55 protein-coding genes and 4 tRNA genes (2 of these 59 running past the window's edge) are annotated in these 54953 nt (G+C 70.0%); 21 read left to right on the top strand and 38 right to left on the bottom strand.

The window, feature by feature from the left end:
• Positions 1-743, top strand: partial view of a glycerophosphodiester phosphodiesterase family protein gene (locus ACWH95_RS13730; RefSeq protein ID WP_454120825.1) — the 3' portion only. The gene continues 34 nt to the left of window position 1, outside the view; the window shows 743 of its 777 coding nt (coding positions 35-777); its start codon lies beyond the left edge, outside the window; the stop codon is at positions 741-743.
• 119 nt (positions 744-862) lie between these two features.
• A complete protein-coding gene (locus ACWH95_RS13725; RefSeq protein ID WP_136032364.1) occupies positions 863-1246 on the top strand; it encodes an RNA polymerase-binding protein RbpA in 384 nt (127 codons plus the stop codon).
• On the opposite strand, the gene lnt is transcribed toward ACWH95_RS13725, so the two are convergent.
• From lnt to ACWH95_RS13680, 9 genes are all read right to left on the bottom strand, one after another.
• On the bottom strand, positions 1243-2685 hold the full coding sequence (lnt, locus tag ACWH95_RS13720) for an apolipoprotein N-acyltransferase (protein WP_454121003.1): 1443 nt from the start codon (positions 2683-2685) through the stop codon (positions 1243-1245). The two genes, ACWH95_RS13725 and lnt, sit on opposite strands and share 4 nt — an antisense overlap.
• A gap of 98 nt (positions 2686-2783) precedes the next feature.
• On the bottom strand, positions 2784-5258 hold the full coding sequence (locus ACWH95_RS13715; RefSeq protein WP_136037352.1) for a DEAD/DEAH box helicase: 2475 nt from the start codon (positions 5256-5258) through the stop codon (positions 2784-2786).
• Entirely contained in the window at positions 5255-6013 is a 759-nt protein-coding gene (gene tatC, locus ACWH95_RS13710) for a twin-arginine translocase subunit TatC (protein WP_136032443.1), read from the bottom strand. The genes ACWH95_RS13715 and tatC overlap by 4 nt, the downstream gene beginning before the upstream one ends.
• Positions 6014-6070: 57 nt before the next feature.
• Positions 6071-6307 carry a Sec-independent protein translocase subunit TatA gene (tatA, locus tag ACWH95_RS13705; RefSeq protein ID WP_136032358.1) on the bottom strand — a complete coding sequence of 79 codons (237 nt, stop codon included), beginning with the start codon at positions 6305-6307 and terminating at the stop codon, positions 6071-6073.
• Between the two features lie 45 nt (positions 6308-6352).
• Positions 6353-7336 (bottom strand): helix-turn-helix transcriptional regulator, encoded by a 984-nt coding sequence (locus ACWH95_RS13700; protein ID WP_454120824.1) that lies wholly within the window; start codon positions 7334-7336, stop codon positions 6353-6355.
• A complete protein-coding gene (locus ACWH95_RS13695; protein WP_136037354.1) occupies positions 7333-8325 on the bottom strand; it encodes a helix-turn-helix transcriptional regulator in 993 nt (330 codons plus the stop codon). Before ACWH95_RS13695 ends, ACWH95_RS13700 begins: the two co-directional genes overlap by 4 nt.
• Positions 8325-9257, bottom strand: coding sequence for an FKBP-type peptidyl-prolyl cis-trans isomerase (locus tag ACWH95_RS13690; RefSeq protein WP_454120823.1), 933 nt, complete (start codon positions 9255-9257; stop codon positions 8325-8327). The genes ACWH95_RS13695 and ACWH95_RS13690 overlap by 1 nt, the downstream gene beginning before the upstream one ends.
• A gap of 10 nt (positions 9258-9267) precedes the next feature.
• Entirely contained in the window at positions 9268-10281 is a 1014-nt protein-coding gene (locus ACWH95_RS13685) for a tRNA (adenine-N1)-methyltransferase (protein WP_136032350.1), read from the bottom strand.
• Positions 10278-10958 carry an HAD family hydrolase gene (locus ACWH95_RS13680; RefSeq protein ID WP_206251255.1) on the bottom strand — a complete coding sequence of 227 codons (681 nt, stop codon included), beginning with the start codon at positions 10956-10958 and terminating at the stop codon, positions 10278-10280. Before ACWH95_RS13680 ends, ACWH95_RS13685 begins: the two co-directional genes overlap by 4 nt.
• 89 nt (positions 10959-11047) lie before the next feature.
• On the opposite strand from ACWH95_RS13680, the gene ACWH95_RS13675 reads away from it, so the two are divergent.
• Entirely contained in the window at positions 11048-11896 is an 849-nt protein-coding gene (locus ACWH95_RS13675) for a PAC2 family protein (RefSeq protein ID WP_136032441.1), read from the top strand.
• A gap of 16 nt (positions 11897-11912) precedes the next feature.
• Here the strand turns inward: ACWH95_RS13675 and ACWH95_RS13670 are convergent, their stop codons facing one another.
• Together ACWH95_RS13670 and ACWH95_RS13665 are read right to left on the bottom strand one after the other, a co-directional pair.
• Positions 11913-12737: an undecaprenyl-diphosphate phosphatase gene (locus ACWH95_RS13670; protein WP_136032346.1), complete on the bottom strand. Its 825-nt coding sequence runs from the start codon at positions 12735-12737 to the stop codon at positions 11913-11915.
• A gap of 47 nt (positions 12738-12784) precedes the next feature.
• Positions 12785-14080, bottom strand: a complete 1296-nt coding sequence (locus ACWH95_RS13665) for a M20/M25/M40 family metallo-hydrolase (RefSeq protein WP_247638773.1) — start codon at positions 14078-14080, stop codon at positions 12785-12787.
• Positions 14081-14193: 113 nt separating this feature from the next.
• Between ACWH95_RS13665 and ACWH95_RS13660 the strand changes: the two genes are divergently transcribed.
• Positions 14194-14276: transfer RNA gene (locus ACWH95_RS13660), tRNA-Leu, on the top strand.
• Between the two features lie 58 nt (positions 14277-14334).
• On the opposite strand, the gene ACWH95_RS13655 is transcribed toward ACWH95_RS13660, so the two are convergent.
• Positions 14335-15432, bottom strand: coding sequence for a VIT1/CCC1 transporter family protein (locus ACWH95_RS13655; RefSeq protein ID WP_454120822.1), 1098 nt, complete (start codon positions 15430-15432; stop codon positions 14335-14337).
• A 134-nt stretch (positions 15433-15566) separates the two neighbouring features.
• Complete coding sequence (locus ACWH95_RS13650) at positions 15567-17309, bottom strand: DEAD/DEAH box helicase (RefSeq protein WP_136032340.1); 1743 nt, start codon at positions 17307-17309, stop codon at positions 15567-15569.
• A gap of 146 nt (positions 17310-17455) precedes the next feature.
• Between ACWH95_RS13650 and ACWH95_RS13645 the strand changes: the two genes are divergently transcribed.
• Positions 17456-18283, top strand: a complete 828-nt coding sequence (locus ACWH95_RS13645) for an SGNH/GDSL hydrolase family protein (RefSeq protein ID WP_136032337.1) — start codon at positions 17456-17458, stop codon at positions 18281-18283.
• A 4-nt stretch (positions 18284-18287) separates the two neighbouring features.
• On the opposite strand, the gene ACWH95_RS13640 is transcribed toward ACWH95_RS13645, so the two are convergent.
• Entirely contained in the window at positions 18288-19088 is an 801-nt protein-coding gene (locus ACWH95_RS13640; protein WP_454120821.1) for a TrmH family RNA methyltransferase, read from the bottom strand.
• Positions 19089-19153: 65 nt separating this feature from the next.
• Between ACWH95_RS13640 and ACWH95_RS13635 the strand changes: the two genes are divergently transcribed.
• Together ACWH95_RS13635 and ACWH95_RS13630 are read left to right on the top strand one after the other, a co-directional pair.
• Positions 19154-19993, top strand: coding sequence for a Sir2 family NAD-dependent protein deacetylase (locus tag ACWH95_RS13635; RefSeq protein ID WP_454120820.1), 840 nt, complete (start codon positions 19154-19156; stop codon positions 19991-19993).
• Positions 19990-20577 (top strand): histidine phosphatase family protein, encoded by a 588-nt coding sequence (locus ACWH95_RS13630; protein ID WP_136032331.1) that lies wholly within the window; start codon positions 19990-19992, stop codon positions 20575-20577. The genes ACWH95_RS13635 and ACWH95_RS13630 overlap by 4 nt, the downstream gene beginning before the upstream one ends.
• A gap of 37 nt (positions 20578-20614) precedes the next feature.
• Here ACWH95_RS13630 and ACWH95_RS13625 read toward each other — a convergent pair whose 3' ends face one another.
• Genes ACWH95_RS13625 through ACWH95_RS13605 form a run of 5 tightly spaced genes read right to left on the bottom strand, consistent with a single transcriptional unit; the run spans position 20615 to position 26545 of the window.
• A complete protein-coding gene (locus tag ACWH95_RS13625) occupies positions 20615-21421 on the bottom strand; it encodes an HpcH/HpaI aldolase/citrate lyase family protein (protein ID WP_454120819.1) in 807 nt (268 codons plus the stop codon).
• On the bottom strand, positions 21418-21903 hold the full coding sequence (locus tag ACWH95_RS13620; RefSeq protein WP_247638770.1) for a MaoC family dehydratase: 486 nt from the start codon (positions 21901-21903) through the stop codon (positions 21418-21420). Before ACWH95_RS13620 ends, ACWH95_RS13625 begins: the two co-directional genes overlap by 4 nt.
• A gap of 9 nt (positions 21904-21912) precedes the next feature.
• On the bottom strand, positions 21913-23064 hold the full coding sequence (locus ACWH95_RS13615) for an acyl-CoA dehydrogenase family protein (protein WP_136032325.1): 1152 nt from the start codon (positions 23062-23064) through the stop codon (positions 21913-21915).
• The gene (locus tag ACWH95_RS13610; RefSeq protein WP_136037360.1) at positions 23061-24986 is read right to left on the bottom strand and encodes an acetyl/propionyl/methylcrotonyl-CoA carboxylase subunit alpha; all 1926 of its coding nucleotides are present in this window, start codon (positions 24984-24986) and stop codon (positions 23061-23063) included. The genes ACWH95_RS13615 and ACWH95_RS13610 overlap by 4 nt, the downstream gene beginning before the upstream one ends.
• A gap of 5 nt (positions 24987-24991) precedes the next feature.
• Complete coding sequence (locus ACWH95_RS13605) at positions 24992-26545, bottom strand: carboxyl transferase domain-containing protein (protein WP_136032321.1); 1554 nt, start codon at positions 26543-26545, stop codon at positions 24992-24994.
• A 112-nt stretch (positions 26546-26657) separates the two neighbouring features.
• On the opposite strand from ACWH95_RS13605, the gene ACWH95_RS13600 reads away from it, so the two are divergent.
• Complete coding sequence (locus ACWH95_RS13600) at positions 26658-27260, top strand: TetR/AcrR family transcriptional regulator (protein WP_136032319.1); 603 nt, start codon at positions 26658-26660, stop codon at positions 27258-27260.
• Here the strand turns inward: ACWH95_RS13600 and ACWH95_RS13595 are convergent.
• Genes ACWH95_RS13595 through pdhA form a run of 3 tightly spaced genes read right to left on the bottom strand, consistent with a single transcriptional unit; the run spans position 27253 to position 30747 of the window.
• Entirely contained in the window at positions 27253-28623 is a 1371-nt protein-coding gene (locus ACWH95_RS13595; protein ID WP_454120818.1) for a dihydrolipoamide acetyltransferase family protein, read from the bottom strand. The genes ACWH95_RS13600 and ACWH95_RS13595 overlap by 8 nt on opposite strands.
• Positions 28620-29630 carry an alpha-ketoacid dehydrogenase subunit beta gene (locus ACWH95_RS13590; protein WP_136032316.1) on the bottom strand — a complete coding sequence of 337 codons (1011 nt, stop codon included), beginning with the start codon at positions 29628-29630 and terminating at the stop codon, positions 28620-28622. Before ACWH95_RS13590 ends, ACWH95_RS13595 begins: the two co-directional genes overlap by 4 nt.
• Before the next feature lies 1 nt (position 29631).
• Complete coding sequence (gene pdhA, locus ACWH95_RS13585) at positions 29632-30747, bottom strand: pyruvate dehydrogenase (acetyl-transferring) E1 component subunit alpha (RefSeq protein WP_136032314.1); 1116 nt, start codon at positions 30745-30747, stop codon at positions 29632-29634.
• A gap of 169 nt (positions 30748-30916) precedes the next feature.
• Here pdhA and ACWH95_RS13580 point away from each other — a divergent pair, with 169 nt between their 5' ends.
• Positions 30917-31402 (top strand): Lrp/AsnC family transcriptional regulator, encoded by a 486-nt coding sequence (locus tag ACWH95_RS13580; protein WP_136032312.1) that lies wholly within the window; start codon positions 30917-30919, stop codon positions 31400-31402.
• Here the strand turns inward: ACWH95_RS13580 and ACWH95_RS13575 are convergent.
• Entirely contained in the window at positions 31362-32261 is a 900-nt protein-coding gene (locus ACWH95_RS13575) for an alpha/beta fold hydrolase (RefSeq protein WP_136032311.1), read from the bottom strand. The genes ACWH95_RS13580 and ACWH95_RS13575 overlap by 41 nt on opposite strands.
• A 111-nt stretch (positions 32262-32372) precedes the next feature.
• Here ACWH95_RS13575 and ACWH95_RS13570 point away from each other — a divergent pair, with 111 nt between their 5' ends.
• Both ACWH95_RS13570 and ACWH95_RS13565 read left to right on the top strand, forming a co-directional pair.
• Positions 32373-33290, top strand: coding sequence for a helix-turn-helix transcriptional regulator (locus ACWH95_RS13570; protein ID WP_136037365.1), 918 nt, complete (start codon positions 32373-32375; stop codon positions 33288-33290).
• 172 nt (positions 33291-33462) lie between these two features.
• Positions 33463-33780 carry a DUF7882 family protein gene (locus ACWH95_RS13565; RefSeq protein ID WP_136031908.1) on the top strand — a complete coding sequence of 106 codons (318 nt, stop codon included), beginning with the start codon at positions 33463-33465 and terminating at the stop codon, positions 33778-33780.
• A 50-nt stretch (positions 33781-33830) separates the two neighbouring features.
• Here the strand turns inward: ACWH95_RS13565 and ACWH95_RS13560 are convergent, their stop codons facing one another.
• From ACWH95_RS13560 to ACWH95_RS13545, 4 genes are all read right to left on the bottom strand, one after another.
• Positions 33831-34091, bottom strand: coding sequence for a DUF6458 family protein (locus ACWH95_RS13560; RefSeq protein ID WP_136031905.1), 261 nt, complete (start codon positions 34089-34091; stop codon positions 33831-33833).
• Positions 34092-34234: 143 nt separating this feature from the next.
• A complete protein-coding gene (locus ACWH95_RS13555) occupies positions 34235-35497 on the bottom strand; it encodes a globin domain-containing protein (RefSeq protein ID WP_454120817.1) in 1263 nt (420 codons plus the stop codon).
• Positions 35498-35542: 45 nt separating this feature from the next.
• Positions 35543-35616, bottom strand: a tRNA-Ile gene (locus ACWH95_RS13550).
• 13 nt (positions 35617-35629) lie between these two features.
• Positions 35630-36196 (bottom strand): gamma carbonic anhydrase family protein, encoded by a 567-nt coding sequence (locus tag ACWH95_RS13545; RefSeq protein WP_206251282.1) that lies wholly within the window; start codon positions 36194-36196, stop codon positions 35630-35632.
• Between the two features lie 132 nt (positions 36197-36328).
• Between ACWH95_RS13545 and ACWH95_RS13540 the strand changes: the two genes are divergently transcribed.
• Positions 36329-36814: a Dps family protein gene (locus ACWH95_RS13540; RefSeq protein ID WP_136031899.1), complete on the top strand. Its 486-nt coding sequence runs from the start codon at positions 36329-36331 to the stop codon at positions 36812-36814.
• Between the two features lie 66 nt (positions 36815-36880).
• Here ACWH95_RS13540 and ACWH95_RS13535 read toward each other — a convergent pair whose 3' ends face one another.
• From ACWH95_RS13535 to ACWH95_RS13515, 5 genes are read right to left on the bottom strand one after another with little or no spacing between them, the layout of a single operon-like run.
• Positions 36881-38377, bottom strand: a complete 1497-nt coding sequence (locus ACWH95_RS13535) for an amidohydrolase (RefSeq protein ID WP_454120816.1) — start codon at positions 38375-38377, stop codon at positions 36881-36883.
• Positions 38374-39015 (bottom strand): FMN-binding negative transcriptional regulator, encoded by a 642-nt coding sequence (locus ACWH95_RS13530; RefSeq protein WP_454120815.1) that lies wholly within the window; start codon positions 39013-39015, stop codon positions 38374-38376. The genes ACWH95_RS13535 and ACWH95_RS13530 overlap by 4 nt, the downstream gene beginning before the upstream one ends.
• A 39-nt stretch (positions 39016-39054) precedes the next feature.
• The gene (locus ACWH95_RS13525) at positions 39055-40053 is read right to left on the bottom strand and encodes an Fpg/Nei family DNA glycosylase (protein WP_454120814.1); all 999 of its coding nucleotides are present in this window, start codon (positions 40051-40053) and stop codon (positions 39055-39057) included.
• A gap of 1 nt (position 40054) precedes the next feature.
• Positions 40055-40540: a ribose-5-phosphate isomerase gene (locus ACWH95_RS13520; protein WP_136037371.1), complete on the bottom strand. Its 486-nt coding sequence runs from the start codon at positions 40538-40540 to the stop codon at positions 40055-40057.
• 39 nt (positions 40541-40579) lie between these two features.
• Positions 40580-41764, bottom strand: a complete 1185-nt coding sequence (locus ACWH95_RS13515) for a ferrochelatase (RefSeq protein WP_454120813.1) — start codon at positions 41762-41764, stop codon at positions 40580-40582.
• Between the two features lie 164 nt (positions 41765-41928).
• On the opposite strand from ACWH95_RS13515, the gene pepN reads away from it, so the two are divergent.
• From pepN to ACWH95_RS13495, 4 genes are all read left to right on the top strand, one after another.
• On the top strand, positions 41929-44481 hold the full coding sequence (gene pepN / locus ACWH95_RS13510) for an aminopeptidase N (protein WP_454120812.1): 2553 nt from the start codon (positions 41929-41931) through the stop codon (positions 44479-44481).
• 78 nt (positions 44482-44559) lie between these two features.
• Positions 44560-45633 (top strand): mechanosensitive ion channel family protein, encoded by a 1074-nt coding sequence (locus ACWH95_RS13505; protein ID WP_454120811.1) that lies wholly within the window; start codon positions 44560-44562, stop codon positions 45631-45633.
• Entirely contained in the window at positions 45630-46079 is a 450-nt protein-coding gene (locus ACWH95_RS13500) for a globin (protein WP_136031882.1), read from the top strand. The genes ACWH95_RS13505 and ACWH95_RS13500 overlap by 4 nt, the downstream gene beginning before the upstream one ends.
• Positions 46076-47743: an FAD-binding dehydrogenase gene (locus ACWH95_RS13495; protein ID WP_454120810.1), complete on the top strand. Its 1668-nt coding sequence runs from the start codon at positions 46076-46078 to the stop codon at positions 47741-47743. The genes ACWH95_RS13500 and ACWH95_RS13495 overlap by 4 nt, the downstream gene beginning before the upstream one ends.
• 152 nt (positions 47744-47895) lie before the next feature.
• Here ACWH95_RS13495 and ACWH95_RS13490 read toward each other — a convergent pair whose 3' ends face one another.
• Positions 47896-48561 (bottom strand): hypothetical protein, encoded by a 666-nt coding sequence (locus ACWH95_RS13490; protein ID WP_136031878.1) that lies wholly within the window; start codon positions 48559-48561, stop codon positions 47896-47898.
• Between the two features lie 51 nt (positions 48562-48612).
• Between ACWH95_RS13490 and ACWH95_RS13485 the strand changes: the two genes are divergently transcribed.
• Entirely contained in the window at positions 48613-49503 is an 891-nt protein-coding gene (locus tag ACWH95_RS13485) for an acyl-CoA thioesterase (RefSeq protein ID WP_136031876.1), read from the top strand.
• A gap of 36 nt (positions 49504-49539) precedes the next feature.
• Here the strand turns inward: ACWH95_RS13485 and ACWH95_RS13480 are convergent, their stop codons facing one another.
• From ACWH95_RS13480 to ACWH95_RS13465, 4 genes are all read right to left on the bottom strand, one after another.
• The gene (locus tag ACWH95_RS13480) at positions 49540-50028 is read right to left on the bottom strand and encodes an acyl-CoA thioesterase (RefSeq protein ID WP_136037378.1); all 489 of its coding nucleotides are present in this window, start codon (positions 50026-50028) and stop codon (positions 49540-49542) included.
• 4 nt (positions 50029-50032) lie between these two features.
• The gene (gene ettA / locus ACWH95_RS13475; protein ID WP_211544294.1) at positions 50033-51712 is read right to left on the bottom strand and encodes an energy-dependent translational throttle protein EttA; all 1680 of its coding nucleotides are present in this window, start codon (positions 51710-51712) and stop codon (positions 50033-50035) included.
• 81 nt (positions 51713-51793) lie between these two features.
• Positions 51794-52288 (bottom strand): DUF6993 domain-containing protein, encoded by a 495-nt coding sequence (locus ACWH95_RS13470; RefSeq protein WP_454120809.1) that lies wholly within the window; start codon positions 52286-52288, stop codon positions 51794-51796.
• A 73-nt stretch (positions 52289-52361) separates the two neighbouring features.
• Positions 52362-52940 carry a single-stranded DNA-binding protein gene (locus ACWH95_RS13465; RefSeq protein ID WP_454120808.1) on the bottom strand — a complete coding sequence of 193 codons (579 nt, stop codon included), beginning with the start codon at positions 52938-52940 and terminating at the stop codon, positions 52362-52364.
• Positions 52941-53145: 205 nt separating this feature from the next.
• Between ACWH95_RS13465 and ACWH95_RS13460 the strand changes: the two genes are divergently transcribed.
• Positions 53146-53415 (top strand): hypothetical protein, encoded by a 270-nt coding sequence (locus ACWH95_RS13460; protein WP_136031867.1) that lies wholly within the window; start codon positions 53146-53148, stop codon positions 53413-53415.
• Between the two features lie 24 nt (positions 53416-53439).
• Here the strand turns inward: ACWH95_RS13460 and ACWH95_RS13455 are convergent.
• Positions 53440-53512, bottom strand: a tRNA-Arg gene (locus ACWH95_RS13455).
• A gap of 61 nt (positions 53513-53573) precedes the next feature.
• Here ACWH95_RS13455 and orn point away from each other — a divergent pair.
• The 3 genes from orn to ACWH95_RS13440 form a co-directional block, all read left to right on the top strand.
• Positions 53574-54200 (top strand): oligoribonuclease, encoded by a 627-nt coding sequence (gene orn / locus ACWH95_RS13450; RefSeq protein ID WP_136031865.1) that lies wholly within the window; start codon positions 53574-53576, stop codon positions 54198-54200.
• Positions 54201-54236: 36 nt separating this feature from the next.
• Positions 54237-54309: transfer RNA gene (locus ACWH95_RS13445), tRNA-His, on the top strand.
• 88 nt (positions 54310-54397) lie between these two features.
• Positions 54398-54953, top strand: the 5' portion of a protein-coding gene (locus ACWH95_RS13440; RefSeq protein WP_136037380.1) for a LysE family transporter. The gene runs 74 nt beyond the window's last position; only the first 556 of its 630 coding nucleotides appear in the window; its start codon is at positions 54398-54400; the stop codon falls past the right edge of the window.

Below are 54953 nucleotides of genomic sequence, written 5' to 3'. Positions count from 1 at the left end.
CGCGGATCTTCGCGCATCGCGGTCTGGTGACCGCCGCAGGCGAGGAATCCGGGGTGTGGGAGAACACGGCGGGGGCCTTCGCCGCCGCGCACGCGGCCGGCGTCGAGTACATCGAGACCGACTGCCAGGTGACCGCCGACGGGGACGTCGTCCTGGTGCACGACCCCGACCTGCGCCGCCTCGCTGACGACTCGCGCGCGGTGACCGAGGTCCGCACCCGTGAGCTGCGTGCACTCTTCGCCGATCACGGCGGGCTGCTCACCGTCGGTGATGCACTCTCGTCCTTCCCCGACGTGCGCTTCAACATCGACGTCAAGACGCCGGCTGCGGCCGGACTCCTCGGCCCCGTCCTCGCCCCGCACACCGAGCGCGTCCTGATCACGAGCTTCTCCGACGCGAGCCGTCGAGCGACGGTCGAGGAAGTGAGACGCGCCGGGGCCGCGCAGCGCCCCGCCACGTCGGGCGGACGCCGCACGATCGCCTCGGCCCGCGCACTGTCGGCCCTCCGCCTCTCCCCCGCGCGTGCCCTGCGTGACATCGACGCGCTCCAGATACCGGAGCGTCGTGGCGCCCTGACCGTCCTCACCCCCGCGCTCCTGCGGGCGGCGCATCGGGCCGGGATCGAGGTGCACGTCTGGACGGTCAACGACCCGGATGAGATGCGTCGCCTCCACCGGATGGGGGTGGACGGGATCGTGTCGGACCGCGCCGACCTCGCGGTCGCGGTCCTCGCTCCAGAGTAGGGCGAGCTCTTTACCCGCCGGCGCTGGGATTCCACTGTGAATACCGCCGAGATCGCGGTCACGTGGATGAAGCCCACAGGCTCGAGCGTTATACCTGACAGCGACGAGAGGACCACACAATGGCAGATCGCAGCCTGCGCGGCATCCGACTCGGCGCCCAGAGCCTACAGAGCGAAGAGGGCGTCGTTTTCATGGAGCGCCGTGAGACCACCTACACCTGTGACACGTGCGGACACGACACCACCCTGATGTTCGCGGCCGACGCCGAACCCCCGCAGACCTGGGAGTGCCGCGCCTGCGGTGCTGAGGCCCGACTGCAGGTCGACGGTCAGTCCGTCACCATCGAGGCCAGCGACGAGAAGTCCGCCCGCACGCACTGGGACATGCTGATGGAGCGCCGCACCCGCGCCGAGCTCGAGGAGCTCCTCGAAGAGCGGCTCGCCTTCATCCGTGCCCGCCGCGGCGCGGGAGAAGATCCCACCAGGGAGAAGATCGGCGCCTAACGCCGACGGGCGCGCCACCACCCGACCACGAGCGCGCCCACCCCACCCCACAGCAGCACCTGCTGCACCCAGGGGCCCAGGACGACACCCGCCGTGAGGCCGGAGCGCAGCTCGACATCCTCGAGCATCGCTCCGGCCTCATCCGCGTCCAGGCTGGTGATGGTCCGGCCATCGTGGCGGATCACCTGACTCGTTCCGACCGTGGAGATGTTCACCACACTCCGGCCCGTCTCGATCGCCCGCATGCGCGCGAACGCGAGCTGCTGGAGGTTCTCGTCGGTACCGCGGAAGTCCGCGTTGTTGGTCTGGAACACCAGCACCTGCGCGCCGTCGCCGATACCCTCGAGGATCACGTCGTCGTAGATCACGTCGAAGCAGATCGCGAGACCCACCTTCACACCGTCGACCTCGACGATGGGAGCGTTCGTGCCCGGCGTGTACTCGCGCTGGATGAGCCCGATCAGATCAGGGACCAGCGCATTGAAGAAGGCGCGGTCGGGAACGTACTCACCGAACGGCACGGGGTGGCGCTTGTCGTGCGACTGCAACGCCTCACCGCTCTGGGTCCACAGCATCGACGTGTTGTAGAAGCGGTCGCCTCGCGCGGTCGCCGCGTTGGCGAGCAACGGGGCATCCACCCGATTGGCGACCAGGGTCATCCGGCGGGCGAGAGCCGAGCTCTCGGCGGGATCGGCGTCGAGGGATCCCTCCGGCCACACGAGCAGATCGAGATCCTCGCCGTAGAGGGGCGCAGTCGCCTCGGTCTGGGCCTGGATCACGGAGAACGGTTCGCGCGAGTCGAAGTAGCCCGTCGGTCCGTTCCCCTGCACGGCTCCGATGCGCATCGTCCCCGTGGCTGCCGTCGGGAACAGCGGGGTGAACATCAGCACCACCACGACTGCTGCGGGAACGACCAGCCGCAGCGGACGCCGCCAGGACCCGGTCCGGACCAGCTCGATCACCATGGCCGTCAGCAGCACCATCAGGAAGCTCAGCCCGCTGACCCCCAGCCACGAGGTGACCGGAGCGAGCGGACTCTCGGCCTGACTCATGCCCAGGCGCGCCCACGGGAATCCGCCGTAGGGCCACCAGCCCAGGAAGAGCTCCCGCCCGACCCACAGTGCGGCGACCACCGTCGGCAGGATGAACAGGCGGCCAGCCGTGCCGGGGAATGCCCGCGGAAGCCAGCGGTAGGCCAGGGCGATGGGGACGAGCGCGACCGCGGTCAGCGCACCCTCGACGACGCTGAGCGCCGCCCAGGGCAAAGGCCCGAGGTAGCGGGAGGTCCAGGACACCAGCAGACCGAAGAAGACGACGCCGTACACGAGGCCGACGAGCAGGGCGCCGCCCGCCCGTCGCCCGATCAACGCCAGCAGCAGGAGCCCGGTGGCCGGGAACGCGAGGATCCAGACCGCGGCCTCGGGGAACGCGAGATCCATGAGCACCGCCGCCCCGACAGCAGCGAGCACGGCGCCCCACAGCGGCAGGAGGGCACGCGGGCGGACGGGGACGGACGGATCGGTCACGGCGCTCACCCTCACATCGACGAGTAGGCGACGATGCCCCGCCGCACGCCGTCGAGGGCGAGCCGAGCGGTGCGCGCGAGAGCGGGGTCTTCGGCGACGATCGAGAGCTGGTCCAGCAGGTCGATCGTCTGCTTCGCCCAGCGGACGAAGTCTCCGGCGGCCATGTCGGCGTCGATCAGGACGCGGTCGAGCGCACCCCCACGCGCCCAGGTGTGCATCGCCCCCGCAAGGCCAGCGGCCAGGGGCTCGCTGCCGGGCAGCTGGTGATCCCGCTCGAGGTCGTCCAGCTCGGCCCAGAGGGCTGTCGTCCGGTCGTACGCGGCGCGGAACGGCCCCCGGGGCAGACCTCGCTCCCCCGTGTTCGACTCGTCCCGCCGCGGCTCGTACACGAGGCAGCACGCCATGGCGGCGAGAGACGGAGCGTCCAGGCTCTTCCAGAGGTCCTGACGCAGCGACTCGGCGATTAGGAGGTCACGCTCCCCGTAGATCCGCCGCATGGTGCGGCCGGCCTCCGTCAGCAGGGTCTCGTCGTCGTCTCGGCGGAGGTAGTCGAGTGTCTCCAGCACCTCCACCACGCGATCGAACACCCGCGCGACGGTCCCGGTGCGGTTCTCGATCTGGCGGCGCGTGCGATCGGTCTGCCTCTTGAGCTTCCAGTAGCGTTCGGCCCACCGCGCGTGCGCCTCGCGATCCGGACAGCGGTGGCAGGGATGTCGCTGCATCTGCGTGCGCAACGACTGGATGCGCTTCATCCGCTTGTCCCGTGCGGCACGCGGCGCGTTCGCGTCCTGCCGGTTCTTCTTCTCCAGGTCGCTGAGCTCACGGCGGATCGCGGCGTACTCGGGGAAGTCGCCGTGCTCGCAGGCCATCGCGGAGCGATAACCGGCAAGAGACTCCTCCGCCTCACGCACCTGGCGCGCCAGGCCGACGACGGCGCGATCGGCCTGGAACTGCGCGAACGACGACTCCAGGATCTGCCGCGCCCTGCCCTTCCCGAACATGTCGATCAGGTTGACGGCCATGTTGTAGGTCGGCCGGAAGCTGGAGTTCAACGGATACGTGCGTCGGGAGGCGAGGGCGGCCACGGCCTGCGGATCCATGCCCTCGGTCCACTGCACGACCGCGTGGCCCTCCACGTCGATCCCCCGGCGACCCGCCCGCCCGGTGAGCTGCGTGTACTCACCGGACGTGATCGCGACACGCGCCTCGCCGTTGAACTTCTCCATCTTCTCCAGCACGACGGTCCGGGCCGGCATGTTGATGCCGAGAGCGAGCGTCTCGGTCGCGAACACGACCTTCACGAGCTTGCGCTGGAACAGTTCCTCGACGACCTCCTTGAACGCCGGAAGCAGACCGGCGTGATGGGCGGCCACGCCGCGCTCGAGGTTGTCGAGCCACTCCCAGTAGCCGAGCACACCGAGATCCTCGTCCTGCAGGGTGCGCGTGCGCTCCTCGACGATGGCGCGGATCTCGGCCCGCTCCTCGTTCGAGGTGAGGCGGATGCCCGCGCGCCGGACCTGCTGCACGGCGGCATCGCAGCCGACACGGCTGAAGATGAAGAAGATGGCGGGCAGGAGACTCGACCGCTCCAGGAGCTCGACCACATCCGGGCGATCCATCCGCTCGATGCGACGCGCGTTGGCCGAGCGCACCGGGCGTCGTCCGCCGCGAGGCGGGCGCTGCGCCTGCCGTCCAGCGTGACGGTTGCTGCGATACGACTGCGCCTGCCGATTCGCCTCGTACGTCGAGCCCGTGAAGGAGCGGATCCGCATGAGCTCCTGGTTGACCTGGGCCGTCGCGAGACCCGCCCTGTCGTCGAACAGCGGAAGCAGGTCGTCGCGCACGAGCACGTGCTGCTCCAGGGGCACCGGCCGCACCTCGGACACGATCACCTCCGTGTCGCCCCGCACCGTGTCGAGCCAGTCGCCGAACTCCTCCGCATTCGACACCGTCGCGCTGAGGGAGACCAGACGCACGCGCGGGGGCAGGTGGATGATCACTTCCTCCCACACGGCTCCGCGGAACCGGTCGGCCAGGTAGTGCACCTCATCCATCACGACGTAGCGCAGGTCGCGGAGCGCGGCGGAGTCCGCGTAGATCATGTTCCGCAGCACCTCGGTCGTCATCACGACGATGCGGGCGTTGCCGTTGATGTTCGTGTCGCCGGTGAGCAACCCGACCTCGTCGGGGCCGTAGACGTCGACGAGCTCGCGGAACTTCTGGTTCGACAGAGCCTTCATCGGCGTCGTGTAGAACGCCTTGTCCGTCGGGCTCTGCATCGCGAGGTGGATCGCGAACTCACCGACGATCGTCTTGCCCGCCCCGGTCGGCGCCGCGACCAGCACGCTGCGCCCGTTCTCCAGGGCGTGACACCCGGCCACCTGGAACGGATCGAGCTGGAATCGCTGGCGCGCGGCGAAGGCGACGGTCTGCGGATGGCTCGCCGCGTCCTGCGCCTGCGCGTAACGGTCGGACGGAGAACTCATACGGCGTCAGGGACGATGCCGGCGGCCGCATCCCTCTTCCGTTTGCGCCGATCGAAGAGCAGAGAGAGTCCCGCGGCGGCGAAGAACAGCACGATGAGGATCCCGGCGAGCATCAGCATGCTCACGACGTCGGCGGCGGGAGTCGCGAGGGCGGCGAAGATCGTCGCGATGAGGACCGCGACTCGCCAACCCTTGAGGATGGCGCGACCCGACATGACGCCGGCCAGGTTCAGCGCGACCAGGAACACCGGGAGCACGAACGACACCCCGATCACGATCATCAGCTTGAAGACGAAGTCGTAGTACTCCTGCGCGTAGTAGAAGTTCGTCCCGCCCTCGGGGGTGAAGCTCCACATGAGTTCGATCACGTGCGGCATGATCATGACGCCGAGGTAGCAGCCGGCGAAGAAGAGCGGAACCGCGGCGAGCACGAAGCCGACCGTGTACTTGATCTCCTTGCGCGTGAGCCCCGGCATGATGAACGCCCAGACCTGCCACAGCCAGATGGGCGCGGACAGGAACAGCCCGATCGAGAAGGCGATGCGCATGCGCATGTCGAAGGCCGCGGTCACCGTGCCGAAGTTCAGCGCGCTGAAATCGTCGCCGCGTTTCTCGGTGATGATCCGGATGGGCTCCGTGATGAAGTGGATGACCGGGTCCGCGACGATGAACGCGATCACCATGCCGACCACCAGCGCGAGGGCAGCGTACATGAGACGCTTCCGCAGCTCGACGAGATGCGCGCCGAGCGACATCCGCCGATCCCGGTCGGCCTTCGCCTTCACGGTCGGTTCGATGGCTGCCACGGCCGGTCAGGCGCGAGGCGGAGTCTCAGGTTCGGCGCCCGTGTCCTTCACCGAGGTGGGCTCAGCGACGGCGGACTCGGCGCGCGTCGCATCTTCTTCCTTCATCGCCTTCATCTCACCCTTGAACACGCGGGCGGACTGCCCCATGCTCTTCGCGAGCGCCGGCAGCTTGGCAGCGCCGAAGAGAAGGAGGATGACGGCGAGCACGATCAGCAGGTGCCAGCCTTGCATTCCAGCGAACATATCGACATTCCCGTCGTCGGGGGGCTTTCGTCCCCAGTCTACAGATCAATCCTGCGTATCGGGCTGGTGGTACAGCGCGAGTCCCGCCTCCGCCCACTCACGCGTCGCCAACCGAGCGACTCCCGGCTCCCGGACTTCCATCGCTCCGCCGAACCTGGCCGCGAGGCGCTTGATGCCGCGCGGGTCCGCCAGATGCAGACGGGCCGTCACGACGCCGTTCGCGGGCTCCATCGCTTCCGCCGGCAGGAACCCGCTGAGCAGCGGGGCGAGCCGCTCCGGCACGCGCACCGTGACCTCGCCTTCGTCCTCCAGACCGGCGAACGCCTCGGGAACCTGGTCACCGCCGTGGGTACTGGGGATGTCGGTCAGCGTCGGCTCGCTCACCCGATCCAGGTGGAAGGTACGCATCGCTTCTCGCATGTGGCACCATCCCTGCAGGTACCACTGCCCGTTCGTGATCAGGATCTGGACGGGATCGACGGTGCGCGTGGTCGGAGTCGAGTCAGGCGCCTGGTAGGTGAACGAGACGGCGACGCCCTGCTGCAGCCCGCGCGACACCACGGAACGGACCTCGTCGACGGCGCTCGGCGCCACGACGACATCGGCGGGGGCATCGGCCGCACCGCGGGAGAGCTTCGAGATCAGACCGGCGACGAGACCCGAGTCGGAGACCGCCGGAACGGCCGCCACCATCTGCAGCCCGGCCAGGAGCGCGGCGGCCTCCCGGGCGGTGAACCGCGGAACTCGGCGCAGCGCGACGTCGTTCGTGATCTCGATGACGTCCTCCAGCTCGAGCAGGTCCCAGTTGATGTCGAACATCTCCTGAGGCTGCTGCCAGAATCCGGCCTCGCCCGGCAATCCGATCACGGTGAGCTTCTCGACCATCGCGCGCATCTCGCGCGGCGTGACGCCGAACTCCTCCGCGGCCTCCGCGAGAGATACCTGCCCGTGCTCGAGCAGGTAGGGAACGAGTGTCAGGTACAGACGTACGCGATCAGCGGCAAGGAGCGGCTTCTGCTGCGGGCTCATGCGCGTGCCCCCGTGTCGGTGTGCGCATCCACGACAGCGGACAACCGGGCGACCACGGCGTCACGCAGCGGGGCAGGCTCGACCACCCGTACCTCGGGACCGTACGAGGCCAGCTCGTCGGCGAGGATGTGCAGGTCCACGAATGGCACGCGGATGCCCTGCGCGGCGGCGGTCGCGCGTCGTCCGAGCCTCAGCGCGGCCTCGGTGCCCGGAGTCACCTCCAGAAGCGCGGAGTTCGCCGCCGCGACCTGCTCGAGTCCGCTCAGCGCGCGCTCCCCCGCTCCCTCGCGCAGGGCGGGGTCGAACGACGTCGCGCTCACCGCCACGTCGCCCACGATGCGGCTCAGCAGGAAGGTGCGGTCCTCCTCCACATCCACATCGACCCCGTAGACGTGCCAGCGCGCCTCATAGTCCACCAGTGCCAACGGCCGGACGCGGCGACGACGCGGCGCATCCTCCCCGGGCTTCAGATAGTCGAACGACACCACACGGCTGCGCTCGATCGCGTCCTGCAGCGGAGAGAAGGCCGCGTCCCGCGCGGTGATGCGCGGAGCGAAGCCGATGATCGGCTCATCGCCGTCGATACCGAGAGCGCGGATCTTGCGCACGCCCGACTGGGCGTCGCCCGAGACCGACTCCGCACTCCACACGCTTCCCGCCAAGCGCAGCACCGCGAGCTCCGCCGCGGTGAACTCGATGTCGCTCGGCAGGTCGTACTCCGCTTGGGGGATGCGGTACCGCGCCTCCCGGAGATCGTTCGGGTCGGCAGCATCGCCGATCGTCTCGATCGGCACGCCGAGCGACCGGAGCTCGTCCTTGTCGCGCTCGAACATCTTCTCCAGGGCATCGGAGCGCGTACCCGCGTCCGCCCGCTGCCGATACCCCGAGACGTTGTCGAGGATCTGCTGCTTCGTCAGCCCGATCTCCGTCGCCATCAGCGCCACGACGAGGTTCGTCAGGCGCTCTTCGGCAGGGATCCGGGCGGCCATCACGGAGCGGCTGAGGGGGCGATGCCGAGGATGTCCACCACGACGGCCATCGCGACGGAGTTCTCGGTCTTCGGGAGCACGACGAGCACCTGCGAGCCGACCGGGTGCCCCACCAGGGCCTCAGCCACGGGGGGTGCGATCTGCGCCATCTGGTCGACGGCCTGCTGGCCCCAGGAGCTCTGGATGACCTTCTTGTCGTCCCAGCCCACGGCCGTGAAGTGAACGAGCGGAGAGTCGTCCTTCGTGACCTTCTCTCCGTCACCGAGGATGAGCGTCTGCACGACCTGCTTCTTCGGTGCGGCGCTGTCCGGGATGATCACGCCGGGAGTGCCGTCGGGAGCACGGACCACGGTCGGCATGCCCTGCGCGTCGTTGAACTGCAGCGAGCCCTCGGCGCGCGGGTGGAACGCATCAACGACGTCGACCACGAAGACGGCGACGTCGTCCTCCGCCATGCCGAAGCCCTTGAGATTCGCGGCACCGAAGTCGTCGGGCGTGAGCCCGGCCACGACGCGGCTTCCGGCGGTCGCGCACTCGAGGACGTCGGCAAGGCCGGGCGCCTGCGAGGCCCACGAATCGATGCTGGACGCGCGCGTGCTGTCGCTGTCGTAGGACGTGGCGAACACCTTCTCACCCGTCTCGCCGCTGTAGATCGAGAGCTGCACGATGATCGGCTGCGCGTCGTCGACGATGCGACGGCCGTCTCCGGTCACCGCGTCGGTGAACGACGTCTCGGTCAGGCGGAGGGGACTGAAGATGTCGACGTCGGGCGTGGAGCCGACCTCTCCGTCGACAGTCACGGCGTCGCCGATGCCGTTCGCGTGGCCCGTGCGATCGCACGAGGCGTCGGCGGAAGACGCGGTCACGCTGCACCCGGTCAGAGCGAGGGCGGCGAGACTGAGGGTGGCCAGAACGGCGGACGTTTTACGCACGCGCTCCAGTCTATTCCGTCGACTGCCCGGATTCGCGCGACGCGGCGGCCTGGCGCGCGCCTTCGGCGGCCTTTCCCGCCTCGCGAGCCCGCTTGCGGAGGTTCTTGTCCGTGATCTCGCGGTCGCCGACGGCCCCCGGCGTCCACAGCTCGACGTCGGCGTCGCTGTAGCTGCTCTTCGACGCGCGCCGCTTGACCGACGGCGCGACCGCGCCGGGCGCGAGCCGGCGGGCCGTGAGGAGGAAGCCGGTGTGCGCCACCATCCGGTGATCCGGTCGCACCGCGAGCCCCTCGACGTGCCAACCGCGCACCATCGTCTCCGACGCATCGGGATCGGTGAACAGACCGGTTCCGCGGATGTACTCCGCAACCCTCGAGAGCTGGGTCGCGGTCGCGATGTAGCAGAGCACCACGCCGCCCGGTGTGAGCGCGTCGGCCACCGCGTCGATGCACTCCCACGGGGCGAGCATGTCGAGGACGACCCGGTCGACGGAACCGGCCTCGACCTCGGCGGGCAGGGCCTCGACGAGATCGCCCACCACCACTCGCCAGGTGTCCGGGGTCTCGCCGAAGAACGTCTCCACATTGCTGCGGGCCACGTCGGCGAACTCCTCGCGCCGCTCGAACGAGATCAGGGTCCCGGCGGGTCCGATCGCGCGCAACAGCGACAGGGACAGCGCGCCGGAGCCGACGCCCGCCTCGACCACCGTCGCCCCGGGGAAGACGTCCGCCTGCATCACGATCTGCGCTGCATCCTTCGGGTAGACGATCGCCGCACCGCGCGGCATCGACATCGCGAAGTCGCGCAGCAGGGGGCGCAGGGCCAGATACTCGTGCCCGGAGCTGTTCGCCACGACGGAGCCGTCAGGAAGCCCGATCAGGTCGCGGTGCCGCAGCACGCCGTGGTGCGTATGCAGCTCGCCGTCCTCGCGCAGCGTGACCGTGTGCAGGCGCCCCTTCGGGCCGGTGAGCTGAACGCGGTCGCCCTCGCGGAATGGACCGCTCGGTCGCTGGGTCGCCGTCATCGGGTCGCCTCCGTGGTCGTGTGCGCGCCGAACAGCTCGGCGATGTCCGCGGCACCGCGGAGGTGCAGTGTGGGCCAGAGTTGGTGGGCGCCGAGGCCGTCGAGCGGCACGATGTGCGGCACCCCCAGCGTGAGCGCCCCCGACGCGAGACCCGCTCGCAGCCCCGTCGGGGAGTCCTCGATCACCACGACCTCCGCGATGTCGACATCCAGCAGCGCAGCGGCCTGCAGATACGGCTCAGGGTGGGGCTTGGGATTGTCCACGTCGTCGCCGGCGACGACGACGTCGAAGGCCTCGAAGTCGATCAGGTCCACCACGTCCAGGGCCATCCGGCGCAGCGACATCGTGACCAGGCCCGTGCGGATGTCGGCGGCGCGCAGGTCGCGCAGCAGCTCGCGAGCCCCGGGGCGGAACGGCACCCCCTGCGTGCGCAACGCCTGCTGCACGGCGTCGGTGAGGTGCGAGACGATCGCCTCCGGCTCCATGTCGACGCCCGCGTCCTGCAGGATGATCGCGCTGTCGAGGAGCCCGCTGCCGACGAGCCGCAGGGCGTCTTCGTGCGTCCAGGTCCCTCCGAACGACTCGACCAGCGCGGTCTCGGCCGCCATCCAGTAGGGCTCGGTGTCGACGAGTGTTCCATCCATGTCCCAGAGGACCGCGCGGGGCTTGCTGCTCACTGAACCCATGCTAGCCGGGCGCGGCCCACATCCCGCCGTCGCGGGCTAGCCTGGGGTGACCAGAACCGCGAACCCGATGGGAGCACATGGTGGATGTCCTCGGTCCCCGCATCGTCATCGCCGCGTTCGACGGCTGGAACGATGCGGGCGAAGCGGCCAGCGGCGCGATCGCGGCGCTGCAGTCGTCCGGCGACTACGACCTCGTGCATTCCGTCGACCCCGAGCTGTACTTCGACTACCAGTACACGCGTCCCGCCACTCGCATGGATGCGGAGGGGCGCCGTCAGCTCACCTGGCCGGAGGCCGGGCTCTGGCGTCCGCGGAACCCCGGGCCCGGCCCGGAGTTCTGGCTGCTCACCGGCGCCGAGCCCGCCCGCACCTGGCAGGCGTTCGCCTCGGAGTTCATCGACGTCGCGCTGCGCGACGACGTCACCGGTTTCGTGACCCTCGGCGCGATGCTGTCGGACGTGCCGCACACCCGACCCATCTCGATCTTCGCCTCGAGCCAGAACGACCAGGTGCGTGAGGCGCACGGCCTCGAGCGATCGGTGTACGAAGGTCCCGTCGGCATCCTCACGGTGTTCGAGCACTTCGCGGAGAACGCCGGGATCCCCTCGGTCAGCCTCTGGGCCAGCGTGCCCCACTACGTCGCCTCTGCCGCCCCCTCGCCGAAGGTGACGCTCGCCCTCCTCGACCGACTCGAGGAGCTCACCGGTGTCGACGTCGACCGCCGGCACCTGCGCACCGAGGCAGCCGCATGGGAGGCGTCGATCGACGCTGCGGCATCCGAGGACGAGGAGATGGCCGAGTACATCCGTCAGCTGGAGCGCACGCGCGACACCTGGGACTCGCCCGATGCCTCCGGCGACGCGATCGCCCAGGCGTTCGAACGCTACCTGCGCCGCCGCGACGACGGTCCGGGCGACCGCAAGCGCTGACGGGGACGCGCCGCGCTCAGGCGGGGATGACGCCCATGCCCAGCAGCACGAGCAGCACGGTGCCGAGCAGGATGCGGTAGATCACGAACGGCAGGAAGCTGCGCTTCGAGATCCAGCTCATGAAGAACGCGATCACTCCGAGCGCCACCACGAAGGCGACACCGGTTGCCGCGAGCGTGTCGCCGAAGGAGAAGAACGACGGCTCGCCCCAGCTCTTGAACACCTGGTAGAAGCCGCTTCCGAAGACGGCGGGGATCGCGAGCAGGAAGGCATAGCGCGCAGCAGCCGCCCGCTCGTAGCCCAGGAACAGCCCCATCGTGATCGTGCCGCCCGACCGCGAGACGCCGGGGATCAGCGCGAGAGCCTGCGCGAAACCGAACGCGATGCCGTGCGGATACGTCAGATCTCCGAGCTTGCGCCGCTTGGCGCCCACGTAGTCGGCGATTCCGAGCAGGATGCCGAACAGGATGAGCATGATCGCCACGAGCCACAGCGAACGGAACACCGTCTCGATCTGGTCCTGGAACAGCAGACCGAGCACGACGATCGGAACGCTGCCGATGATGATCAGCCACCCCATGCGCGCATCCGGGTCGTTGCGCGGCACCGCGCCGGTGAGCGAGCGGAACCACTGGGACACGATGCGGACGATGTCGCGCCAGAAGAACACGACGACGGCGGCCTCGGTGCCGATCTGCGTGATGGCGGTGAACGCCGCACCCGGGTCCTCCCCCGACGGCAGGAAGGTCCCGAGGATGCGCAGATGCGCACTCGATGAGATCGGGAGGAACTCGGTCAGTCCCTGGACGATCCCCAGGATGAGCGCTTCGAACAGATGCATGGCAGGGCCTTCAGATCTCGGGAGGGCACGGAGGGCGCGAGCGTCACTCAGTACGTGCGCAGCAGATCGGTCAGCACCCGCTGACCGAAGACAAGAGAGTCTACGGGCACCCGCTCGTCGACTCCATGGAACATGCCCGTGAAATCCAGGTCGGCGGGCAGTCGCAGCGGTGCGAAGCCGTACCCGGTGATGCCGAGAGCCGCCAGCGCTTTGTTGTCGGTCCCGGCGCCGAGCAGGTACGGGATGACCGGAACGCCCGGATCGTGGCGTCCGAGAGCCGCGACCATCGCGTCGACCAGGTCGCCGGAGAACGCCGTCTCCATGCCGATGTCGCGCACCACCGTCTCGATGCGGATGTCGTCGCCCACGATCTGCTGGAGCTCGGCGAGCACGTCGTCCTCCGTGCCGGGGATCACGCGCACGTCGATCAGCGCCTCCGCACGCTCGGGGATCACGTTGTGCTTGTATCCCGCGGTGAGCACGGTCGGATTGGTGGTGGTGCGGAACGTGGAGCGCAGGAACGCCTCCGCCGGGCCCGCGGCCGCCGCCAGCGCGTCCGGGTCGTCGACGCTGCGCCCGCTGAGCGCGCTGAGGCCCTCCAGGAGCGCCGTCGTAGTGGGCGTCAGTCGGATGGGCCAGCGCGTGCGGCCGATCGCGGCGACGGCCTCGGCGAGCCTGGTCACCGCATTCTCCTCATGCAGACGACTGCCGTGGCCCGCGCGACCGGTGGCGACCAGCCGGATCCAGATCAGCGCCTTCTCGCCCACCTGCAGGAGATAGGCCCGGCGATCGTCGACCGAGATGGAGTATCCGCCCACCTCGCTGATCGCGTCGGTCGCCCCGGCGAACCACTCCGGGCGATCCTTGACCACGAGCGCCGACCCCTCGACACCACCGTTCTCCTCGTCGGCGAAGAACGCGAGTACGAGATCGCGCTCCGGCTGCTCCCCCGCGCGGAGGATGTCGGCGACCGACGTGAGGATCATCGCGTCCATGTTCTTCATGTCGACCGCGCCTCGGCCCCACAGCATGCCGTCGCGCACGATCCCGGCGAACGGATCGACGCTCCAGTCCTCGGCGACCGCCGGTACGACGTCGAGGTGACCGTGGACCACGAGGGCGGGCTTGCTCGCATCGCGTCCCCGCACCCTCGCCATGACGTTCGTGCGTCGCGGCACCGGCTCGTAGTACTCGACCGGCAGCCCGAGCGCCTCCAGATAGGCGCCGACGTACTCCGCGGCCTCCCGCTCCCCCTTCGCGTTTCCGCCTCCGTAGTTGGATGTGTCGAAGCGGATGAGGTCGCTCGCGACGCGCGCGACCTCGGGCAGCGAGGGATCGGTCATGCGTCCCAGGCTATCGAAACAGCGTGCCACGCCCGGGCGTCGCGCCCAGTTCGATCGCCCCTTCAGAACGTGCTAATGTCATTCTTCGGTCGGCAACGACACATCCCACACCTGCGCGGGTGGCGGAATGGTAGACGCGCTAGCTTGAGGTGCTAGTGCCCGATAGGGCGTGGGGGTTCAAGTCCCCCTCCGCGCACAGACACGAAGGCCCCGGATCCCCACGGATCCGGGGCCTTCGTCGTACCGCCTCGCCGTCAGACGGCACCCACGCCGAACAGCAGGCCCAGCGCATAGGTGATCGCCGCGGCTCCGAAGCCGATCGCGAGCTGACGCAGGGCGCGGCGCAGGGGCGGCCCGCCCGACAGCACCCCGACCATGGCTCCCGTGCTCAGCAGCGCGATGCCGACCAGGACGAGGGCGACGATGATCGCCGTCGGCCCCTCGAGCCCGAAGATCCACGGGAGGACGGGCACGATCGCTCCGGACGCGAACAGCAGGAAGCTCGAGATGGCCGCCGTCCAGTCGCTGCCGACGATCTCGTGGTCGTCGGCCCCCTGGACCGCGACCGGACCCGTGGCCGCCCGACGCACGCCCTCCTGGGCGGCCGACACGATCCGACGAGCCCGGGCGAGCGACTCCGTCTGATCCATCCCGCGGGCGCGGTACACGAGGGCCAGTTCGTTCTCGTCGATGTCGAGGTCGGCGGCGGCGGCCGCGGCGTCCTCATTGGCCTCCGTCGCCGCGAGCAGCTCGCGCTGCGACCGCACCGACACGAACTCGCCCGCACCCATCGACAGCGCCCCGGCCAGCAGGCCGGCGATCCCGCTGAACAGGACGAAGCCCGAGCTCACCCCGGTCGCCCCGATGCCGAGCACGAGGGCGAGATTGCTCACGAGACCGTCGTTGGCGCCGAACACCGCCGCACGGAAGGAGCCGGAGAGCCGTCGCCGTCCGCGCGCCGCCAGGCCGCGCACGACCTCGTGGTGGACCTTCTCGTCAGCGCGCATCGCAGGGGTCGCCCAGCGCTCGGCATCGTACGGCGACCGAGCCTCGGCACTCTGCGCCAGCGCGAGGACGAAGATCGACCCGAACCGTCCCGCCATCCAGCCGAGAAGACGCGAGCGCATGCCCGCCCTCGGAAGCCGCCGCGGTTCACCGCCGAGCAGATCGAGCCAGTGCTTCTCGTGCCGGCGTTCGGCCTCGGCCAGTCCCAGCAGGATCGCGCGCTCCTCCCCCGTCCGACGGGCGGCGAGGCGGCTGTACACGGCTCCCTCGGCGCGCTCCTCCACGAGGTAGCGGGCCCATCGGCGGCGGTCAGAGGCCGTCGAATCCGCGGCGGCAGGGGCAGTCATGGGTCCTCCAGGAATCAGCGTGCCCGATGCGCGGGCAACCGTTCCACGCTATCCGCGAGCGGAGCGCGCGACCGCGTCCTGGCACCGATTGCCAGCATTTCGGGGATCCGAAGCAGACGCGGTGGTGATCCCGGTCAGGAGCGGACGCGCTTGCGGAGGACCTCGATGCGCGACTGCAGCTGAGTGACCGTGGCCTGCGCGACCGCCGGCCCCCCGCAGATGCGCCGGAGCTCGGCGTGCACCGCGCCGTGCGGTTGTCCCGACTGGCGCGCGTACAACCCGACCAGGCTGTTCAGCAGCTGCCTCTGCTCGCGGAGGGTGCGGTGGAGCGGCGCGGGAAGCGTCGTGGTGGCCGTCGCCGGCTCCGCGGCCTCGCGCACCTCCCGGTGCCGGGACTGTCGCGCCTGGCGCTGCATCAGGAGCTCGTGGACATGCTCGGGCTCGAGCAGACCGGGGAAGCCGATGAACTCCTCCTCCTCCGGCGTGTTCGGCTCCGCGAGCTGACCGAACTCCTTGCCCTCGAACACGACGCGATCGAAGTGCGCGACGGACGAGATGGCCTGGTAGCTGAACTCCTGGGTGAGTGCGTCGGAGGTCTCCTCCTCGCGGTTCGCGCTCTCCAGGAGCGAGTCGTCGAGACCGTCCTCGTCTTTCGAGCCGCGGTCGAGCGCGTGATCGCGCTGCTTCTCCATCTCGTTCGCGAGCTTCATCAGCACGGGCACGTGGGGCAGGAACACGCTGGCCGCCTCGCCCCGGCGTCGGGCCCGCACGAACCGGCCGATCGCCTGCGCGAAGAACAGCGGGGTCGACGACGAGGTGGCGTACACGCCCACCGCGAGCCGCGGCACGTCCACCCCCTCGGACACCATGCGCACGGCGACCATCCAGCGCTGCGTGCCGGCGGAGAACTTCTCGATGCGCTCCGACGCCGTGGCATCGTCGGACAGCACGATCGTCGGCTGCTCGCGGGTGATGCTGTGGAGGATCTTCGCGTACGCCCTGGCCACCGTCTGATCGGTCGCCAGCACGAGCCCGCCCGCGTCCGGCACGTGATGGCGTATCTCGGTGAGGCGACGGTCGGCGGCGGAGAGCACGGCCGGCATCCAGTCGCCCTCGGGGTCGAGGGCCGTGCGCCACGCCTGCGACGTGACGTCCTTCGTGTTGTCCTGACCGAGATGGGTCTCCAGCTCGTCGCCCGCGCTCGTGCGCCAGCGCATCTTGCCCGCGTACATGTGGAACAGGACAGGACGGACGACACCGTCGGCGAGAGCACGCCCGTAGCCGTACGCGTAGTCGGTGCTGGACACGCGGGCGCCCGTCTCGTCGGGCAGGTACTCCACGAACGGGATCGGCGCGGTGTCGCTCCGGAACGGGGTGCCCGAGAGCAGCAGCCGCCGCTTGGCAGGGCCGTACGCGTCGCGGATCGCATCGCCCCAGCTCAGCGCGTCGCCGCCGTGGTGCACCTCGTCGAGGATGACCAGGGTCTTCGCGTCTTCCGTGAGGTGGCGATGGATCGACGACTTCGCGGCGACCTGCGCGTACGTGACGACGACGCCGTGATAGTGCCGGGCGGGGGCCCAGTGGCTGTTGCGGAACCGCGGGTCGAGCCGGATGTGCACCCGAGCCGCCGCATCGGCCCACTGCGTCTTCAGGTGCTCCGTCGGGGCCACCACGATCACCCGGTCGACCTCGCCCATCCGCATGAGCTCCACCGCGAGTGTCAGCGCGAACGTGGTCTTGCCGGCGCCCGGGGTCGCAGCGACGAGGAAGTCGCGCTGGTCGGCCTGGAAGTAGGCGTCGAGGGCCTCCTGCTGCCACGCGCGCAGCTTGCTCGCCGTTCCCCACGGGGCGCGCTGAGGGAAGGAGGGAGAGAGCATCGACTCCACGATAATCGCTGCCGGGGACACCGCGGCATCCGCCGCGATCGCCGCGCGCGTCCGCCCCCGCGGAACCCCCGACGGGTAGGCTCGGTCACTGCGCAGCGGCCGACCGCCGCCCGTGAGCCCCCGCGAAGGAGAGCCGGATGAGCGACCAGGAATCGACCAGGAGCCCCTACGTCCCGAACGAGACCCCGCACCCGTGGCGACGGTTCGTGGCCATCGGCGATTCCTTCACCGAGGGCATCGGCGACCCCGACCCCGTGAACCCCGGCGCCCACCGCGGCTGGGCCGATCGCGTCGCCGAGGTCCTCGCACAGCAGGTCGACGACTTCGCGTACGCCAACCTCGCCGTGCGCGGCAAGCTCATCGCGCAGATCGTCGCCGACCAGGTCGAGCCCGCCGTGGCGCTGCGGCCCGACCTCATCTCGATCTGCGCGGGCGGCAACGACGTCATCCGCCCCGGCACCGACCCGGACGCGATCGCCGCCCAGCTCGAGGACGCCGTGTCGCGCCTGTCGTCCACGGGCGCCGCCGTCATCCTGTTCACCGGGATCGACACCGGGTTCACCCCGGTGTTCCGACCCTTCCGCGGCAAGGTCGCGATCTACAACGAGAACGTGCGCGCGATCGCGGAGCGGCACGACTGCATCGTCGCCGACCAGTGGGCGCTCAAGGTCGTGCAGGACGCGCGATTCTTCGACGACGACCGTCTGCACTACAACGCGCTCGGGCATCACGAGGTGGCCCGCATGGTGCTGCGCGCCCTCAACGTCCCGAACGATCTGGAGGCCATGCAGCCCGAGCCGCTCCCCCTCCGTACGTGGCGGGCGGCCAGGGCCGAAGACCTGGGCTGGGCGCGGGAGCACCTCGTGCCGTGGGTGCTGCGGCGGCTGCGGCATCAGTCCTCGGGCGACAACATCGCCGCCAAGCGACCGGAGCCCGGACCGGTGATCCTCCCCGGCCGCGACTGATCGGTCAGTTCTGCAGCGCCCACAGCGCGACGGCAGCGGCGGAGGCGACGTTGAGCGAGTCGACGCCGCCCGACATGGGGATCGTCACCACGGTGTCCGCCGCTGCCAGCGCCGCCCGCGACAGACCGTCCCCCTCCGAGCCCATCAGCAGGGCGACCCGCTCCGGGCGCTCCGCAGCGTAGACATCCAGCGGTACCGCGCCGTCGTCGAGGGCGAGAGCGGCGACGTCGAACCCCTGCGCGGTGAGGTCGCGCATCCCCTCACCCAGGTCGGCCATGCGGGTCCACGGCACCTGGAACACCGTTCCCATGCTCACCCGCACGCTCCGGCGGTACAGCGGATCGGCACAGCGCGCCGAGACCAGCACCGCGTCGGCCCCCAGCCCGGCGGCCGCACGGAACACCGCTCCCACGTTCGCGTGGTCACCCAGCCCCTCCAGCACCAGCACGAGCCGGGCCCCGCGGATCACGTCGGCGACCGGGGCGAGGGCGGGGCGCTGCATCGACGCGAGGGCTCCGCGGTGCACGGCGTAGCCCGTGACGCGTTCGGCCAGTTCGTCGGAAACGACCAGCACCGGGACCGGCAGCTCTCCGAGCACACGCGCCATCTCCTCGACCCGACGTTCGGCGACGAGCACGGAGCGCGGGCGGTGACCGGCCGCCACCGCGCGCTCGATCACCGTCGTCGTCTCCGCGATGTAGAGCCCCTCGGCCGGCTCGGTGACGGCCCGCAGCGCCGTGTCCGTCAACCCGCGGTAGTCGTCGAGCCGCGGGTCGTCGAGGTCGGTCACGGACGTCAGGTGCATCCCTCCACTCTGCCAGCGCGAGACCGGCCCCGTCGCCGCGCCGTAGACTCGCACGGGGAGGTCCTGTGAGCGCGTCGAACACCGCCGAGTCATCGGCCACCCTCGGCAGGGTCGCCGACCTGCTCCGCGGCCGGCGCATCGCCTTCCTCACCGGAGCCGGGATCTCGACCGACTCGGGCATCCCCGCCTATCGCGGCGAAGGCGCGCGCACGCGCAGCGAACCCATGACGATCCAGACGTACCTCGGTGACGAGGCCGCCCGACGGCGGTACTGGGTGGGCGGGCACCTCGGCTGGCGCGCGTTCGCACAGGCCGCCCCCAACCCGGGACACCTGGCCGTCGCCGCGATGGAAACCGCCGGGACCGTGTCCGGTGTCATCACCCAGAACGTCGACGGCCTGCACCTGCGGGCCGGCAGCTCGCACGTGATCGAGGTCCACGGCACCATGCGCCGCGTCCTGTGCCTGCACTGCGGACAGGTGTTCGACCGACGCGACATCGCCGTGCAGATCGAGGAGCTCAACCCCTGGATCACCGTGACCGAGAACGTGGCCCTCGCACCGGATGGCGATGTGCTGCCCGAGAGCACGGACGGCTTCGTGATCCCCGCGTGCACGGTGTGCGGCGGGATGCTCAAGCCCGACGTGGTGTTCTTCGGCGAGTACGTGCCCCAGGACCGATTCCGCGCGGCCGAATCCCTGCTGCGCTCCAGCACGGCCCTGATCGTCGCTGGCTCCTCCCTGGTCGTCAACTCCGGCGTGCGGCTCGTCGACCGCGCCCGACGCCGGGGGATCCCGCTCATCATCGTCAACCGCGAACCGACACGCGCCGACGCCTGGGCGGACGCCACGCTCGCCGCAGGCACCAGCGACGTCCTTCCCGCCCTCCAGGAGCTGCTGCAGTGACCCACCTCACCCTCATCCGCCACGGACAGACCGACTGGAACCTCGCGAGGCGCATCCAGGGCTCCACCGACATCCCCCTCAACGACACCGGGCGCGAGGACGCACGCTGGGCCGCGGAGAAGCTCGCCGGGACCGCGCACCACGCCGTGTACACGAGCCCGCTCTCCCGCGCCAGGGAGACCGCGGAGATCATCGCGCAGCGTCTCGGGCTCGACATCGCCGGTGTCGTCCCCGACCTGCGCGAGCGGGAGTTCGGCGAGGGCGAGGGACTCCTGGTCCCCGACTACATCTCGACGTACGGCGACTGGCACGCGGAAGTTCCCGGCGCCGAGTCGCTACCCGACGTCGGGGTGAGGGCGATCGCGGCCCTGCACCGCATCGCCAGGGAGGCGCGACGGCGTTCGGCCCCGCAGGCGGAGTCGGTGCTCGTGGTCACGCACGGCGGAGTGATCCGCGCCGTGATCGATCACGTCTCCGGCGGCACGCTCCCCCGCGAGGGCACCGTGCTGGGCAACGGCTCGGCGCACCGCTTCGTCGCGGCACCGGGGTACCTGCGACTGCTCGACGAGTCGCCCGTGCTCTGACACCCCGGCGCTCTGTCGCGCGGTGAATGATGCGGCCTCAGCGGGCGCGGGAGACCACGAAGCGCGCGTGCCGGAGCACGGGCTCGTCCACCATGCGACCGTCGAACCGGAAGACACCGCGCTCCGTGGCGGCTGCCTCCAGCACGGCCCTCGCCCACGCGACGGTCTCGGCGTCGGGACGGTAGGCCTCTCGCACGATGGGCACCTGGCTCGGGTGGATGCACGCCGTGGCGCGGAAGCCGGATGCCGCAGCGTCGGCGGCCTCCTGCTGCAGCCCTTCCAGGTCGCCGATGTCGACGTGCACGGCATCGATGGCTGCCTTGCCGTACGACCCCGCCTCGAGCAGCACGCGGGCGCGGGCGTAGCGGGCGACGTCGAGGTAACGGCCGGCCGGGGTCCGCGACGAGGTGCCGCCCAGTGAGGCGACCAGATCCTCCGCTCCCCACATCAGGGCGACCACCCGCGGATGCGCCGCGATGTCGGGCGCCGCGTGGACACCGCGCGCCGTCTCGCACAGCGCGATCAGGTCGTACGCGTCGCCGAGACGGTCGAGATCGGACGCACTCTCGCTCTTCGCGACCATGACCGTCCGGAAGCCCGTCTCCGCCAGGGCGGCGAGGTCGGCGTCGAACTCGCCGGAGCTCGGCGCGTTCACCCGCACGATCACGCGCTCCGGGTCGAGCGCGGCCGATCGCACGTTCGCTCTGGCCTCGGCCTTCGCCGCCGGAAGCACCGCGTCCTCCAGGTCGAGGATGACCGCGTCGGCGCGGTCGAGTGCCTTCGCGAAGCGCTCCGGGCGATCCGCCGGGCAGAACAGCAGCGCGGGGCCGAGGTCGAAGCTCATGCGGACGCCTCCGGGCGGCAGCGGATCAGCACCGTGCGCGTGGCCGTGGCGACCACGGTGCCGTCCTGGTTCCGCCCCGTGTGCGCGAGCCGCACGACCCCCGTCCCCGGGCGGGAAGACGACAGGCGCTTCTCCTCCACGACGGTCTCCGTGGTGAGGGTGTCGCCCGCGAACAGCGGGTGCGGGAACGCGATGTCGCCCATGCCGAGCTGCGCCACGAGCGTGCCCTGCGTGAGCTGCGCCACCGAGGTCCCGACCATCGTGGACAGGGTCCACATCGAGTTGATCAGTCGCGCGTGGAACGGCTCGCTGGCGTCGGCGAAGGCGGCGTCGAGGTGCAGTGCCTGCGTGTTCATGGTGAGCGTCGTGAAGAGCACGTTGTCGGCCTCGGTCGCCGTGCGCCCCGGTCGATGCAGGTACCGCACGCCCGTGTCGAACTCCTCGAAGTACAGTCCGCGCTGCTCGATGTCGCGCATGCTCATCCCACCACGCTACCCGGCGAGCCCCAGGGCCCTGGCGATCACCAGCAGCTGGACCTCCGTCGTGCCCTCGCCGATCTCGAGGATCTTGGAGTCGCGGTAGTGGCGTGCCACGGGGAACTCGTTCATGAAGCCGTTGCCGCCGAAGATCTGCGTCGCATCCCGCGCGTTGTCCATCGCGGCCTCGCCCGCCACGAGCTTCGCGATCGCCGCGGCCTCCGCGAACGGGGAGCCCGCGTCGCGCAACCGGGCGGCATGGTGCCACGCGAGTCGCGCGGTGTGCACGCGCGCACGCATGCGGGCGAGCGTGAACTGGGCGTTCTGCCGGGTGCTGAGCGCGCTGCCGAAGATCGTGCGACTCTTCGCGTAGGCGACCGCCGCCTCCAGGCACCCCTCGGCCGCACCGGTGGAGAGGGCGGCGATCGCGATGCGACCCTCGTCGAGGATGCTCAGGAAGTTGCGGAACCCGCTGCCACGCGCCCCCAGCAGGTTGCCGGCGGGCACCCTCGCCCCGTCGAACGTGAGCGGGTGGGTGTCCGAGGCGTTCCAGCCGACCTTGTCGTAGGGCGGCTCGACCGTGAACCCCGGGGTGCCGTTGGGCACGATGATCGTCGAGATCTCCTTGCGTCCCTCGGGCGCGCCGGTCACGGCGGTCACCGTCACGAAGCGCGTGATCGGCGTGCCGGAGTTGGTGATGAACTGCTTGGAGCCGTCGATCACCCAGTCGTCACCGTCGAGCCGTGCCGTGGTTCGCGTGGCGCCGGCGTCGCTTCCCGCCTCCGGCTCCGTCAGCCCGAACCCGGCGAGAGCGCGTCCGGCGAGCAGGTCAGGCAGCAGCTCGCGCTTCTGCTCCTCCGAGCCGAACCGGTAGATCGGCATCGCGCCCAGGCTGACCCCCGCCTCCAACGTGATCGCGATCGACTGGTCGACCCGGCCCAGCGCCTCGATCGCGATGCCGAGCGCCATATAGTCGCCGCCCTGTCCGCCGTACTCCTCGGGGAAGGGAAGGCCGAACAGCCCGAGCTCGCCCATCTGCGCGACCACGTCCATCGAGAGCGTGTGCGTGCGGTCGGCCTCGTAGGACTGCGGGGCGACCACGGTGTCGGCGAACTCCCGCACCATCCCCGCGAGCTCGCGCTCCTCGTCGGTCAGGCTCTCGATCATCGGTCGTCCTCCATCGTCGTCACCCGGGCGACCGGTTGGTCGCGCCGTACCTGGTCGCCGATCGCGACCAACAGGTGCACCACCCCGTCGTGCGGGGCGAGCACCTGGTGCTCCATCTTCATGGCCTCGATCGCGACGAGCGGCTCGCCGGCCGCGACGACCGCGCCGTCCGCGACGTGCACGGCCACCACGCTCCCCGGCATCGGGGCTCGTCCCTCCGGCTCGCTCGCGCGACCACCGTCGCCGGTCGCGGCCAGCCGACGCTGGAGGCGCGCGCGCCGATCCACGGGCAGAAGCCTCATGGTGGCCCCGTCTTCGACGACCCACACCGCCCCGTCGGCATCCACGGCCGCGCGCACCGTCGAACGTCCTGGGTCGGCGTCGTGCAGCTCGACCACCGCGTCGTCATCCGTGAGCACGGTGAGGGGCGCGACCGGAGCGGGATCGGCGCCGAGCCGCCACCCGGCGAGTCGTCCCCACAGCGCGTCGGCGGCTCGCGGCGATGCCCCGACGGGCTGGAGAGCGGCGGCTGCAGCGGCGAGCTGCGATGCGGAGGGTCGGCTCGGCTCCAGCGGGAGCAGCGTCTCGATCAGCCCCGTGTCGAGGTCGCCCGCGACGACACGCTCGTCGTGCAGCAGCCGCCTCAGGAACCCGATGTTCGTGTCGACCCCCAGCACCACGGTGCGCGCCAGGGCGTCGTCCAGGCGGCGGAGGGCGGTCGCCCGGTCGTCGGCGTGAGCGATCACCTTCGCGATCATCGGATCGTAGTAGCCCGTCACCACGCTGCCCGTCTCGACAGCCGCGTCGACCCGGACCCCATCCGGGGCCTCGAACAGCAGCACGGTCCCGGTGGACGGCAGGAAGCCGCGCTCCGGAGCCTCGGCGTACACGCGCGCCTCGACGGCATGACCCCGCCCGCGCGGCTCGACCTCGAGGGGACGACCGTCGGCGACCTGCAGTTGCAGCGCCACGAGGTCGAGCCCGGTCACTTCCTCCGTCACCGGGTGCTCGACCTGGAGGCGCGTGTTCATCTCGATGAAGAACACGTTCTCCGGGGCGTCCGCATCGACCAGGAACTCCACGGTGCCGGCCCCGACGTAGGCGACGCTCTCCGCCGCGCGCACCGCCGCCGTCAGGAGCCGGTCGCGCGTGTCCTCGGGGATGCCGGCCGACGGCGCCTCCTCGATGACCTTCTGATGCCGTCGCTGCAGCGTGCACTCGCGCTCACCCAGCGCCACCACCCGGCCGTGTGCATCGCCGAAGACCTGCACCTCGATGTGCCGCGGCCGGGCGATGAGCCGTTCGAGGATGAGCGCGTCGTCGCCGAAGGCCGCGGCGGCGACCCGTCGCGCGGAGGACAGGGCGGGGCGCAGTGCGGCCGCGTCCGCGACGACCTCCATGCCCTTGCCGCCTCCGCCCGCGCTCGGCTTCACCAGGAGGGGGAACCCGACCGCGTCCGCCTCCTCCTCGATCTCCGCGTCGGACAGCCCGCGTGCGTCGAACCCCGGAACGACCGGCACCCCGCTCCGCGCGACGTGGTCCCGCGCCCTGGCCTTGTCGCCCATGACCTGCAGAGCCGTCACGGAGGGGCCGACGAACACGATTCCGCTCTCGGCGCACGCCTCCGCCAGCCCGACGCTCTCGGACAGGAAGCCGTAGCCGGGGTGGATCGCCTGCGCGCCGGTGGCCCGCGCGGCCGCGACGACGGCATCGATGTCGAGATAGGACTCGGCCGCCGGAGCCGGCCCGATGCGGACCGCCACATCGGCCTCGCGCACATGGGGTGCCCCCGCGTCGGCATCGCTGTAGACCGCGACACTGCGGATACCCAGAGCGCGGAGCGTGCGGATGATGCGTCGGGCGATCTCGCCGCGGTTCGCGACGAGGACGGTGGTGAAGGAGAGACGCGGTGACGAAGACATGGGACTCACATCCGGAAGACGCCGAAGCGCGGTTCGGGCAGCGGGGTGCGGGAGACGACATCGAGCGCCAGCCCGAGCAGGTCGCGGGTCTGCGCGGGGTCGACGATGCCGTCGTCCCACAGGCGCGCCGTGGCGTAGTACGGCTCGCCCTGCCGCTCGTACTGCTCGCGGATCGGCTCCTCGAACGCCGCACGGTCGTCGGGCGCCCAGGTCTCACCGCGCGCGGCCAGCTGGTCCTCTTTCACCGTGGCCAGGACCGATGCGGCCTGAGCACCGCCCATGACCGAGATGCGGCTCGCCGGCCACGTCCACAGGAACCGCGGGGAGTAGGCGCGTCCGCACATCGAGTAGTTGCCCGCCCCGAACGACCCGCCGATGATCACGGTGAGCTTCGGGACACGGGTGGTCGCGACCGCGGTGACCATCTTGGCCCCGTCCTTCGCGATCCCTCCGGCCTCCGCGTCCGACCCGACCATGAAGCCGGTGATGTTCTGCAGGAACAGCAGCGGGATGCCGCGCTGGTCGCACAGCTCGATGAAGTGGGCGCCCTTGAGCGCCGACTCGCTGAACAGCACGCCGTTGTTCGCGACGATGCCGACCGGGTGTCCGTGGAGGCGCGCGAAGCCGGTGACGAGGGTGGTGCCGTATTCGGCCTTGAACTCCCGGAAGGTATCGCCGTCGACGAGCCGGTCGATCACGACGTGCACGTCGTAGGACGCGTTCACGTCCACCGGGACCACGTCGTACAGTGAGCCCGTCTCGGACGGCGGTCTGCTCTCGACGACCTCCCAGGCGGGCGAGGCGGGCGCGGGAAGCGTCGCGACGATGTCCCGCAGGATCTCCAGTGCGTGCTCGTCATCCTCCGCGAGGTGGTCGACGACGCCGCTGCGCTTCGCGTGGAGCTCTCCACCCCCGAGCTCCTCCGCGGAGACGACCTCGCCGATCGCGGCTTTCACGAGCGGAGGTCCGCCCAGGAAGATGGTGCCCTGATCGCGCACGATCACCGTCTCGTCGCTCATCGCCGGGACATACGCTCCCCCAGCGGTGCACGACCCGAGCACGGCGGCGAGCTGCGGAACACCCGCGGCCGATAGGCGCGCCTGGTGGAAGAAGATGCGCCCGAAGTGGTCGCGATCGGGGAAGACCTCGTCCTGTCGCGGCAGGAACGCCCCGCCCGAGTCGACGAGATACAGGCACGGGAGGCGGTTCTCGAGCGCGATCTCCTGTGCCCGCAGGTGCTTCTTGACCGTGAGCGGGTAGTAGGTGCCGCCCTTCACTGTCGCGTCGTTGCAGACGACCATGACGTGGCGGCCGTGTACGAGTCCGATACCCGCGATGACCCCGGCTCCCGGCGCCTCTCCCCCGTACAGGCCGTCCGCCGCCAGCGGAGCGATCTCCATGAAGGGGCTGCCCTCGTCGAGCACCCGCGCGACCCGGTCGCGCGGAAGCAGCTTGCCGCGCGCGACATGACGTTCGCGCGACGCCTCCGGACCGCCGAGGGCGGCGGTCGCGATCCGAGCACGGAGCTCGTGCGCCAGATCTTCCTGGGTTGCCGGCATCGTGATGTCCTCCTCGACCCACGACCGCGCCACGGACTGCCCTGGCGCGGTGCACGCATTCTCGGTTAGTGTTCACTAACCCGATGATTCAGGTTAGCGAGGATTAACTGAGATGACAAGCCCGCTCACCGCCAGGGACCGCGCGAAAGCAGAGCGGTCCGACGCGCTGCTGCACGCGGCCGCCCGGCTGTTCGCCGACCGCGGCTACACCGGCGTGAGCCTCGAGGAGATCGGCGCAGCGGTCGGCGTCTCCGGCCCCGCCGTCTACCGACACTTCGCGGGAAAACAGGCCCTGCTCGGTGCCGTGCTCGTGAAGGTCAGCCACGACCTGGTCGACGGGGGTGACCGCGTGGCGGTATCCGCCGCCGACCCTCAGGAGCGCATGCGCGCGCTCATCCGGTTCCACGTGGACTTCGCGCTCGGCAACGCCGAGGTCATCCAGGTGCAGGACCGCGACGTCGCGCATCTGGCCGACGCCGACCGCGCCGAGGTCCGCCGGCTCCAGCGTGCCTACATCGAGCTCTGGATGGACGCGCTCGCCGCGATCGATCCCCGCGACGACGTCGCCCGCGACGAACTCCGGCTGCGCGTCCAGGCGTGCTTCGGGCTGATCAACTCGACGCCCCACAGCACGCGAGCCGCGACGAGGCGGCACTCCGCCACCGCGACCGTACTGGTCACGATGGCGGAGGCGGCGCTGCGCGCCCTCATCTGAGCAGCATCGCCCTGCCGGGCTCCTCGAGCACGTCGGCCACGGCCTTCAGGAACGCGGCGCCCTCCGCGCCGTCCACAATCCGGTGGTCGAACGAGAGGCTCAGCGTCATCACCTGACGCAGCGCGATCTCTCCGGCGTGTTCCCACGGCTGCCGCCTGACCGCACCGACCGCGAGGATGCCCGACTGACCCGGCGGCAGGATCGGCGTCCCGGCATCCACGCCGAACACTCCGATGTTCGAGATCGAGAACGTGCCGCCGGACAGCTCCGCGGGCGACGTCTTGCCCGCGCGAGCCGTCTCTGCGAGCGCCGCGATGGCATCCGCGAGTTCCACCAGGGTCATCCGCTCCGCATCGCGGATCATCGGCACGATCAGGCCCCGCTCGGTCGCCGCGGCGATCCCGAGGTCGACGTAGCCGTACTGGACGATCTCGCCCGCCTCCTCATCCCACCGCGCGTTCAGGCCCGGCGCCCCGCCGAGGGCAAGGCACACCGCCTTCGCGACGACGGCGAGCGGACCGATCCGGTGGCCACTGAGTGCGCGGTCCTCGCGCAGTCGTGCCAGCAGGTCCATCGTCGCGGTGACGTCGACCGTATGGAACACGGTGACGTGCGGCGCCGTGAACGCGCTCTGCACCATCGCCGCCGCGGTGTGCTTGCGCACTCCCCGGATCGGGATGCGGGTCTCGCGGCCGGGCTGGTGGCCGGTCGGACGAGCGGCGCTCCCCGGCACGGGCGCGGGCGTGCGCGTCGCGTCCGAGCGGGCCGCGAGCCGCTCGGCGTACGCGTCGACATCCTGACGTGTGATCAGCCGGTCGCCGACCTCCGCCGCGACCAGCACCAGGTCGACGCCGAGGCGCTTCGCGTGCGCCCGCACGGGCGGCGTCGAGCGCGGCCGTTCGATCACGGTCTCCACGGACGCCGAGGGCGAGGCGTCGTGGGGAGCCGCCTCCAGGACCGCGGTGTCCGCCGCCGGACTCGCGCCACCGATCCGACGGGCACGCCGCGCGGGCCGGCCCGCCGTCGTGGGAGCAGCACCGTAGCCGACGAGGTTCGGCTGCGTCTTCTCGCTGCCTTCGGCCTCGGCACCCTCGATCGCGGGGGTCGGAGTCTGCGGTTCCTCACCGGCGACGTCGAAGGCGATGAGCGGTGCCCCCACCGCCACGGTCTCGCCCGCCTCGGCATGCAGGCTGGACACGGTGCCCTCGTAGGGCGAGGGCAGTTCCACCACGGCCTTCGCGGTCTCGACCTCGGCGAGGGTCTGGTTCAGCGCCACCTTCTCGCCGGGCGAGACGAGCCACTGCACGACCTCCGCCTCGGTGAGCCCTTCCCCCAGGTCGGGCAGACGGAACTCGGCGATCATGCGTCCGCTCCCGTCAGGCTGTTCGGGCGGTCCATCACGCGATCGACAGCGTCGAGGATGCGGTCGAGGTCGGGCAGATGGTACTTCTCGAGCTTCGCGGGCGGATACGGCACGTCGTGTCCGGTCACGCGCAGCGGCGCGTGCTCGAGGTACTCGAAGCAGCGCTCGGTGATGCTGGCGATGACCTCGGCACCGAGCCCGGCTTCCCTGGAGGCTTCGTGCGCGACCACGACCCGGCCCGTCTTGCGCACCGAGGCGGCGACCGAGTCGTAGTCCACGGGCGAGAGCGAGCGGAGATCGACGACCTCCAACGACAGCCCCTCGTCTTCAGCGGCGTCGGCGGCCTGCAGCGCCGTCGTCACCATCGCACCGTAGGCGATCACTGTCGCGTCCGTGCCCGCACGGACGACACGGGCGAGTCCCATCGGCGGCGCGTCGGCGAGCGGTGCCTCCAGGTCGACCTCGCCCTTGTGGTGGTAGAGGCGCTTGGGCTCGAAGAAGACGACAGGGTCGTCCGAGGCGATCGCCTGGCGCAGGCTGCGGTACGCGTCCTGCGGGTTCGACACCGCGACGACGCGCAGCCCGGCGGTGTGCGCGAAGTAGGCCTCCGGCGACTCGGAGTGGTGCTCCGCGGCTCCGATGCCTCCGGCCCACGGGATGCGGATCGTGAGGGGCATCTTCACCCGGCCCTGAGTCCGATAGTGCAGCTTCGCCACCTGCGACACGATCTGATCGAATGCCGGGTACACGAAGCCGTCGAACTGGATCTCGACCACCGGGCGGTAGCCGCGGAACGCGAGCCCGACCGCCGTGCCGACGATGCCCGACTCGGCGAGCGGGGTGTCGATCACCCGCGCGGCGCCGAACTCGTCGAGCAGTCCGTCGGTGATGCGGAACACCCCTCCGAGCTTGCCGATGTCCTCGCCGAGGAGCACGACCCGGTCGTCGTCCCGCATGGCCTGGCGCAGTCCGGCGCCGAGGGCCTTGCCGAGCGTGAGCTGGGTCATGTCACACCTCGCTCTCGAACGACGCGAGGTACGCGGCGTACTCGTCGCGCTGACGCTCCAGCCCCGTGTGCGGCTCGGCGTACACGCCGTCGAACACGGCCAGCGGCGGACGCGTGACCATTCCGAGACAGGCCGCCCGCATCTCCTTCGCCACCGCGTCAGCCGCCGCCTGCGTGTCCGCCACGTGGTCGTCGTCGAACTCCCCCACACGGCGCAGGTACGCCTCCAGCCGAGCGATCGGATCCCGCCGACGCCAGGCCTCCAGCTCCGCGTCGTCGCGGTACCGGGTGGGGTCGTCCGCGGTGGTGTGCGGGCCCATGCGGTAGGTCACGGCCTCGATGTACGCGGGTCCACGGCCGGAACGCGCATGGTCGAGAGCCCACCGCATCGCCGCCAGGCACGCGAGCACGTCGTTGCCGTCGACCCGCAGGCTGGGGATCCCGAATCCGGGCGCCCGTCCCGCGATCGGGTACTGGGACTGCACGGCGACCGGCTCCGAGATCGCCCAGTGGTTGTTCTGACACACGAACACGACGGGGGCCTGGTACGAGGCGGCGAAGATCATCGCCTCGTTGACGTCACCCTGACTCGTCGCACCGTCACCGAAATAGGTGACCGCCACTTCCGCCGCCTTCTCGTGCTGGATCCCCAGTGCGTAGCCGACGGCGTGGAGCGTCTGCGCGCCGATGATGATCTGCAGCGGCGCGACACCGAGAGCCGCGGGGTCGTACGCCGCCCCCTCCTCCCCGCGCCACATGCGCACGTAATCGCCCGGCTGGGCGCCGCGCGCGTAGATCACGCCGGTCTCACGGTAGCTGGGGAACACGAAGTCGCGGGGGTCGAGAGCTCGGGCGGTGCCGATCTGCGTCGCCTCCTGGCCCTGACACGGCGCCCACAGTCCGAGCTGGCCCTGACGCTGCAGCGCCACGCCCTCCGCGTCGATGCGACGGAGTACGACCATGTCGCGGTGGAGCGCGCGGAGCTGCGCGGCGTCCACGTCCACGACGAACGGGTCGAGGCGCGGGTTCGGGACGCGGGACCCGTCCGGGGCGAGAAGACGCTCCGAGAGTTCCAGATCCTGGGCGGTGTCTGCGATCGGTGTGGCCTGCGGTGACATCGTCGTCCTCCTCGTCCGGCGGCCCTCGTGGGGCTTCGCGCAACGGTGCCGGCGTCATCACCGGCATGGTCTGAGGGTACGTCTGCTCAACACCTCGCTCAAGCAATCGTCCACCACCTGAGCATGTTGCTCATTTTTCGCCAGTTCGGGCCTGCTAGGGTTTGGCACTATGCCTGGACTGGACCGAATCGATCTCGAGCTGCTCGCGTCGCTCGCCGACGATCCGCGGATCACGATCGTCGCGCTCGCGGAGAAGATGGGGCTGTCACGCAACACGATCCAGGCGCGGATGGCCCGCCTGGATCAGACCGGCGTCTTCCTCTCCTACGAGCGCGCCTTCTCCCCCGACGTCCTGGGCTTCCCGCTGCAGGCCTTCGTCAGCATCGGCGTACGCCAGACCGAGCTTCCCCGCATCATCACCGAACTCGCCCGCATCCCCGAGGTCGTGCAGGCGCACGGACTCAGCGGATCGATCGACCTCCTCGCCCGCGTCGCGTGCCGTGACGCCAGGCACCTGTTCGACACCGACGCGCGCATCCTGTCGATCGACGGGGTCGAGCGCACCGAGACCTCCCTGGCCATGGGCGAGGTGATCCCGTTCCGGGTGGCGGGGCTCATCGGCCTCGCGCGACGGGAATCCTCAGGAAGCGCCTGATCGCCCCGGCTGCTTCGACCGGGGTCTCGTAGTGGATCAGATGACCGACGTGGGCGATCTCGACGAGTTCCGCGTCGGCAAACAGGGTCGCCAGCCGCCGCTCCGCCTCGATGGGCGTGATGTCGTCGCGCTGCGCCGCGACCAGCAGCGTCGGCACGTCGATGCGCGGCGCGAACTCGCGCACGTCGTGCGACACGCTCGCGACGAACGCATCGTGCAGCACGTCGCGGTCGGAGAACCGGGAGAAGTAGGTGTCGTGCTGATCGTGGATGAAGCGGCGCAGCCCCGGGTCGCGGGTCTTCGCCATCGTGATGCTCATCACGCGCACGATGACCCGGTTTCGCAGCACCGCGGTACCGAGCCGGTCGGGCAGCTTCGCGCCGAGGGCGTAGTAGAGCACCGCCAGCCGGGTCATCAGCCCCTTCGGCCCCTCCAGTGCCGGCGCGCCGATGGGGTTGAGGAGGATCAGGCGCGGCGTCGCGAGACCTCCCGCGACGGCGGCCGCCGCGACGATGGAGCCGAAGGAGTGGCCGAGGATCACCGCTCCCGGGGCGGTGGCTGCGACGAAGTCCGTCAACCACGCGGCGTACTCGTCGAGGTCGTGGCGCCGTCCGGGGAGCGGCGCGGTCTCCCCGAAGCCCGGGAGATCCGGGACCAGAACCCGCACCTCCGGAAGGTACGCGAGCACCGGCTCGAGGCCGTGGTGCTCGCCGCGGAACCCGTGCACGGCGACGATGGTCGTGTCGGCGTCGCGCGGACCGTACTCCCAGTACGCCGTGACACCGCCGCGGACGGCGACCTCGTGGCGCTCCACGGGGAGGGTGCTCAGGCGGTCCGCGTAGGGGGAAGGCACGGTCATACCCCGAGTCTACGAGCGACCGACGCCACCCTCTGCCTCGGTGTCAGCATGATGGGTTATCGTCCCAAGTGGCCTTCCTCTTCGGGTCGGTCACGCAACGAGGAGCCGAAGGTGCAGTTCACATCCAGGGATGTCGCGCAGGTGGAGCCCACCTGGAAGCAGTTCGTGCCGTCCGCCACGCTTGAGGACGTCGACCCCCATCGCTTCCGCTTCGATTGGCGTTCGATGGAGCTCGGGGCCACCACGGTCCTCCGTTACGACCTCGCCGCACAGGTGCACGCCAGAACGCAGCCGGACGATCAACTGCTGGTGTGCCGTGTCGACTCTCCGGACGCGCAGGTGTGGTCGCATCGCCAACCGCTCGACGCGGGTGTGCCGTGGCTCACCGACGGCACCCAGGTGGACGCGACGTGGGAGCACGGAGCCCGCGTGCGCGCCCTCGTTTTCGATCGGTCGGCCGCCCAGGCCACGATGCGTCAGGTGACGGGAGACGACCGGGTGGAGCTCAAAGCCACCGGGCTCTCGCCCCATTCCCGCGCCGACGCCGACCGGTGGGGGGCGATGTTCACCTACCTCGAGAGCACGCTCGTCGAAGGCGAGCCCGTCGACCCGCTGGTCGGGAAGGAGTTCGAGCGCCACGCGCTGATGCTCACGATGACGAGCTTCTCGACGACGTTCAGCGATGCGTTGCGGCGTCCGAGCCAGCGGTCGGGCGCCCCTGCGTCGGTGCGGCGCGCCCTCGCGTACATCGACGACAACGCCCATCTCCCGATCACGATCGATGACGTGGCAGCCGCCGCGTACATGTCCACGCGGGGACTTCAGTACGCCTTCCGTCGGGCGCTCGACATCACCCCCACCGAGGCACTGCGTCGGGCCCGCCTCGACGGAGCCCATAGAGACCTGCTGGCCCGCAACGGGGCCTCCGTGGCGACGATCGCGCGGCGGTGGGGGTTCAGCAACTCCTCGCGCTTCGCCGCGGCCTATCGTGAGGCGTACTCCATGCCGCCGACGTTGCCCCGGACCTGACACCGCGCGCACACTTGTTTCGTGCGTGACGGCGAGTTGCGCGCCCTCTCGGGCTCTATCGGCTGAGCCGATTAGAGTCCGAAGTATCCGGATCACCCCGTCCGGCCCCCAGCATGTTTCGAGGAGCCCCCATGAACACCGCAGTCCTCTGCAGCACCAAGGTCGGTTGACGATGGGAAGCCTCTACTACGGAGACACTCAGACCCCGATCCAGATCGACGACAGGGCGCTCGCCCACCTCAAGGTCGTCATCGCCACCAAGCTTCGTCGCAATGAGAGCTTCACGCTCTCCTGGCGGCACCCCGAGGGCGACGCACCCGGCCGTTCCACGCTGTGGCTGCATCCCTCCATCCCGCTGCGCTTCGTGTTCGACGCTCCCGAGCCGCCGGAACTGAGTCGACGGTGGATCGAGGAGCTCGCCCATTCGGCGAACTCGAGCGGCGGCATCACCCTCGTCGAGGAGCATCTCGAGGGCGCCGACCTCAGCTGACACGCAGACGGCTCGCGGGGCCCAGGGTCCCCGCGAGCCGTCCGTGTCGCTCAGAGTCCGTCGTCGGAACTCGAGCTCACCGACCGTCGGGTGGTGGGTTCCCCCGTGGCGGGATCGACATACGTGCGCGAGACGGTCTCGGTCCGACGGCGACGTGCCAGGAGCACGATGCCGATCAAGAAGACGACGACTCCGGCTCCCATGAGGATGTATCCGACCATGTCGAGATTCACCCAGGTCACCTCGACGTTCACCGCGAAGACGAGGATCGCCCCGATCACGAAGAGCACGATTCCAGTGCCGATGCTCATGTTGCCTCCCGTTCAGCGGCGGACGCCGCACAGAAAGAGGCTGGCGCGTCCGGACGGCCGACAGGAGGGGCTTGACACGGCCCTCTCCTGTCGTTCTGGTCTCCGGAGGCCCCGGTGAACCGGCGTCCTCGACCGCTCGCTGCTCACGCCGCCGACGCGTCCGCTGGATGGCGCATCCAGGTGTCGGGGCCGAACACCTCGTAGTCGATCCGCTCCGCGGGCACGCCGCGCCCGAGCAGTGACGCGCGCATGTCGCGCATGAAGCCGAGGGGTCCGCACAGGAGCACCCGCGCCCCGGCGGGAAGCTCGACATCCGTCAGGTCCATCCGCCCGGCGCGCACGCCGTCGAGGACAGGAGCGTCCGTCGGGGCCGACGAGTACCAGCGCACCGCCGTCGCGTCCTCCAGGCCGCTGAGGTACTCCTGCACGGGGCCGACGAGCGCGTGCGACGACGGTGTGCGATCGGCATGGAAGAGCCGCACAGTGCGCTCGGGCTGCGTGCGTCGAACGCCGTCCAGCATCGCCGCGACCGGGGTGATGCCGATCCCTGCCGAGACCAGCACCAGCGGGTCGTGCGACTCATCGAGGACGACGTCACCGGCGGGCTGTGAGACGTCGAGGATCGTGCCGGGCATCGCGTTGTCGTGCAGCCACGTGGACACCTGGCCGTCGGGCGCACCATCGATCCCGCGCACCCGTTTCACGGTCACCCGCAGTGCTCCGCCCCCGGGCGCAGACGACAGCGTGTACTGACGCGGCTGCCGTGAGCCGTCCGGCAGATCCACGGCGACGGCCACGTACTGCCCCGCGCGGTGATCGGCGACCGCACCGTCGAGGGGTTCGAGCACGAGGGTGACCACGTCGTCGGTGTCCGCGATCCGCTCGACCACGCGGTGCTTGCGCCACGGGTGTTCGGGGTCGGTGCCGGCCAACGCATACAGTCGAGCCTCTTCCGCGATGAGTGAGCACCCGAACAGCCAGTACACCTCGTCCCAGGCAGCACGGACCTCCGGGGTCACCGCGTCGCCCAGCACGATCCCCATGGCGTCGAGCAGATGGTGTCCCACGATCGTGTACTGACGCGCGCGGATCCCGAGCGAGACGTGCTTGTGAGCGATGCGCCGCATCACGGGCGTGAAATCCGGCGCCTCGGGATCGATCAGGGACACGGCAAATGCGACGACCGAGGCGGCGAGGGCCCTCGGCTGCTCACCGTGCGCCTGGTGCGCCCGGTTGAAGACCCGGAGAAGCTCGGGGTGCGCCGCGAACATCCGCGGATAGAACAGTCGAGTGATCTCCTCGGCGTGCTCGGCGACCACACCGGCGGTGGCGCGAACGACGGTCTCGGATTCTGGTGAGAGCTGCATGACTTCCCTTCGGAGTGCGGATGCTCTCAGCCTCCTCATCCGGTGCGCCCCATGGCGGCATGGATCCCGTGCAAATCCGAGTCGTAGGGCGGGCGGGACTTGAACCCGCGATCGTTGGGTTATGAGCCCACTGCCTTAACCAGCTTGGCCACCGCCCCCTGCCCTCCGAGACTACCGCCCGTCCGAACCGCTCTCCTCCCCGGACGCGTCGGCGTGCGCCGCACCACGATGGGTCTCGACGTGTGAGCGATAGATCCGAGCGTTCTCCCGTAACCCGGCACGCTCCTCGTCGCTCAGCGCGCGACGAACGCGGGCCGGGACGCCTGCCACCAGCGAGCCGTCCGGCACCTCCGCGTCGCCGAGTACGAGCGCGCCGCCGGCGATGAGGCACTCCGAGCCGATACGGGCGCCTGACAGCACCACGGCTCCCATTCCGATGAGCGAACCGTCGCCGATCCGACAGCCGTGCACGACGGCGTTGTGCCCGATCGAGACATCGTCTCCGATCTCGACCGGGTGTCCGCTGTCGACATGGATCGACACGTTGTCCTGTGCGTTGCTGCCGGCGCCCATCGTGATCGCAGCGGAGTCCGCTCGGAGGACCGCGTTGTACCAGACGCTGGACCCTTCCCCGATGGTCACCTCCCCGATCACCCTGGCGCCCGCGGCGAGGAACACCGAGTCGTCGAGATCGGGAGTGCGGCCTGGCAGAGACAGGATGGTCGCGTCGTCGCTCATGCAGCGACTCTAGCCGTCGCCCGTCCCGCGCCGATTCGCGGCGGTAAGCGATGCCTCATCTTGCTTGCGGAACATTTTCAGCTGAGTAGCGTTGTTCCCATCAGACACGAGAATCTCCCGGAGGAGCACAAGATGAGCAAGGCACAGACCGTTTCCCCCACCGCCATCGACCCCACCGTCGCCGCCGGCGCCGCGCAGTTCCTCTCCCCCGTCGTCCTCGGCCTTCAGGCCCTGACCATCAACGGCAAGCAGGCGCACTGGCACGTGCGCGGGGCGAACTTCGTCGGCGTCCACGAACTCCTCGACACCATCGTCGCCCACGCCGGCGACTTCGCCGACACCGCCGCCGAGCGGATCGTCGCCCTCGGACTCCCGATCGACGCGCGCGTCTCGGCCGTCGCAGAGAAGGCCGGTTCGACGTCGGTCGCCGCCGGCTTCGCGCAGTCGGATGAACTCATCCGCGCGGTCATCGCCGATATCGACGCCATCCTCGTCGACGTCAAGGCGGCCGTCGAGGGCCTCGACGAGGTCGACCTGACCAGCCAGGACGTCGCGATCGAGATCCAGCGCGGACTGGAGAAGGACCGCTGGTTCCTCGTGTCGCACATCGCGGCCTGACCAGTCAGCACCTTCGGAGAGGGCGGCCCCGGGATTCCGGGGCCGCCCTCTCCGCGTGCGCGAGGCTCAGCCGACGTGGGTCACGCGGCCCGCGAGAAGGGTGGCGGCCACGGGCATCGCGCGCAACGCGGCGGCATCTGCGGTGCGCGGATCCGCGGACGTGAGCGCGATATCGGCGATCTCCCCGGGGCGGAGCGTGGAGCGCACGCTGGCGCTCAACGCCTGGTCGACCGTGAGGCGTTCCTCCGGGTGCCACGATTCCCGCTCATCATCCGTGCGCCAGACCGCCGCCGACAGAGCCTGCCACGGGTCGAGGGGCGCCACCGGGGCGTCGGAACCGAACCGCACCTCGGCACCGGCGGCGAACAGAGACGACAGCGGGTAACCGAGAGAGGTCTGCCCTGCCCAGTGGTGCTCGACGAAGTCACGGTCGTCGACGGCGTGCTGCGGCTGCACGCTGGCGATCACACCGAGGCGCGCGAACCGCGCCAGGTCGGCATGACGCACGAGCTGGGCGTGCTCCAGAGAACCGGTCGCCCCGGTGACCAGGAAGGCGTCGAGGGCGGACGTGACAGCGCGGTCGCCGATGGCGTGCACGGCCGCCGTGATGCCCGCGCCGGTCGCGGTGGTCAGCAGGGCGACGAGCTCATCGCCCGGTACCGTCAGGACCCCGTAGTTGCCGGGGTCGTCCGGATAGGCATGAGAGCACGCGGCGGTGCGGGTTCCCAGCGACCCGTCCGTGATGATCTTGAGCGAGCCGACACGGATCAGACCGCGCGCCTCGGCGGGAGTGTCCGGTTCCTCGTGCGGCTCGCCGCTACGCAGCCCTTCGGTCACGGCACGATCGAGGTCTGCGGGATAGAACGCGAACTCCACGCGGTGCGAGGCGAAGCCCGCACGGACGCGGCGCGGCCAGGCAGCGGCGTTCCACGCCATGTCGAAATCGACCAGTCCGGTGACGCCTCGCGCCGCTGCGGCCTCACCGGCGCGGAGCACGGCCTCGTCGCTGTGCGCCGGGTCGACCGCGTTGAGGCGGCGCGAGATCTCGAAGGCGTCCTCCTCGCGCAGGACCCCGTCGTCAGCACGGAAGCCTTCGCGGGCGAGAGCAGCGGTGTTCAGCCACACGCTGTGCACGTCGGCGTTGATGAGGTAGGTGGGCGCCGCTCCCGTCGTCGCGTCCAGCAGCTCCAGGCTCGGCCGATCCGGCCACAGGGCGTCGCGGAATCCCGTACCGACGCGGCGTCCGTCGGGGAGCGTCGGCGCCTCACCCATCCGCAGCGCGGCTTCCGCCGCCGAGGTCGTGTCATGCAACGGGACCCGCTCCGCCGCCAGCGCCCACTGGACCGTGTGCACGTGGTTGTCCCACAAGCCGGGGACCGCCCAGAGACCATCGGCGTCGAGCACCTGTCCACGCGGTCGCAGGGCGCCGGTCGGCGCGATGTCGACGATGACGCCGCCGTCGAGGTGAAGGTCCACCGGCTCGTCGTCGATGAGGAACTCCCGGCCGGGACCGGCCAGACGAACGGCCCGCACCGTCCCGACGGTGTCGTTCCGCGCCGTCATGCCCGGTTCCCCTCGCGCGCCACCTGAGCGCGCCGCATCTCCGCCGCCAGAGGACGGTTGGTGTGCGGGCCTTCGCTCTCGAGTGCCGCGATCACCGACTCGATCGTCTCGACGGGCTTGTTCTGGCTGAGCTTGCGCTTTGCGACGACGCGCGCGGGGGTGAGGCGGAATCCCACTGTCCCTGCGGCGAGCCGTTCCACGAACGCGGCGTCGTTGGGACGCTGCCACATCAGCCGCGGCTCGGGCATGCCGTTCTCGAACCGCTCCACGAGGCGGTCGAGCACCCGCAGATTCTCGTCCGGTGTCAGGATCTCGGGTGTGCCCGCCAGGTGCACGGCGGTGTAGTTCCATGTGGGCACCGCGGGGACATCGCCGTACCAGCCGGGCGACACGTAGCCGTGCGGGCCCTGGAAGACCACCAGCAGTTCCCGCTCCCCCAGCCCGTGGATGAGGTCGTCGGGACGCCCAACGTGCGCCACGATCGTCAGGTCGTCGCGGTCGTCGTCGAGCAGCACGGCATAGTGCGAGGCGACGAGCCCGTCGTCGGTCGAACTCACGATGGTGGCCCAGGGGTTGGCCTCGATCACGCGCCGGATCTCGGTCACGTCGGCGAGCGTGAAGCTCGGATTCTGTCGCATGGATTCAGCCTAGGGGCGCCCGCACACGCCAGCGCGGACTCACGCCTGGCAGCGGGGGCACCAGTAGAGCTTGCGCGCGCCGATCTCCTCGAGCGCGATCTCGGTGCCGCAGACCCGGCACGGGAGTCCGGCGCGGTGGTACACCCAATGCCGGTCGTCGCGGCTCGCCATCGCAGCACGGTACTCGTCGGGCGACAGGTCGTCCATCGTCATCATCTGACCCGTCTCGACACCGATCGCCAGCAGGCGCACCCAGTCGTGCCAGAGGGCGCGCACCACATCCTCCGGCACGTCTCGTCCGGGCGTGTGCGGATTGAGCCGCTGCCGGTAGAGCATCTCCGCGCGATACACATTGCCGATGCCGCTCACCACCGCCTGGTCCATCAGCAGCAGCGCGATGGGCGTCGACTTCTTGCGCACCGCGCGGACGAAGCGCTCCTCGTTCTCGGCCGGATCACCGACGAGCGGATCCGGACCGAGCTTGGCGACCGTCGCGAGCATCTCCTCGGGCGTCTGCAGAACGCACGCCGTAGGGCCGCGCAGGTCGGCGGCCGTGATGTCGGTCATGAGCCGCAGACGCACCTGCCCCACCACGGGCGGCGGCCATTCCACCCCCTCGTCCGCGAGACCCTTCGTCTGCTCGGACATGCGCACGTGCACCCGCGTGCGTCGCGGGGCGCCGATCGAGGCGAGAGAGTTCTCTCCGGCGTCGTCCAGGATCGGGTCCTCCAGCACGGTGCCTCGCTGGTTCGTCTGACCCATACGTCCATTCGCAGACGCGATCGTGGGGTCGACGAGGATCTCGCCAGCGAAGTCCCAGGCACCGTAGAGCCCCAGGTGCACGCGAAGCCACAGGTCGCCCTCGGTCTCCAGGAACATCTGCTTGCCGACCGCCTGCACGCTCGTCGCCGTGCGCCCGTCGAGGATCGCCGCTTCCTCGGCGAAGCGTCCCTGGGGGCTGGAGGCGCGGAGCACCTTGCCGACGAAGTTGCGGTCGAACTGCCGGGCGATGCGGTGGACGGAGTGACCCTCGGGCATGTCAGCCCCGCGGATCCGGGAGCAGCGAGCCGTCGCGCTCGAAGTCGGCGATCTGTCCGATGCGGCGCACATGACGCTCGTCGCCCGAGAACGGGGTCGAGATGAACCGGTCGATGAAGGAGGTCACCTCGTCGTACGTGTGCTGCCGCGCGCCGATGGAGATCACGTTGGCGTCGTTGTGCTCCCGTGCGAGCTCGGCCGTGGAGAGGTTCCACACCAGGGCCGCGCGGACACCGCGCACCTTGTTCGCCGCGATCTGCTCGCCGTTGCCGGATCCGCCGAACACGACACCCAGCGCCTCGACGCCCGCCTCCTGATCGGCGACCACCGCCTGAGCAGCCCGGATGCAGAACGCCGGGTAGTCGTCGAGCGCGTCGTACTCCACCGGACCGTGGTCGACGACCTCGTGCCCCGCCGCCCGCAGGTGCTCCTGCAGCTGCGTGGAGAAATCGAGTCCAGCGTGATCGGTGGCGATGTGGATGCGCATGGCTTCCATCCTAGAAGCCGCCGCCGACACCCGTTCCGGTCACGGGGCGACGCCGGCGGCCGCCGGCTTGAACCCCGCCCTGACGTTCTCGCAGCAGCCGGGCCGGCAGACGTCGAAGCCGCCGGGGAGCGACGTGACGTGAGCGCGCTCCTCGTTCGGACGCCCCTGCAGCCGCTCCTCGATCAGGTCGACGATCCCCTCGACGAACGTCGGCGACACGCCAGGCGTCGGCGTGCGCGTGAACGCGAGTCCCGCGTCCTCCGCCGCCTCCGCCGCCTCGGTGTCGAGATCCCAGAGCACCTCCATGTGGTCGCTCATGAATCCCACCGGCACGACCGCGACCGCGCGCCGCCCTCGCGCGGGAAGCTCACCGATCACGTCGCACACGTCCGGCTCGAGCCACGGCTGCGACGCGGGCCCCGAGCGCGACTGGTAGACGAGCGCCCAGGCCACGTCGGCCGCCGCCGGCACGGACTGCCGTACGCGGTCCATCACCCAGGCCGCGACGGCCAGGTGCTGCGCGGCATAGGCGCCGCCCTCGCCCCAGTCGATGTCGCGGGCGCCGGAACGCTCGGCGTCGGCCGTCGGGATGCTGTGCGTCGAGAACAGGATCTGGATGTCCGGCGCGGCGATGCCCTGCGCCAGGAAGCCCTCGATGGCCTCCCGCACTCCCGACTCGAAGGCCTCGACGAAACCCGGGTGGTCATAGAACGGGCGGATCTTGTCGATCGTGACAGTCTCCCCGAGGCCGGTCTCCTCCAGCACGCGCGCGAAGTCCTCGCGGTACTGGCGGCAGCTGGAGAACGAGCTGTAGGCGCTCGTGGCGAACGCGAGCAGCGTGGTGTGCCCGTTGCGCGCCGCCTCGGGCACGACCTCCTCGAGGTAGGGGGCCCAGTTGCGGTTGCCCCAGTACACGGGCAGCTCGATGCCGCGCGCGACGAGCGCCTGCTCGAGCGCCTCCTTGAGCACGCGGTTCTGCCCGTTGATGGGGCTCACGCCGCCGAAGTGACGATAGTGGTGCGCGACCTCCTCCAACCGCTCATCGGGGATGCCGCGACCGCGCGTCACGTTGCGGAGGAACGGGATCACGTCCTCCTGACCCTCCGGGCCACCGAAGCCGGCGAGGAGGATCGCATCGTACGCGACGGGCGTGGTCACGAAGGGCGCACCGCTGGCGGCGGCAGGCGAGGCAAAGGGGACGACATTCGGCTCGATCGCAGTCACCCCTCCATCCTCCCACCTCGTCGAGGCACCGGTGTCCGCTCGCCGCCGGGAGAATGCGCACAGAGCGTGAGCCCGCCTCGCGCACTGGCGTAGGCTGTCATGGTTGCCGTCGGCGCCAACTGCGCCGACCCCGGTGACATCCCCTCACCCCTGGGAGTACAGCTGTGCCTGGAGAGAACCTCACCCGAATCGAAGCGCAGGAGCGCCGCGATGTCATCGACACGCACTCCTATGAGGTCGCCCTCGATCTGACGAAGGGCGCCGAGGTCTTCGGTTCCCGCAGCGTCGTGCGCTTCTCCGCGACGCCCGACGGCTTCACCTTCATCGACCTGATTGCCCGCGACGTGCGCGAGATCTCGCTCAACGGAGAGCAGCTCGACCCGCAGGAGGTCTTCGCCGACTCGCGCATCGCGCTGTCCGGGTTGCAGGCCGAGAACGTCCTCGTCGTGGACGCGGACTGCCTCTACACCAACACCGGCGAGGGCCTGCACCGATTCGTCGACCCCGTCGACGGCGAGGTCTACCTGTACTCGCAGTTCGAGGTGCCGGACTCGCGCCGCGTCTTCGCGGTCTTCGAGCAGCCCGACCTCAAGGCGACGTTCCAGTTCACGGTCACGGCGCCCGCGGCGTGGAAGGTCGTGTCCAACTCCCCCACGCCCGAGCCCATCGTGCACGACGACGACGTCACCGCCACCTGGGGATTCGAGCCGACGCCGCGCATCTCCTCCTACATCACCGCCCTCGTCGCGGGACCCTACGAGTCCACGTTCTCCGAGCTCACCAGCGCCTCCGGCCGCGTGATCCCGCTCGGCGTCTACGGCCGCAAGAGCCTGTGGCAGCACCTCGACGCCGACTACATCTTCGACAAGACCCGTGAGGGCTTCGCGTACTTCGAATCGAAGTTCGGCGTCCCCTACCCGTTCGCGAAGTACGACCAGCTGTTCGTGCCCGAGTTCAACGCCGGGGCGATGGAGAACGCGGGTGCGGTCACGTTCACCGAGACCTACGTCTTCCGCAGCAAGGTCACCGACGCCGTCAAGGAGCGCCGGGTCGTCACGATTCTGCACGAGCTCGCGCACATGTGGTTCGGCGACCTGGTCACCATGAAGTGGTGGAACGACCTGTGGCTCAACGAGTCGTTCGCGGAGTGGGCCTCCACCATCGCGACCGCCGAGGCCACCGAATGGACCGAGGCCTGGACCACGTTCAACGCGATGGAGAAGACCTGGGCCTATCGCCAGGATCAGCTCCCCTCCACGCACCCGATCGTCGCGGAGATCAACGACCTGGAAGACGTGCAGGTCAACTTCGACGGCATCACCTATGCCAAGGGCGGCTCGGTGCTGAAGCAGCTCGCCGCGTGGGTCGGCATCGAGGCGTTCTTCGCCGGGGTGTCGCAGTACTTCCAGAAGCACTCGTGGGGCAACACCGAGCTCAGCGACCTACTGTCGGAGCTCGAGGCCACGAGTGGACGCGACCTGGGCACCTGGTCGAAGAAGTGGCTGGAGACGGCCGGCGTCAACACGCTCGAGCCCGTGGTGGCCGAGGGCGACGACGGCAAGATCTCGCGTTTCGCGATCACCCAGACGGCCCCGGCGGACTACCCGACCATCCGTCCGCACCGCCTGGGCATCGGCTTCTACTCGCTGCAGGACGGCACGCTCACGCGCGTCCACCACGTCGAGGTCGATGTCGACGGCGACCGCACCGAGGTCCCCGCACTGCAGGGCCTCGCGCGCCCCGACCTGATCCTGCTGAACGACGACGACCTCGCCTACGCCAAGATCCGTCTCGACGAGAAGTCGCTGGCGACGGCGATCGCACACCTCGCCGACATCCACGACCCGCTTGCGCGCTCCCTCGTGTGGGGCGCCGCCTGGGACCAGACGCGCGACGCGGAGACGGCGGCCTCGGACTACATCGACCTCGTGCTGGGCAACATCGGCCGCGAGACCGAGTCGACCACGGTCCGCACGACGCTCGCCCAGCTGCGCACGGCGGCCACGCTGTACGTGCGACCCGAGGAGCGCCAGGCGGCGCGGCTCAAGGTCGCGGACGGCCTGTGGGCCCTCGCCGAAGCCGCAGAAGCGGGCAGCGACAGCCAGCTCCAGTTCGTCACGGCGTTCGCGAACGCCCTGGTCACCCCTGAGCACGCCGGCATCGTTGGGCGCCTGCGCTCCGGCGAGGAGACCCTCCCCGGTCTCGAGATCGACGCCGACCTGAACTGGCAGCTGCTCGTCGGACTCGCGACCATCGGAGCGACGGACGCCGCGACGATCGACGCCGCTCTCGCCGCCGACAACACCGCCAAGGGCGCGGAGTTCGCCGCGCAGGCACGAGCCGCTCTTCCCGACGCCGCCTCGAAGCAGGCCGCGTGGGCCTCTCTGATCGAGCGGGATGACGCGCCGAACACGATCGTCCGGTCGGCAGCCCTCGGCTTCGTGCACCCCGCAGGCGCCGAAGTGCTCGGCGAGTTCGTGCCGAAGTACTTCGACATGCTGCTGCCGGTGTGGGAGTCGCGCACCTACCAGATCGCCCAGTACCTCATCGTCGGCCTGTTCCCCACGGCGCTGGCCGACGTGGCGCTGCGCGACGCGACGCGCTCGTGGCTGTCCTCGCACCAGGACGCTCCGCCGGCGCTCCGTCGCCTCGTGCTGGAGAACCTCGCCGACGTCGAGCGCGCGCTGGCGGCGCAGTCCCGCGACGCCGAGGACTGATCGGCGCCACCCTTCGTCCGGGCCTCTGCCGCCGCGCTTCCAGCCGGGGCAGAGGCCCGCTCGGTAAACTCGGCAGCGATGATCCTCCCCCTCGAGACCACGCCAGACCCCACTCCCACCCCGCTTCCCGACTGGGTCCAGGACCTGCTGACCCTGCTCGGACACATCGGCGGCAAAGCGCTCGTCGTCGCGATCATCATCGCCTCCTGCGTGGTGATCGCTTTCGTGCTGCGGCGCGTGATCAGGCGCGTCGTGCACCGGATCGTGGACAGCGCGAAGAACAAGGCGTCGGTCGACGACACCCAGGCGCTCGAACGCTCTCCGCTCGCCGATATGCGTCTGGTCCAGCGCACGAGGACCCTGGGCACGATCCTCCAGAACATCGTCAACGTGATGCTGGTGGTCATCGCGATCGTGCTGGTCGTGAACGCTCTCAGTCCCAGCCTGCTCGGGTCGCTCACGCTGCTGACCGCCGCCGTGGGTGCTGGTCTCGGTTTCGGCGCCCAGAACATCGTCAAAGATGTGCTCAACGGGATGTTCCTCGTCGCGGAGGACCAGATCGGCATCGGTGACGTGGTCGACCTTGGTCTGGCGAGCGGCGTGGTCGAGTACGTGAGCGTGCGGATCACCCAGGTGCGAGACGTGAACGGGACGCTCTGGTACGTCCGCAACGGCGAGGTCACGCGCATCGGCAACATGTCCCAGGGATGGGCACGCGCGATCGTCGACACCGGCGTCGCCCCGGACGCCGACCTCGACCAGGTCGAGCACATCATGCTCGAGACGGCACAGGGCCTCGCGAAGGACCCCAAGTGGCGGACGCGCATCGTCGAGAAGCCCGAGCTGTGGGGCCTGGAATCCATCGACGGCGACGCCCTTGTGGTCCGCGTCGTCATCAAGACCAGGGCGAACGCCAGAGACGACGTCGCACAGGAGCTGCGGCGCCGGCTGCGGGCCGCTCTGCTGGAGAAGGAGATCGCGGTGCCGCGCATGTCCGATGTCGTGCCGACAGGGCTCGAAGGCGCACGGCGCGTGCGCGGGGCGAACCCGCCGAAGACCCGGCCGAACGCCGTCACGGGCGTGCCGGTCATCCCGGACCGCGGCATCTGGCGCCGCAAGAAGCCGTCGACCGAGGGGAATGGCGACAGATGACGTTCTACGACGAGGTCGGGGGCGCAGAGACGTTCCGGAAGATCGTCTCCGTGTTCTACCGCGAGGTCGCCCTCGATCCGGTGCTCAAGCCGATGTATCCCGAGGAGGATCTGGGCCCCGCCGAGGACCGCCTGCGGATGTTCCTGGAACAGTACTGGGGCGGTCCGACCACGTACGGCGAGACCCGCGGACACCCGCGCCTGCGCATGCGTCACATGCCGTTCCACATCGACCCGGACGCGCGTGATCGTTGGCTTCGTCACATGCGCACCGCCGTCGACGAGGCTCGGTTGTCTCCGCTGCACGAATCCACGCTCTGGGACTACCTGGAGCGCGCCGCCTATGCCATGGTGAACACATTCGAGCCGTCCGGCATCGGCACGACTCCCCACGGGCGCCCGACGCTCGAGACCCGCACACGTCAGGAATCAACGGAGAACACATGACGACGAAGCCCCCGACCACGGACGTCCTGGTGATCGGTTGGGGGCTGGCCGGACTGGTCGCCGCCCGCGAGGCACTGGCGGCCGGACGCCGCGTCATCGTCGTCGACCAGGAGCCGCGGACGAACCTCGGCGGCCAGGCGTGGTGGTCGTTCGGCGGACTCTTCTTCGTGGACTCCCCCGAGCAGCGCCGATTCGGCATCAAGGACTCGCTCGAGCTCGCCACCCAGGACTGGTTCGGCAACGCGGGCTTCGACCGCCCGGAGGACGAGTGGCCGCGCCGCTGGGCCGAGGCGTATCTGCAGTTCGCCGCCGGGGAGAAGCGCTCATGGCTGCGCAGCCTCGGCGTGGGCTTCTTCCCCGTGGTCGGCTGGGCGGAGCGCGGCGGCTACGGCGCGATCGGACCGGGCAACTCGGTGCCGCGATTCCACATCACCTGGGGCACCGGCCCCGGGATCGTCGCCCCCTTCGCCGCGGCCGTCGAGGAGGGCGAGCGCAGCGGTCGTCTCACCGTGCTCGCGCGGCACCGCGTGGAGAGCCTCATCGTCACGGATGGACGTGTCACCGGCGCCCGCGGCTCCGTCCTCGCCTCCAGCGGTGCGGAACGGGGAGTGCCGTCCTCCCGCGAGGTGATCGGCGCGTTCGAGATCACGGCGGATGCGACCGTCGTGTCGTCCGGAGGGATCGGCGGCAACCACGAGCTCGTCCGTGCGGCGTGGCCCGAACGGCTGGGAACGCCGCCGGCGCACATGCTCTCCGGCGTCCCGGCGTATGTCGACGGCTCGATGCAGGCCGTCACCGCGGCCGCCGGCGCCCGCCTGATCAACGGCGACCGCATGTGGCATTACGTGGAGGGGATCACGAACTGGGATCCGGTGTGGCCCGCGCACGGCATCCGCATCCTCCCCGGCCCCTCGTCCCTGTGGCTCGACGCGACGGGCGCGCGCCTCCCCGTGCCGCTCTTCCCCGGGTTCGACACGCTCGGGACGCTCGCGCACCTCCGGCGCACCGGTCACGACCACTCCTGGTTCGTCACGTCGCGGCAGATCGTGGAGAAGGAGTTCGCCCTGTCCGGCAGCGAGCAGAACCCCGACCTCACCGGCAAGGATGTGGGGCTGCTGCTGAAGTCGCGGCTCGCCAAGGGACCGACCGGCCCCGTCCAGGCGTTCCTCGACGAGGGACAGGACTTCATCGTCGAGAACGACCTGGAGTCGCTGTTGGAGCAGATGAGCCGGCATGACGGTGGCGAGCTGCTCGACATCGACACCGTGCGGCGCGAGGTGGTCGCGCGCGACCGCGAGATCGAGAACGAGTTCACCAAGGATGCCCAGATCGGCATGCTGCGCTCGATGCGCGGCTACCGCGGTGACAAGCTCATCCGGACGGCAGCGCCGCACCGGCTGCAGGACCCGGCCGCCGGCCCGTTGATCGCGGTCAAGCTGCACGTCCTCACCCGCAAATCGCTGGGCGGCATCCACACCGACCTCGACGGTCGTGCGCTGGACGCCCAGGGCATCCCGATCCCTGGCCTGTTCGCCGCGGGCGAGGCGAGCGGCTTCGGCGGTGGCGGTGTCCACGGGTACCGGGCGTTGGAGGGCACGTTCCTCGGCGGGTGCCTGTTCTCCGGGCGACAGGCGGGAAGGTCGGCCGTAGCGGCGGCGGGCTGACCCCGCGCCACGGGGCTCGTGGCGAAACCCTCGGGTGACGCCCCCGGCGCGGTCGATCGACGAGCGTGGCTCACCCCCTCGGGTCACGCCGGCGCTTCGGCCGTCCCATCAGGCCCTGGCGCTCATCCCGTCGCGCCGTGGTGGCAGCGCCGTCAGGCTCGGGTGCCGGTGGCCCGCACGCCCGTGAGCCCGGACGCCACGGGGCCTCGTGCCAGCACATGCCCGCGACGGAAGGCGAGCCGCGACCAGCGGCCGGCGCGCGACACCCCGACCTGTTCCTCGCCCGAGATGAAGCCCATGGCGTCCGCGGCGAACGCCACACCGCGCGGCAGCCCGCCGAGATCGTCGTCGGGCTCGCCCCAGATGGCCGCCCGGAGCGCGCGAACCGCTTCCTCGCCCGAGCCGGCACCCGCCCCCCGCGCCACGGCGGAGATCCCCCACTGTGCGCGCTGCGCGACGACGGACGCCTCCAGCGACGCCTCCACGGTCCAGCCCTGGCGCGGCGGGGACACCCCGGCCCAGGACGGCGACAGGCCGGTGTCCGGCAGCATGAGGCGTTCGGGGGTGTCGGCGGGCGACAGGCTGTCGACGACCAGGTCGCATTCGAGCTCAGGGTCCGCGTGCACGATACGCATCGCGAGGATCGTGGGGGTCTGATCGAACAGGGTCTGCGGCGAGAGCACGGCCGTGGTCAGCGCCAGGACCCCGCGCGAGGCCTGAAGTCGTACTCCCCCGTCGCCCGCGCGACCGGCGCGGCCCACGAACGTCAGGACATCCTTCGCCGTGTCGGGATCGGCGAGCAGGAGCGTAGGCGGCACGCGTTCTAAACTACCAAGAGGTGCGGCGCCTGCGGTCGCGGAGAGGAACCCATGAGCGCGGACGACCACGCCATCCAGACCGTCGATCGACTCCTCGAGGTTCTCGACCTCGACGCCACCCAGGCCCGGACGACCGAGGACATCTTCACGGGCTCCTCGCATCCGATGCCGAGCGGCCGCATCTACGGAGGCCAGGTGCTGGCGCAGACGCTCCTCGCGGCGGAGCGCACACTGCCGGAGGATCGCGCCGTCCATTCGATGCACGGCTATTTCCTGCGGCCCGGTGACGCGAGTCAGGGCATCACGATCGCCGTCGACCGCATCCATGACGGCCGCTCATTCTCGACGCGCCGCACGCAGGCGTACCAGAACGGGGTGCCGATCTTCTCGATGATCGCGTCCTTCCAGGATGCGGATCCGGGAGTCGAGCACGCGGAGCCCATGCCCGAGGGCGTGCCCGACCCGGAGACGCTGTCCCCCGACGAGGATCGCGTTCCCGGACTCACCGGGGGCGCGCGGCGGATGCTCACCGATCGCGCCGCGGACATCCGTCACGTCGAGTCGCCGCTGTACCTCCCCAACGACGATGCCCGGGTCCCGCGTCAGGCCGTCTGGATGCGACTGCGCGCTCCGCTCCCCGACGACCAGCGGCTGCATCGCGCGGCACTGGCGTACCTGAGCGACATGACGATCCAGGAGTCCATCCTGCGCGCGCACGGGGTCTCGTGGGCCCACCAGGGGCTCAAGGTCGCGAGCCTCGATCACGCGATGTGGTGGCACCGTCCCGCGCGCGTCGACGAGTGGCTGCTGTATGCGCAGGAGTCCCCGAACGCGCGCGGCGGGCGCGGGCTGGCCACCGGGCGGATCTACACGCGCGACGGCTCGCTGGTGGCGAGCGTGGCGCAGGAGATCATGATCCGCGTGCCGCCGGAGGCATCCTGATCCGAGCGTTCGGCGCGGGTCACACGGCCGTCGAGGTCAGCGGTGCGCGTACTCGATGGAGGGGCCGACGTACGGCTCCCAGGCCTCACGCATCTCGGAGGTGAGTCGCGTGGGGCGCCCTGTCGCGGCCTCGACGAGCACGATCACTGCTGTCGACCGCGCGTACAGCACCCGCGGCTCCGCGGCCGGGTCGTTGTGCACCTCGTAGCAGACCTCGACACTGGACCCGCCGAGCTTGCCGAACCACATCTGCACCTCGAGCGGTCGACGCTGATACGGCACCGGCGCGAGGTACTCGATCTCCTGCCGGGCGATCAGCGTCAGGATGCCCTCGTCGATGCCGGAGTCGAGCACCGCGGTGGACGGCGCCTCCTCGCCGGGACCCGCCCGCCAGAACGCGCGGACGCGCGCCTCCTCGAGCAGCTTGAGCATCGAGGTGTTGTTGACGTGGTTGAACGCGTCCAGATCCCCCCAGCGGAGGTGGATCGGGATGTGCAGGCGGGTTCCCGGCGAAGGCGCAGTCATCGGGTCAGTCGCGCGTGAGCTTGCGGTGGGTCGACCGGTGCGGCTTGGCCGCGTCGGGCCCGAGGCGCTCGATCTTGTTCTGCTCGTAGGCCTCGAAGTTGCCCTCGAACCAGTACCACTGGTCGGGCTTCTCGTCGGTGCCCTCGTACGCCAGGATGTGCGTCGCGATGCGGTCGAGGAACCACCGGTCGTGGGTGATGACCACGGCACAGCCGGGGAACTCGAGAAGGGCGTTCTCCAGCGAGCTCAGCGTCTCGACGTCGAGGTCGTTGGTCGGCTCGTCGAGGAGCAGCAGGTTGCCGCCCTCCTTCAGCGTGAGCGCGAGGTTCAGGCGGTTGCGCTCACCGCCCGAGAGCACACCGGCCTTCTTCTGCTGGTCAGGACCCTTGAAGCCGAACTTCGACACGTAGGCCCGCGAGGGGATCTCCGTCTTGCCGACCGTGATGAAGTCGAGCCCGTCGGAGACGACCTCCCACAGCGTCTTGTTCGGGTCGATCGACGAGCGCGACTGGTCGACGTAACTGATCTTGACCGTCTCGCCGATCTTCAGGTCGCCGCCGTCGAGGGGCTCGAGACCGACGATGGTCTTGAACAGTGTGGTCTTGCCGACGCCGTTCGGACCGATCACGCCGACGATGCCGTTCGGCGGAAGGCTGAAGCTGAGGCCATCGATCAGCGAGCGTCCGTCGAAGCCCTTCTGCAGGTTCTTCGCCTCGATCACCACGTTGCCCAGGCGCGGCCCCGCGGGGATCTGGATCTCCTCGAAGTCGAGCTTCCGCGTCCGCTCCGCCTCCGCGGCCATCTCCTCGTAGCGCGCGAGTCGCGCCTTCGACTTCGTCTGGCGACCCTTGGCACTGGAACGGACCCATTCGAGCTCGTCCTTGAGGCGCTTGGCGAGCTTCGCGTCCTTCTTGCCCTGGATGTCGAGACGCTCGGCCTTCTTCTCCAGGTAGGTCGAGTAGTTGCCCTCGTAGCCGATCAGCCGACCGCGGTCGACCTCCGCGATCCACTCGGCCACGTGGTCGAGGAAGTACCGGTCGTGGGTGATGGCGATGACGGCGCCCTTGTACGACTGCAGGTGCTGTTCGAGCCACAGCACACTCTCCGCGTCCAGGTGGTTGGTCGGCTCGTCGAGGAGCAGCAGATCCGGCTTCTGCAGCAGGAGCTTGGCGAGGGCGACACGTCGCTTCTCTCCACCGGAGAGGGGGGCGATCGCGGCGTCGCCGGGGGGCGTGCGCAGTGCGTCCATGGCCTGCTCGAGCTGGGAGTCGAGGTCCCAGCCGTCGGCCGCGTCGATCTCCTCCTGCAGGGTGCCCATCTCGGCGAGCAGCGCATCGAAGTCCGCATCGGGATCGGCCATCAGCGCCGAGATCTCATTGAAGCGGTCGAGCTTCGCCTTGATCGCGATGCCGTCCTGGATGTTCTCCAGCACGGTCTTCGACTCGTCCAGCTCCGGCTCCTGCATGAGGATCCCGACCGAATAGCCGGGCGACAGCTTCGCCTCGCCGTTGGACGGCGTGTCGAGCCCGGCCATGATCTTCAGGATCGTCGACTTGCCGGCGCCGTTGGGGCCGACCATGCCGATCTTCGCTCCGGGAAGGAACGCCATCGTGACGTCGTCGAGGATGAGCTTCTCGCCCACCGCCTTGCGCGCACGCACCATCGAGTAGATGTACTCAGCCACCGAAAACCGCTCCTTCTGTTGGCGTCGAAGATCGACACTCCAGCCTACCGGCCGTCGGCGGCAGGGTTCGTGATCGAAGCATCACCAGTCGATCGGACGCGTCGTCCCGACCAGGCAGCGTCCCTCGGCAAGCTGGGGCATGACGACGGCCACCACCTGTCCCGTCGAGGGACCGACCTGTCCCACCAGGCAGGACTCCTCTCCCCAGCGCACCGAGAACTGGAGGCTCTCCACCGGGTTGCCCACGGTGGTCTGGTCGGGCGTGACCTGCATGGCGGTGCGATCGAAGCCCCCGGCCACCAGCGCGTCGATATAGGCCCGACCCTCCGCCCGCTGTTCCGAGGCCCACACACCCTCCGCGATCGCCCGGAAATACGGAAGATTGTCTTCCGCGGTGCCCTCGGGCTGCAGTGCCGGCGACGCCGTCGCCGTATCCGCGGGCGAGGGCGACAGGGAGCTCGGCGGCGTCGGATGCTCGCCGGCAGCGGCCGTGCATCCGACGAGGAGGACGAGGATCGCACCGGCTCCGACCAACGCGCGGGCGGTGCGGGCGAGTGACGGGGCCGTTCGGAGCACGAGCCGAGTCTACGTCGCCCACACCCACAGCCCGGCGTGCTGACGGTGCGTGGCTGACGCTGCGCGCCTGCCCCTACTGCCCCGCCGACACCCTGGCTCCCGCTCCGAGGAAGCCGTCGGGGAACGCCTGGTCCGTCGCCGCACCCCCGTCCCCGGAACCGTCGATGCCCCACAGATCACCCAGATCGTCTCCGGTTCGGCCACTCGCCGTCGTCCGCGCGCTTCCACTCGCGGAGTCGGCACCGGGAGACTGTTCCCCATCCTTCTCCCCCTCCGCCACGGTCTCCGGAGAGCGTCTCGGCGACGGCCGGAACGCGGTCGTCCCCCACCGCAGGTCGTGCCCGATCGCGTCGGCTTCGATGTCGGCACTCGTGCCCTGCTTCCCATTGCTCTCCCAGGCCCGGATGCGCAGGCGGCCCGTCACGACGATGCTGTCGCCCACCCGCAGCGACGCCCTGGCGTTCTGACCGAGCTGCCGGAACGCCGCCACGGAGAACCAGTTGGTCTCGGAGTCGACCCAGGTCTGGGTCGTCGGTTCGAAGCGGCGGTGCGTGCTCGCCAGCCGGAAGTTGGTGACGGGCACCCCCGCACCGGTGTGCCCCTGATGCGGATCGGTCGCCACTCGCCCCACGACGGTGATCATCTCGGTCATGCTGTTCTCCTTCTGTCGCCGGAACCTCTCCGGATGTCTCCAGCCTGCGGTGACGGCAGGAGCATCGACTGACGGATCCACGCGCTGTGGGGACACATCGCCGACATCGACGAAGCGTGGAGGAAGAGCCCGGTCAGACGCGTGTCCCGGCGCGGCGCGAATGTCGGTGGCCCGTCGTAGCGTTGTTGCAGGAAGGGAGAAATCGATGTCTGAACGAACGTCCGCCACGGCCCCCGAGGTGCCCTTCGCCGCACCTCGTCTCTCCTCGGAGAAGGAGCATCTCGTCCGCGCCGCCGACCACCTGTGGCGGGTCCAGGACTCGCGGGAGTATGTCCTCGGTCACCTGAGGATCGTGCCGGACCCGCTCGGTCTGCGCTACCGGGCGGAGCGGCTGCACCTCGCGACCGGCCGCTTCCGGCTGATCGGAGAGTTCTGGCGTGCCGACGATGCCGTGGCCGCGCTTCGCCACTGCTGATGCCGTCGCTACGTCGATCGGAAGCGCCCCCGGCAGGATTCGAACCTGCGACCAAGAGATTAGAAGGCTCCTGCTCTATCCCCTGAGCTACGGAGGCGGACAGTCCTACCGTACCGCGGGCAGGCGGGCGATGTCGGTGCCCTCGATAGGATGACGACATGGTAGCTGCCTCCGAGAACGATCGCCTGGTCTGGATCGACTGCGAGATGACGGGCCTCGATCTCTCCGTGGATGAGCTCGTCGAGATCGCGGTCGTCGTCACCGACTTCGAGCTGCGTCCCCTCGACCCCGGATTCCAGGTCGTGATCAAGCCGAGCGATCAGGCGCTGTCCCACATGAACGACTTCGTCACGAAGATGCACGAGACCTCCGGGCTGATCGAGGAGATCCCGCGGGGCGTCACGCTCGCGGAAGCCGAGGAGCAGACGCTCGCCTACATCCGTCGCTTCGTCCCGCTCGAGCGCAAGGCACCCCTCGCAGGCAACACGATCGGCACCGACCGCATGTTCCTCGCCAAGTACATGCCGCAGGTCGACCAGTGGCTGCACTACCGCAACGTGGACGTGTCGAGCATCAAGGAACTCTCCCGGCGCTGGTATCCCCGGGTGTTCTTCCAGGCCCCGGCCAAGGACGGCGGACACCGGGCCCTCGCCGACATCCTCGAGTCCATCCGTGAGCTCCGCTACTACCGGGAGGCCGTGTTCGTCGACGAGCCGGGTCCGTCGAGCGACGACGCCAAGGAGATCGCGACGCGCACCGTGTCGGAGTTCACCTCGAACATGTAATAGACTCGTAGGGTTGCCCGCGCAGGCGGGCGCATGGTGGGTATAGCTCAGTTGGTAGAGCGCCTGGTTGTGGTCCAGGAGGTCGCGGGTTCAAGCCCCGTTACTCACCCGGAGAGAAGAAGCCCGGTTCCTCGGAACCGGGCTTCTTCCGTCTCAGGGCGCGGATCGACGCTGCCGTGCGGCTCTAGACTGGAGCCGTGTCACTGGCGGTCTGGTTCTCGCTCCTCACCGCGTCGGTGGTGATCAGCTTCACGCCCGGCGCCGGCGCGATCAACACGATGTCGAACTCCCTGTCGCAGGGTTGGCGACGCTCCATCTGGGGCATCATCGGCCAGCAGATCGCTCTGATCGTCCACGTCGTGATCGTCGCCGCGGGCGTCGGTCTGCTCGTCTCCCGATCCGAGGTGCTGTTCACCCTCATCCGCTACGCGGGCGCCGCCTACCTCGTCTTCCTCGGCCTCCGCCTCATCCTCAGCCGCCCGACACCACCGCTCGACGACGCGCCCGTCCCCGCACCGGCGCACGAGAGCCATTGGTCGATGATGCGCCGGGGCTTCTGGGTCAACCTGCTCAACCCCAAGGCGATCGTCTTCTTCCTCGCGTTCATCCCTCAGTTCATCCGGCTCGACCAGCCACAGCTTCCCCAGTACCTCGCGCTGATCGCGACGGTCGTCGTGGTCGACGTGCTGGTGATGTGGGGGTTCTTCGCGGTGGCGGCCCGGCCCTTCCGCCGCCTGACGGCCTCGCCGCGCG

This window comes from Microbacterium sp. NPDC055502 (genome assembly GCF_053643635.1).
This window is presented reverse-complemented; position numbering and strand designations above follow the sequence as displayed.

Bases quoted from the DNA above. Each gene is read 5' to 3' on its own strand.
- pdhA (WP_136032314.1), bottom strand. From the start codon at position 30,747: ATGTCACCGCAGGCCACACCGATCGCAGACACCGCCCAGGATCTGGAA.
- ACWH95_RS13645 (WP_136032337.1), top strand. From the start codon at position 17,456: ATGAGCGACCAGGAATCGACCAGGAGCCCCTACGTCCCGAACGAGACC.
- ACWH95_RS13700 (WP_454120824.1), bottom strand. From the start codon at position 7,336: ATGAGCCCGCAGCAGAAGCCGCTCCTTGCCGCTGATCGCGTACGTCTG.
- tatC (WP_136032443.1), bottom strand. From the start codon at position 6,013: ATGTCGCTCGGCGCGCATCTCGTCGAGCTGCGGAAGCGTCTCATGTAC.
- lnt (WP_454121003.1), bottom strand. From the start codon at position 2,685: ATGGATCTCGCGTTCCCCGAGGCCGCGGTCTGGATCCTCGCGTTCCCG.
- ACWH95_RS13535 (WP_454120816.1), bottom strand. From the start codon at position 38,377: ATGACGGCGCGGAACGACACCGTCGGGACGGTGCGGGCCGTTCGTCTG.
- ACWH95_RS13625 (WP_454120819.1), bottom strand. From the start codon at position 21,421: ATGAGCTTCGACCTCGGCCCCGCGCTGCTGTTCTGCCCGGCGGATCGC.
- ACWH95_RS13530 (WP_454120815.1), bottom strand. From the start codon at position 39,015: ATGCGACAGAATCCGAGCTTCACGCTCGCCGACGTGACCGAGATCCGG.
- orn (WP_136031865.1), top strand. From the start codon at position 53,574: ATGGTAGCTGCCTCCGAGAACGATCGCCTGGTCTGGATCGACTGCGAG.
- ACWH95_RS13615 (WP_136032325.1), bottom strand. From the start codon at position 23,064: ATGATCGAGAGCCTGACCGACGAGGAGCGCGAGCTCGCGGGGATGGTG.
- ACWH95_RS13540 (WP_136031899.1), top strand. From the start codon at position 36,329: ATGAGCAAGGCACAGACCGTTTCCCCCACCGCCATCGACCCCACCGTC.
- ACWH95_RS13555 (WP_454120817.1), bottom strand. From the start codon at position 35,497: ATGAGGAGGCTGAGAGCATCCGCACTCCGAAGGGAAGTCATGCAGCTC.
- ACWH95_RS13495 (WP_454120810.1), top strand. From the start codon at position 46,076: ATGACGACGAAGCCCCCGACCACGGACGTCCTGGTGATCGGTTGGGGG.
- ACWH95_RS13655 (WP_454120822.1), bottom strand. From the start codon at position 15,432: ATGACTGCCCCTGCCGCCGCGGATTCGACGGCCTCTGACCGCCGCCGA.
- ACWH95_RS13460 (WP_136031867.1), top strand. From the start codon at position 53,146: ATGTCTGAACGAACGTCCGCCACGGCCCCCGAGGTGCCCTTCGCCGCA.
- ACWH95_RS13525 (WP_454120814.1), bottom strand. From the start codon at position 40,053: ATGCCCGAGGGTCACTCCGTCCACCGCATCGCCCGGCAGTTCGACCGC.
- ACWH95_RS13640 (WP_454120821.1), bottom strand. From the start codon at position 19,088: ATGCACCTGACGTCCGTGACCGACCTCGACGACCCGCGGCTCGACGAC.
- ACWH95_RS13565 (WP_136031908.1), top strand. From the start codon at position 33,463: ATGGGAAGCCTCTACTACGGAGACACTCAGACCCCGATCCAGATCGAC.
- ACWH95_RS13575 (WP_136032311.1), bottom strand. From the start codon at position 32,261: ATGACCGTGCCTTCCCCCTACGCGGACCGCCTGAGCACCCTCCCCGTG.
- ACWH95_RS13485 (WP_136031876.1), top strand. From the start codon at position 48,613: ATGAGCGCGGACGACCACGCCATCCAGACCGTCGATCGACTCCTCGAG.
- ACWH95_RS13600 (WP_136032319.1), top strand. From the start codon at position 26,658: ATGACAAGCCCGCTCACCGCCAGGGACCGCGCGAAAGCAGAGCGGTCC.
- ACWH95_RS13505 (WP_454120811.1), top strand. From the start codon at position 44,560: ATGATCCTCCCCCTCGAGACCACGCCAGACCCCACTCCCACCCCGCTT.
- ACWH95_RS13580 (WP_136032312.1), top strand. From the start codon at position 30,917: ATGCCTGGACTGGACCGAATCGATCTCGAGCTGCTCGCGTCGCTCGCC.
- ACWH95_RS13480 (WP_136037378.1), bottom strand. From the start codon at position 50,028: ATGACTGCGCCTTCGCCGGGAACCCGCCTGCACATCCCGATCCACCTC.
- ACWH95_RS13695 (WP_136037354.1), bottom strand. From the start codon at position 8,325: ATGGCCGCCCGGATCCCTGCCGAAGAGCGCCTGACGAACCTCGTCGTG.
- ACWH95_RS13725 (WP_136032364.1), top strand. From the start codon at position 863: ATGGCAGATCGCAGCCTGCGCGGCATCCGACTCGGCGCCCAGAGCCTA.
- ACWH95_RS13500 (WP_136031882.1), top strand. From the start codon at position 45,630: ATGACGTTCTACGACGAGGTCGGGGGCGCAGAGACGTTCCGGAAGATC.
- ACWH95_RS13665 (WP_247638773.1), bottom strand. From the start codon at position 14,080: ATGACCGATCCCTCGCTGCCCGAGGTCGCGCGCGTCGCGAGCGACCTC.
- ACWH95_RS13545 (WP_206251282.1), bottom strand. From the start codon at position 36,196: ATGAGCGACGACGCGACCATCCTGTCTCTGCCAGGCCGCACTCCCGAT.
- ACWH95_RS13685 (WP_136032350.1), bottom strand. From the start codon at position 10,281: ATGACGGCGACCCAGCGACCGAGCGGTCCATTCCGCGAGGGCGACCGC.
- ACWH95_RS13670 (WP_136032346.1), bottom strand. From the start codon at position 12,737: ATGCATCTGTTCGAAGCGCTCATCCTGGGGATCGTCCAGGGACTGACC.
- ACWH95_RS13560 (WP_136031905.1), bottom strand. From the start codon at position 34,091: ATGAGCATCGGCACTGGAATCGTGCTCTTCGTGATCGGGGCGATCCTC.
- tatA (WP_136032358.1), bottom strand. From the start codon at position 6,307: ATGTTCGCTGGAATGCAAGGCTGGCACCTGCTGATCGTGCTCGCCGTC.
- ACWH95_RS13620 (WP_247638770.1), bottom strand. From the start codon at position 21,903: ATGAGCATGCGCGACATCGAGCAGCGCGGACTGTACTTCGAGGAGTTC.
- ACWH95_RS13520 (WP_136037371.1), bottom strand. From the start codon at position 40,540: ATGCGCATCCACATCGCCACCGATCACGCTGGACTCGATTTCTCCACG.
- ACWH95_RS13650 (WP_136032340.1), bottom strand. From the start codon at position 17,309: ATGCTCTCTCCCTCCTTCCCTCAGCGCGCCCCGTGGGGAACGGCGAGC.
- ACWH95_RS13465 (WP_454120808.1), bottom strand. From the start codon at position 52,940: ATGACCGAGATGATCACCGTCGTGGGGCGAGTGGCGACCGATCCGCAT.
- ACWH95_RS13715 (WP_136037352.1), bottom strand. From the start codon at position 5,258: ATGAGTTCTCCGTCCGACCGTTACGCGCAGGCGCAGGACGCGGCGAGC.
- ACWH95_RS13590 (WP_136032316.1), bottom strand. From the start codon at position 29,630: ATGACCCAGCTCACGCTCGGCAAGGCCCTCGGCGCCGGACTGCGCCAG.
- ACWH95_RS13610 (WP_136037360.1), bottom strand. From the start codon at position 24,986: ATGTCTTCGTCACCGCGTCTCTCCTTCACCACCGTCCTCGTCGCGAAC.
- ACWH95_RS13605 (WP_136032321.1), bottom strand. From the start codon at position 26,545: ATGCCGGCAACCCAGGAAGATCTGGCGCACGAGCTCCGTGCTCGGATC.
- ACWH95_RS13595 (WP_454120818.1), bottom strand. From the start codon at position 28,623: ATGATCGCCGAGTTCCGTCTGCCCGACCTGGGGGAAGGGCTCACCGAG.